This window comes from Mycolicibacterium llatzerense (assembly GCF_025331195.1).
GTDB classification, from domain to species: domain Bacteria; phylum Actinomycetota; class Actinomycetes; order Mycobacteriales; family Mycobacteriaceae; genus Mycobacterium; species Mycobacterium llatzerense.
Genome location: NZ_LXOV01000012.1, coordinates 515,775 through 573,445, shown reverse-complemented (window position 1 = coordinate 573,445; position 57,671 = coordinate 515,775). Strand labels below are relative to the sequence as shown.

49 protein-coding genes and 1 pseudogene (2 of these 50 cut by a window edge) are annotated in these 57,671 nt (G+C 67.7%); 35 read left to right on the top strand and 15 right to left on the bottom strand.

Going from position 1 to position 57,671, the window contains the following annotated elements:
• On the bottom strand, positions 1-311 hold the 5' end (the start) of the coding sequence (tkt, locus tag A7G45_RS17605; RefSeq protein WP_260938951.1) for a transketolase. The gene continues 1,783 nt to the left of window position 1, outside the view; only the first 311 of its 2,094 coding nucleotides appear in the window; the start codon lies at positions 309-311; its stop codon lies beyond the left edge, outside the window.
• 228 nt (positions 312-539) lie between these two features.
• Between tkt and A7G45_RS17600 the strand changes: the two genes are divergently transcribed.
• Complete coding sequence (locus A7G45_RS17600; RefSeq protein ID WP_260938950.1) at positions 540-1,544, top strand: heme o synthase; 1,005 nt, start codon at positions 540-542, stop codon at positions 1,542-1,544.
• Between the two features lie 33 nt (positions 1,545-1,577).
• Complete coding sequence (locus A7G45_RS17595; protein ID WP_260939774.1) at positions 1,578-2,507, top strand: DUF1214 domain-containing protein; 930 nt, start codon at positions 1,578-1,580, stop codon at positions 2,505-2,507.
• On the opposite strand, the gene A7G45_RS17590 is transcribed toward A7G45_RS17595, so the two are convergent.
• Entirely contained in the window at positions 2,504-3,478 is a 975-nt protein-coding gene (locus tag A7G45_RS17590; RefSeq protein WP_260938948.1) for a quinone oxidoreductase family protein, read from the bottom strand. The two genes, A7G45_RS17595 and A7G45_RS17590, sit on opposite strands and share 4 nt — an antisense overlap.
• A gap of 18 nt (positions 3,479-3,496) precedes the next feature.
• Between A7G45_RS17590 and A7G45_RS17585 the strand changes: the two genes are divergently transcribed.
• Positions 3,497-4,435 (top strand): ATP-grasp domain-containing protein, encoded by a 939-nt coding sequence (locus A7G45_RS17585; protein WP_043396610.1) that lies wholly within the window; start codon positions 3,497-3,499, stop codon positions 4,433-4,435.
• Here the strand turns inward: A7G45_RS17585 and A7G45_RS17580 are convergent.
• Both A7G45_RS17580 and A7G45_RS17575 read right to left on the bottom strand, forming a co-directional pair.
• Complete coding sequence (locus A7G45_RS17580; protein ID WP_197063799.1) at positions 4,385-5,314, bottom strand: COX15/CtaA family protein; 930 nt, start codon at positions 5,312-5,314, stop codon at positions 4,385-4,387. The genes A7G45_RS17585 and A7G45_RS17580 overlap by 51 nt on opposite strands.
• A gap of 20 nt (positions 5,315-5,334) precedes the next feature.
• Positions 5,335-5,916 (bottom strand): TetR/AcrR family transcriptional regulator, encoded by a 582-nt coding sequence (locus tag A7G45_RS17575; protein ID WP_081936712.1) that lies wholly within the window; start codon positions 5,914-5,916, stop codon positions 5,335-5,337.
• 84 nt (positions 5,917-6,000) lie between these two features.
• On the opposite strand from A7G45_RS17575, the gene A7G45_RS17570 reads away from it, so the two are divergent.
• Positions 6,001-6,609, top strand: a complete 609-nt coding sequence (locus tag A7G45_RS17570; protein WP_043396433.1) for a hypothetical protein — start codon at positions 6,001-6,003, stop codon at positions 6,607-6,609.
• On the opposite strand, the gene A7G45_RS17565 is transcribed toward A7G45_RS17570, so the two are convergent.
• Genes A7G45_RS17565 through mptB form a run of 3 tightly spaced genes read right to left on the bottom strand, consistent with a single transcriptional unit; the run spans position 6,602 to position 9,986 of the window.
• Positions 6,602-7,384, bottom strand: coding sequence for an ABC transporter permease (locus A7G45_RS17565; protein WP_260938943.1), 783 nt, complete (start codon positions 7,382-7,384; stop codon positions 6,602-6,604). The genes A7G45_RS17570 and A7G45_RS17565 overlap by 8 nt on opposite strands.
• Positions 7,381-8,310 (bottom strand): ABC transporter ATP-binding protein, encoded by a 930-nt coding sequence (locus A7G45_RS17560; RefSeq protein WP_043987409.1) that lies wholly within the window; start codon positions 8,308-8,310, stop codon positions 7,381-7,383. The genes A7G45_RS17565 and A7G45_RS17560 overlap by 4 nt, the downstream gene beginning before the upstream one ends.
• The gene (gene mptB, locus A7G45_RS17555; RefSeq protein ID WP_260938942.1) at positions 8,307-9,986 is read right to left on the bottom strand and encodes a polyprenol phosphomannose-dependent alpha 1,6 mannosyltransferase MptB; all 1,680 of its coding nucleotides are present in this window, start codon (positions 9,984-9,986) and stop codon (positions 8,307-8,309) included. Before mptB ends, A7G45_RS17560 begins: the two co-directional genes overlap by 4 nt.
• Positions 9,987-10,098: 112 nt before the next feature.
• Between mptB and A7G45_RS17550 the strand changes: the two genes are divergently transcribed.
• The 13 genes from A7G45_RS17550 to A7G45_RS17490 all read left to right on the top strand — a co-directional run bounded on the left by A7G45_RS17550 (position 10,099) and on the right by A7G45_RS17490 (position 21,498).
• Positions 10,099-10,854, top strand: coding sequence for a helix-turn-helix transcriptional regulator (locus A7G45_RS17550; protein WP_083420395.1), 756 nt, complete (start codon positions 10,099-10,101; stop codon positions 10,852-10,854).
• Complete coding sequence (sufB, locus tag A7G45_RS17545; RefSeq protein ID WP_043396424.1) at positions 10,851-12,278, top strand: Fe-S cluster assembly protein SufB; 1,428 nt, start codon at positions 10,851-10,853, stop codon at positions 12,276-12,278. Before A7G45_RS17550 ends, sufB begins: the two co-directional genes overlap by 4 nt.
• Positions 12,275-13,453 carry a Fe-S cluster assembly protein SufD gene (gene sufD, locus A7G45_RS17540; protein ID WP_110789191.1) on the top strand — a complete coding sequence of 393 codons (1,179 nt, stop codon included), beginning with the start codon at positions 12,275-12,277 and terminating at the stop codon, positions 13,451-13,453. The genes sufB and sufD overlap by 4 nt, the downstream gene beginning before the upstream one ends.
• Entirely contained in the window at positions 13,450-14,217 is a 768-nt protein-coding gene (sufC, locus tag A7G45_RS17535) for a Fe-S cluster assembly ATPase SufC (protein WP_043396422.1), read from the top strand. The genes sufD and sufC overlap by 4 nt, the downstream gene beginning before the upstream one ends.
• A gap of 27 nt (positions 14,218-14,244) precedes the next feature.
• Entirely contained in the window at positions 14,245-15,489 is a 1,245-nt protein-coding gene (locus A7G45_RS17530; protein WP_260938939.1) for a cysteine desulfurase, read from the top strand.
• Complete coding sequence (gene sufU, locus A7G45_RS17525) at positions 15,486-15,974, top strand: Fe-S cluster assembly sulfur transfer protein SufU (RefSeq protein ID WP_260938937.1); 489 nt, start codon at positions 15,486-15,488, stop codon at positions 15,972-15,974. Before A7G45_RS17530 ends, sufU begins: the two co-directional genes overlap by 4 nt.
• Positions 15,971-16,345 carry a metal-sulfur cluster assembly factor gene (locus A7G45_RS17520; protein ID WP_043987415.1) on the top strand — a complete coding sequence of 125 codons (375 nt, stop codon included), beginning with the start codon at positions 15,971-15,973 and terminating at the stop codon, positions 16,343-16,345. The genes sufU and A7G45_RS17520 overlap by 4 nt, the downstream gene beginning before the upstream one ends.
• A 199-nt stretch (positions 16,346-16,544) precedes the next feature.
• Positions 16,545-17,063, top strand: a complete 519-nt coding sequence (locus A7G45_RS17515) for a DUF8548 family protein (RefSeq protein WP_260938934.1) — start codon at positions 16,545-16,547, stop codon at positions 17,061-17,063.
• Positions 17,064-17,134: 71 nt separating this feature from the next.
• Positions 17,135-18,235: an NADH:flavin oxidoreductase gene (locus tag A7G45_RS17510; RefSeq protein WP_260938933.1), complete on the top strand. Its 1,101-nt coding sequence runs from the start codon at positions 17,135-17,137 to the stop codon at positions 18,233-18,235.
• Between the two features lie 45 nt (positions 18,236-18,280).
• Complete coding sequence (gene trxA / locus A7G45_RS17505) at positions 18,281-18,646, top strand: thioredoxin (protein ID WP_043396413.1); 366 nt, start codon at positions 18,281-18,283, stop codon at positions 18,644-18,646.
• A gap of 44 nt (positions 18,647-18,690) precedes the next feature.
• Entirely contained in the window at positions 18,691-19,521 is an 831-nt protein-coding gene (locus A7G45_RS17500; RefSeq protein ID WP_043396410.1) for an enoyl-CoA hydratase, read from the top strand.
• Between the two features lie 62 nt (positions 19,522-19,583).
• Positions 19,584-21,209: an ABC-F family ATP-binding cassette domain-containing protein gene (locus A7G45_RS17495; RefSeq protein ID WP_043987420.1), complete on the top strand. Its 1,626-nt coding sequence runs from the start codon at positions 19,584-19,586 to the stop codon at positions 21,207-21,209.
• Between the two features lie 97 nt (positions 21,210-21,306).
• The gene (locus tag A7G45_RS17490; protein ID WP_043396403.1) at positions 21,307-21,498 is read left to right on the top strand and encodes a helix-turn-helix domain-containing protein; all 192 of its coding nucleotides are present in this window, start codon (positions 21,307-21,309) and stop codon (positions 21,496-21,498) included.
• Positions 21,499-21,609: 111 nt separating this feature from the next.
• Here A7G45_RS17490 and A7G45_RS17485 read toward each other — a convergent pair whose 3' ends face one another.
• From A7G45_RS17485 to A7G45_RS17475, 3 genes are read right to left on the bottom strand one after another with little or no spacing between them, the layout of a single operon-like run.
• Entirely contained in the window at positions 21,610-23,322 is a 1,713-nt protein-coding gene (locus A7G45_RS17485) for a flavin monoamine oxidase family protein (protein ID WP_260938923.1), read from the bottom strand.
• Positions 23,319-24,113 carry a carbon-nitrogen hydrolase family protein gene (locus tag A7G45_RS17480; protein WP_276555259.1) on the bottom strand — a complete coding sequence of 265 codons (795 nt, stop codon included), beginning with the start codon at positions 24,111-24,113 and terminating at the stop codon, positions 23,319-23,321. The genes A7G45_RS17485 and A7G45_RS17480 overlap by 4 nt, the downstream gene beginning before the upstream one ends.
• Positions 24,114-25,511: an amino acid permease gene (locus tag A7G45_RS17475; protein ID WP_260938920.1), complete on the bottom strand. Its 1,398-nt coding sequence runs from the start codon at positions 25,509-25,511 to the stop codon at positions 24,114-24,116.
• Between the two features lie 217 nt (positions 25,512-25,728).
• On the opposite strand from A7G45_RS17475, the gene A7G45_RS17470 reads away from it, so the two are divergent.
• Positions 25,729-27,132 (top strand): purine-cytosine permease family protein, encoded by a 1,404-nt coding sequence (locus A7G45_RS17470; protein ID WP_260938918.1) that lies wholly within the window; start codon positions 25,729-25,731, stop codon positions 27,130-27,132.
• A gap of 8 nt (positions 27,133-27,140) precedes the next feature.
• Here A7G45_RS17470 and A7G45_RS17465 read toward each other — a convergent pair whose 3' ends face one another.
• Positions 27,141-27,740: a helix-turn-helix domain-containing protein gene (locus A7G45_RS17465; protein WP_043987425.1), complete on the bottom strand. Its 600-nt coding sequence runs from the start codon at positions 27,738-27,740 to the stop codon at positions 27,141-27,143.
• A gap of 88 nt (positions 27,741-27,828) precedes the next feature.
• On the opposite strand from A7G45_RS17465, the gene speB reads away from it, so the two are divergent.
• The gene (speB, locus tag A7G45_RS17460) at positions 27,829-28,839 is read left to right on the top strand and encodes an agmatinase (protein ID WP_260938916.1); all 1,011 of its coding nucleotides are present in this window, start codon (positions 27,829-27,831) and stop codon (positions 28,837-28,839) included.
• 8 nt (positions 28,840-28,847) lie between these two features.
• Here speB and A7G45_RS17455 read toward each other — a convergent pair whose 3' ends face one another.
• Together A7G45_RS17455 and A7G45_RS17450 are read right to left on the bottom strand one after the other, a co-directional pair.
• On the bottom strand, positions 28,848-29,414 hold the full coding sequence (locus A7G45_RS17455) for a TetR/AcrR family transcriptional regulator (RefSeq protein WP_043396396.1): 567 nt from the start codon (positions 29,412-29,414) through the stop codon (positions 28,848-28,850).
• 63 nt (positions 29,415-29,477) lie between these two features.
• On the bottom strand, positions 29,478-32,309 hold the full coding sequence (locus tag A7G45_RS17450) for an aconitate hydratase (RefSeq protein ID WP_043987429.1): 2,832 nt from the start codon (positions 32,307-32,309) through the stop codon (positions 29,478-29,480).
• Between the two features lie 161 nt (positions 32,310-32,470).
• Between A7G45_RS17450 and A7G45_RS17445 the strand changes: the two genes are divergently transcribed.
• The 8 genes and pseudogenes from A7G45_RS17445 to A7G45_RS17410 all read left to right on the top strand — a co-directional run bounded on the left by A7G45_RS17445 (position 32,471) and on the right by A7G45_RS17410 (position 40,638).
• On the top strand, positions 32,471-33,100 hold the full coding sequence (locus tag A7G45_RS17445; protein WP_260938911.1) for an Rv1476 family membrane protein: 630 nt from the start codon (positions 32,471-32,473) through the stop codon (positions 33,098-33,100).
• 237 nt (positions 33,101-33,337) lie between these two features.
• Complete coding sequence (ripA, locus tag A7G45_RS17440) at positions 33,338-34,810, top strand: NlpC/P60 family peptidoglycan endopeptidase RipA (protein ID WP_377042078.1); 1,473 nt, start codon at positions 33,338-33,340, stop codon at positions 34,808-34,810.
• Positions 34,811-34,873: 63 nt separating this feature from the next.
• Positions 34,874-35,549 (top strand): annotated as a pseudogene (ripB, locus tag A7G45_RS17435) (NlpC/P60 family peptidoglycan endopeptidase RipB).
• A 150-nt stretch (positions 35,550-35,699) separates the two neighbouring features.
• Positions 35,700-36,848, top strand: coding sequence for a chaperone MoxR1 (gene moxR1 / locus A7G45_RS17430; RefSeq protein ID WP_043396386.1), 1,149 nt, complete (start codon positions 35,700-35,702; stop codon positions 36,846-36,848).
• Complete coding sequence (locus A7G45_RS17425) at positions 36,845-37,819, top strand: DUF58 domain-containing protein (protein ID WP_043987431.1); 975 nt, start codon at positions 36,845-36,847, stop codon at positions 37,817-37,819. The genes moxR1 and A7G45_RS17425 overlap by 4 nt, the downstream gene beginning before the upstream one ends.
• 86 nt (positions 37,820-37,905) lie before the next feature.
• Entirely contained in the window at positions 37,906-38,670 is a 765-nt protein-coding gene (gene fabG1 / locus A7G45_RS17420) for a 3-oxoacyl-ACP reductase FabG1 (protein WP_260938904.1), read from the top strand.
• A gap of 57 nt (positions 38,671-38,727) precedes the next feature.
• Positions 38,728-39,537: an NADH-dependent enoyl-ACP reductase InhA gene (inhA, locus tag A7G45_RS17415; RefSeq protein ID WP_043396384.1), complete on the top strand. Its 810-nt coding sequence runs from the start codon at positions 38,728-38,730 to the stop codon at positions 39,535-39,537.
• 87 nt (positions 39,538-39,624) lie between these two features.
• Complete coding sequence (locus A7G45_RS17410; RefSeq protein WP_260938901.1) at positions 39,625-40,638, top strand: ferrochelatase; 1,014 nt, start codon at positions 39,625-39,627, stop codon at positions 40,636-40,638.
• A gap of 7 nt (positions 40,639-40,645) precedes the next feature.
• On the opposite strand, the gene A7G45_RS17405 is transcribed toward A7G45_RS17410, so the two are convergent.
• Entirely contained in the window at positions 40,646-41,482 is an 837-nt protein-coding gene (locus A7G45_RS17405) for an Rv1486c family protein (protein WP_043396382.1), read from the bottom strand.
• A gap of 59 nt (positions 41,483-41,541) precedes the next feature.
• On the opposite strand from A7G45_RS17405, the gene A7G45_RS17400 reads away from it, so the two are divergent.
• From A7G45_RS17400 to A7G45_RS17390, 3 genes are read left to right on the top strand one after another with little or no spacing between them, the layout of a single operon-like run.
• Complete coding sequence (locus tag A7G45_RS17400) at positions 41,542-41,973, top strand: NfeD family protein (protein WP_260938897.1); 432 nt, start codon at positions 41,542-41,544, stop codon at positions 41,971-41,973.
• A gap of 45 nt (positions 41,974-42,018) precedes the next feature.
• Positions 42,019-43,215, top strand: a complete 1,197-nt coding sequence (locus A7G45_RS17395) for an SPFH domain-containing protein (protein WP_110797177.1) — start codon at positions 42,019-42,021, stop codon at positions 43,213-43,215.
• A 2-nt stretch (positions 43,216-43,217) separates the two neighbouring features.
• Positions 43,218-43,577 (top strand): DoxX family protein, encoded by a 360-nt coding sequence (locus A7G45_RS17390; protein ID WP_043987437.1) that lies wholly within the window; start codon positions 43,218-43,220, stop codon positions 43,575-43,577.
• Positions 43,578-43,645: 68 nt separating this feature from the next.
• Here A7G45_RS17390 and A7G45_RS17385 read toward each other — a convergent pair whose 3' ends face one another.
• On the bottom strand, positions 43,646-44,377 hold the full coding sequence (locus tag A7G45_RS17385) for a TVP38/TMEM64 family protein (RefSeq protein ID WP_260939764.1): 732 nt from the start codon (positions 44,375-44,377) through the stop codon (positions 43,646-43,648).
• Between the two features lie 224 nt (positions 44,378-44,601).
• Here A7G45_RS17385 and mutA point away from each other — a divergent pair, with 224 nt between their 5' ends.
• From mutA to pks2, 5 genes are all read left to right on the top strand, one after another.
• Positions 44,602-46,449 carry a methylmalonyl-CoA mutase small subunit gene (gene mutA / locus A7G45_RS17380; protein WP_260938892.1) on the top strand — a complete coding sequence of 616 codons (1,848 nt, stop codon included), beginning with the start codon at positions 44,602-44,604 and terminating at the stop codon, positions 46,447-46,449.
• Between the two features lie 2 nt (positions 46,450-46,451).
• Complete coding sequence (gene scpA / locus A7G45_RS17375; RefSeq protein ID WP_110789195.1) at positions 46,452-48,701, top strand: methylmalonyl-CoA mutase; 2,250 nt, start codon at positions 46,452-46,454, stop codon at positions 48,699-48,701.
• 75 nt (positions 48,702-48,776) lie between these two features.
• Positions 48,777-49,751, top strand: coding sequence for a methylmalonyl Co-A mutase-associated GTPase MeaB (gene meaB, locus A7G45_RS17370; RefSeq protein ID WP_043987444.1), 975 nt, complete (start codon positions 48,777-48,779; stop codon positions 49,749-49,751).
• A 360-nt stretch (positions 49,752-50,111) separates the two neighbouring features.
• A complete protein-coding gene (gene lipL, locus A7G45_RS17365) occupies positions 50,112-51,404 on the top strand; it encodes an esterase/beta-lactamase LipL (protein WP_260938887.1) in 1,293 nt (430 codons plus the stop codon).
• Positions 51,405-52,027: 623 nt separating this feature from the next.
• Positions 52,028-57,671, top strand: partial view of a sulfolipid-1 biosynthesis phthioceranic/hydroxyphthioceranic acid synthase gene (gene pks2 / locus A7G45_RS17360; protein WP_260938886.1) — the 5' portion only. The gene runs 632 nt beyond the window's last position; 5,644 of the gene's 6,276 nt are visible here — the first part of the coding sequence; it begins with the start codon at positions 52,028-52,030; its stop codon lies off the right edge, out of view.

Here is a 57,671-nt window from a genome sequence, read left to right as displayed (position 1 = left end):
GCCAGTTCGAGGCCGAAGCCGCCCATGTACAGCTGCAGGTACAGGGTCAGGCTCGAATGCCCACAGGACAGGACGAAGCGGTCGCGGCCGATCCAGTGGGTGTCGGACGGGTCGTGCCGCATCTGGCGCTGGAACAGGGTGTAGGCCAGCGGGGCCAGGCTCATGGCGGTTCCGGGATGGCCGTTTCCGACCTTCTGAACCGCATCCGCGGCCAGCACTCGTACGGTATCGACGGCGGCCGAGTCCAACTCGGTCCAGTCGCCCGGGTGGTGCGGGCGGGTGAGTTCGGAAATCTCTTCGACTGTGGTCACGGGCGCACTCCTACTGAGGGACGTCTCGGGCTCGGCACATCGCAAGCGAGCTGCATGACTACCCTAGTGCGCGCCGCTCGTGCGGTGCAGACCGCTTCACCTTTGGCCTGTCCGCGATTGGGTTTCTGTTCACCTGAAACCACCCTGCGGTGTCGAGCACTCAGGTAGCCGGTCTACCATCGTCTGTAGTAGAGGCTGCGCGGCCGTGACATCCGAGGAGATATCTGCGTGAGCATTCGCGAGCGCCGTTCTGTCCACGGGGCGCACGGTTTCGGTCCCGGAGCTGCGGCGTCTGACGAGTCAGCCACCAAGTCGCCGAACCGGGTTCGGGACACGTTGCTGGCCTACATCGCCCTCACCAAGCCGCGGGTCATCGAACTGCTGCTGGTGACCACGATCCCGGCGATGCTGCTGGCCCACCGCTTCGACTGGGTGGCCAGCCAAGGTCCGATCAAACCGCTGTTGATCCTGAACACCTTGTTCGGCGGCATGCTCGCAGCCGCCGGCGCCAACACCCTGAACTGTGTCGCCGACGCCGATATCGACAAGGTGATGAAGCGCACGGCCCGCCGGCCACTGGCCCGGGCGACGGTACCCACCCGGAACGCGCTGATCTTCGGTCTGGTGCTGACCGTCACGTCGTTCCTGTGGCTGTGGCGCACCTCGAATCTGCTCTCGGGCCTGCTGGCCCTGGCGACCATCGCCTTCTACGTGTTCGTCTACACGCTGCTGCTGAAGCGCCGCACCTCGCAAAACGTGGTGTGGGGCGGCGCGGCCGGCTGCATGCCGGTGATGATCGGCTGGTCAGCGGTCACCGGCACCATTCAGTGGCCGGCGCTGGTGATGTTCCTGATCATCTTCTTCTGGACGCCGCCGCACACCTGGGCGCTGGCCATGCGCTACAAGGAGGACTACGAGGCAGCCGGAGTGCCGATGCTGCCCGTCGTCGCCACCGAGCGCGAAGTCACCAGACAGATCCTCATCTACACCTGGGCGACCGTCATCACCACGCTCGCCCTGGCGTTCGCCACCGGCTGGCTGTACGCGGCCGTCGCGCTCGTCGCCGGCGTGTGGTTCCTGGTCATGGCGCACCAGTTGTACTCCGGCGTGAAGCGCGGCGAGCCCGTGAAGCCGCTGCGCCTGTTCCTGCAGTCGAACAACTACCTCGCGGTGGTGTTCTGCGCCCTGGCGGTCGATTCGGCTCTCGCGCTGCCGATGGTGTTCGGCCGCTGACGGACCCGCTAGTTTTGGGGCATGCCCCAATTGGTGAGCCCTGACAACTTCGTCCGCGCCGAATCGGATCTGTACTTCTCCGGCATCGTGAACGACGGAGGCGTCGGTAGCCTTCTTCACCACCGCGAGCTGAGCTCGATCGACCACCAGATCGTCATCCGGCAGAACCGCGACACGCTCTACTCGGCAGCGGTGTTCGACCTCGATGCCGGACCCGTCACCGTCACCTTGCCCGACAGTGCGGGCCGCTTCATGTCGCTGCAGGCCATCAGTGAGGACCACTACACGACCCAGGTCGCCTACGCCCCGGCCACGGTGACCCTGACGCGCGAAGCCGTCGGTACCCGCTACGTCGCGACGGCGATCCGCATGTTGGTCGATCCCAACGATGCTGCCGATCTGGCGGCCGTGCACGCACTGCAGGACGCCATCACCGTCGCGCAGGACGCGCCCGGCAGCTTCGAGGTGCCGCAGTGGGACCCGGTGAGCCAGAAGACGGTGCGCGACGCGCTCGTCACCCTCGCCACCACGCTGCCGGACACCAAGGGCATGTTCGGCACCGTCGCCGACACCGAACCGGTGCGCCACCTGATCGGGTCGGCCAATGCCTGGGGCGGCAATCCCGAACGTGACGCGTTCTATCTGACCGTCGTACCGGCGCGTAACGACGGCACCACGGTGCACCGGCTCACCGTCAAAGACGTTCCGGTCGACGGCTTCTGGTCGGTCACCGTCTACAACAAGGACGGCTACTTCACGGCGAACGACCAGAACGCCTACTCGCTGAACAACATCACCGCGGTTAAGGACGCCGACGGCAGCACCACCATCCAGTTCGGCGGCGCCGGCGGTCCCAACCTGCTGCCGATCACCCCGGGCTGGAACTACACCGTCCGGTTGTACCGGCCGCGTCCCGAGATCCTCGACGGCGGCTGGACGTTTCCCGCGGCCCAGCCGGTCTAGGGGACCAGCACCACCGAACCGACGGTCAGACGGGCCTGCAGGTCGGCATGTGCGCGCGCGGCGTCGGCCAGCGGGTAACGCTGGCTCACCGTCACGTTGAGGGTCCCATCGGAGATCGCCTGCAGCAGTTCGCCTGCCCGCCAGGAGAACTCGTCGGTGTTGCGGGTGTAATGCGCGAGCGTCGGCCGGGTCAGGAACAGGGATCCGCCACTGTTCAGGCGCTGTGGATCGATCGGCGGCACCGGGCCGCTGGATGCGCCGAACAGTGCCAAGGTGCCCCGCACTGCGAGGCTGGCCAGGCTCGCCTCGAACGTGGAGGCGCCCACTCCGTCGTACACCGCGGCGACGCCGTTGCCGTCGGTGAGTTCGCGGATTTTGGCGCCGAACTCGGCGGGATCGTCGGGGTAGTCCAGCACCTCGATGGCGCCGGCCTGCCGCGAGAGCGCAGCTTTGTCGCTGTTGGAGACCGTGGTGATGACGCGCACCGCCATGCTGGTGGCCCACTGGGTCAGGATCAGCCCGACGCCGCCGGCGCCGGCGTGCAGCAGCACCGTGTCGCCTTGCTGCACGGGGTAGGTCGACTTGATCAGGTAGTGGGCCGTCATGCCCTTGAGCAGGGCCGCCGCGGCGACTTCGGGCTCCACGCCGTCGGGCACGTAGGCCACGTAATCGGCTGGTGCGACGCAGTATTCGGAGTACGTGCCGTCCGCCGCGGCGGTGACCACCCGGTCGCCGACGGCCAGCGCTGCCACGTCGTCGCCGATGGCGGCGATGGTTCCGCAGACCTCCTGGCCCGGGATGTAGGGCACCGGACGCGGATACAACCCGGAGCGGAAGTAGGTGTCGATGAAGTTGACGCCGATGGCCTCAGCCTTGATCAGGACCTCACCCGGACCCGGGGTGGGCTCGGGACGTTCGACGAAGGACAGGACTTCCGGACCGCCGAGTTCGGCGACTTCGATGGCGTGCATGCCACCTATCATTCCAACGTGAAACTCGCGCGGCCCGATATCCGTCATCCCCGTGTCGTTTTGGCAGGTTGTCAGGCTCTCGTCGAAGGCGACGGAGACGACGACGGGTTGGTCAGGGCGTTGCGCGACCGCGGTTTGCATGCCCACTGGCTGGCCTGGGATGACCCGGCCACCCTGCAGGCCGATCTGGTGATCCTGCGGGCCACCTGGGACTACACCGAGCGGCACGACGAATTCCTGGCGTGGACGAAGCAGGTGCGCAATCTGCTGAACGCGCCCCAGGTGGTCGCGTGGAACAGCGACAAGCGGTACCTGGCCGATCTGGCGGCCGCCGGGGTGCCGACGGTGCCCAGCGGTTTCTTCGCGCCGGGGGAGTCGGTGTCGGTGCCCCGCGGCGAGGTGGTGGTCAAGCCCGCGGTGGGTGCCGGTTCGGTTGGGGCGCAACGGTTCACCGATGCTGCCGCGGCCGCTGAGCATGCTGCCGCACTACAGTCCGACGGCCGCACCGCGCTGATCCAGCCCTACGACGAGCGCATCGAGGCAGGGGAGACCGCACTGGTGTTCCTGGCCGGCAAGCAGTCGCACGCCTTCATCAAGGGGCCGATGTTGCCGCCGCCCGGCGGCAGTCTGGAGATGCACGATTCCGGCACCTACGCCGAGGAACAGCTGCAACCGGCTGACCCGGACTTCGAATTGTGGGACGTCGGTTACGCGACGCTGGCTGCCGCGGCCGCCCATCTCGGCATCGAGCCGACGGAATTCCTGTACGCCCGGGTGGACGTCATCGGCGACCGTCGGGACCCGCGGTTGCTCGAGCTGGAATTGGTCGAGCCAGGGCTGGGCTGGCGACAACTGGCCGAACCCGAACGGGCTTTGGCGCAACGGCAATTCGCCGTCGGCGTCGAGTCAGCCTTGGAGCGGCTCGACCTCGGTCCGCTCTCGCATCGACGCCCATAGCGCGGCGGTGGCCGCGGTGCAGGCGGCGGCGCCGGCCACGTGGATGGCGACCAGTACCGCGGGCACGCCGGTGTAGAACTGGACTGCGCCGACCAGGCCCTGCGCAAGCACGAGTCCGGCGAGGACGGCCAACCGCACCAGCACCGGCTTGGGGGCGCGCACTGCGAGCAGGGTAAAGCCCAGCCCGATCACGAAGCTGAGGTAGGCGACCAGCAGCGACGAGTGCAGGTGCGCGAGGTCGGTGATTTCCATCTGCAGGCGCTTGACCGGTTGCAGGGCGCTCTTGTCGCCGGCATGCGGTCCGGCGCCGGTCACCAGAGTGCCGGTCACCAGCACGGTGGACAGCGTGACGGCGGTCAGGGCGGTGAACCAGCGCAGTGGCCGGGGTACAACGAGTTGGGCGGTGCCCGAGTCGGGTTCGCCGATCTTGACATAGAGCAGCACTGCCAACCAGACCATCACCATGGACACCAGCAGGTGGACTGCCACCGTCCACCACAGCAGCCCGGTGCGGACCGTGATTCCACCGATGACCGCTTGCAGCACCGTCGACCCGGGCATCAGCCAGGCGTAGACCTGGACTTCGCGGCGGCGGCCGGCGCGGATGACGGCCAGCACGGCCAGGGCGGCCGTCAGCACCACACCGAACGTGAACATCCGGTTCGTGAATTCGACGGCCTGATGCACCACGGGCACTTCGGCGTGCGGCACCGGAACGAAGCTGCCGGGGAAACACTGCGGCCAGGTCGGACAGCCAAGTCCGGACGCAGTGACACGGACGATGGCCCCGGTGACGGAGATACCGCCCTGGGTCAGGATGACCAGGAACGCGATGAGCCGCTGGACCCGAAGCGAGGGGATAGGCAGCTTGGCGAGCACGGCCTGATCGTAGAACAGCGCTAACTACGTGGCGTAGTAGGGGCGACGAACGGCACCAGAACCTGGTCGACGAGTTCGACCACCAAGTCGTCGGTGATGGGATCGCCGGTGATCAGCAGGCGGTGCCACAGCACGCTCTGGCCGAGTTCGCGGGCGATCTCCACGGGGACGTCGGCCCGCACGTCTCCGCGGGCCACCCCGCGGGCCAGCAGGTCGGCCATCTCCTCCTTGCGCCAGCCGATCACGTCGCTCCGGAACGCGGCGGCGAGCTCGTCGTCGCCGGTCATCGCGGCGACCACCGCGCGCATGGTGGCGGCCTGCGGTCCGGTGAACACCGCGGCCCAGCCGCGCAGGACCGCCAGTATGTCGCCGCGGTAGCTACCCGTGTCGGCATGGGGAATTGCCGCTTTCGCGTTGCGCAGCAAGGTGTCTCGCAGCAGCGCGGCGCCGTCGGGCCAGCGCCGGTACAGCACGGGCTTGCTGGTGCGCGCGGCGGCGGCGACGGCTTCCATTGTCACCCCGGCCGGCCCCTGTTCGGTGAGCAGTGTCATGACGGCGGCGCGGATCGCCGCATCGAGCTCGTCGCCGCGTCGCCGCATCACAACCTCCATAAAGAAACGCTTGCGTATCTTATCGGACCGGCTTAGCGTTCATATCAAGAAACGGCATCGTATCTTGGAGGAGCCATGAGCCGACCGATCCTGTTCCCGCTGCGGTCCCTCGACACCGCGACCGTCCGCTACACCGAGGCGCCGCACCGCCGGCGCCGGGTGACGATTGAACACCGGCCGCTGCCCGGGGTGACGCCGACGATGCTGCTCGCGTGGTTCACGCACCTCGGTGGCACCATGCGCTACGGCGACCAGGTCATCGACCGATACCTGGCCTGGCACCCGGTCGACCACATCCGGTGGGAACTGGCTAGGCCCGCTGCCACCGGTGGCGCGGCGGAAGGCGCCCGGTTCCGTATCGTCGAAGCCTTCGGCGGACGGCCCGAATATCGCGTCGACGTGGTGGACCGGGTCGAGAAACTCGATGAGACCGGCGTCCGGCTGGTGCAGCGGGTGGCCGGTGTCATCGCGTTCTGCCTCGAACACACCTGGTCAGCCGGTGTCGAAGGGGCGCACTACGTCAGCGTGCTCGATGTCGGCGCACGGTCGCCGCTCATGGCGCCGGTCAACCGGATGCTGACCCGACGGTTTCCCGACGACATGGTGCGGGCGTGGGTGAAACACAACATCGAGGAAGTCGGGCAGCTGGAATTCCTGCTGCCTCAGCTGGTGCCCGTCAGCTGAACCGGAACCAGCGCATCGCGGCGAGCCCGGCGATCACGCCCCAGGCGGCCAGTACCGCGATGCCGAACCAGTCCACCGACAGCATCATCGCCTGAGTGAGAGCCTCGGTCAGCGCCCCGGACGGCGTCAGCCGGGCCACCCAGCGCAAGGCCTCGGGGACCACTCGGTGCTCGATGGTCAAGGCACCCAGGCCGGCCAGGATGAACCACAACAGGTTCGCGAGGGCCAGCACGATCTCGGCTTTCAGCGTCCCGCCCAGGAGTAGACCCAGTGCCGCGAACGAGGCGGTGCCGATCGCGATGACCACAGCGCCCAGCAGCAGGCTGAGCGGGCTCGGCCGCCAACCCAGCGCAATACCGATGCCGCCCAACACAACTGACTGCAGAAACACCGTGGTGACCACGGCCAGCGACTTGCCGGCGATGATGCCCCACACCGGCAGCGCGGTGGCGCCGAGGCGCTTCAGTGCGCCGTAGCGCCGATCGAATGCGACGGCGATGGCCTGTCCGGTGAACGCCGTGGAGATCACCGCCAGCGCCATGATCGGCGGCGTGAACGTCCCCGGGCGGTGATCGCCGAGCGAGCCGATCGGCAGCAGCGTGAGCCCGACCAGCAGCGTGATCGGGATGAACATCGTCAGCAGCAGCTGCTCGCCGTTGCGTAGCAGCAGCTTGAGCTCCAGGCCGTATTGCGCCGCCAACATCGCGGGGATCGGCGCGGGCGTCGGGTCCGGGGTGAAGGTCCCCGGAGCGAACCGGTTCGTCTCGGTTGTCACGGCCGCAGCTCCCGTCCGGTCAGATCGAGGAACACGTCCTCGAGGCTGCGCTGCTCGACGCGCATGTCAGTGGCGAGCACGTTGAGGCGGGCGGCCCAGGCGGTGACGGTGGCCAGCACCTGCGGGTCGATGTGCCCTTCGACGAGGTACTCGCCGCTGGCGGCTTCGCTGGCGCGGTAGTCCTCGGGCAGCGCGGAGACCAACAGCGACAGGTCCAGCTTGGGCGGTGCGGAGAAGCGCAACTGGTTCTCGGCGCCACCGCGCATCAGGTCGGCGGGCGTGCCTGCCGCCACCGCGGCGCCGTGGTCGATGATGACGATGCGGTCGGCCAGTTCCTCGGCCTCGGTCAGCTGGTGCGTCGTGAGCACGACGGTCACGCCGTCGCGGCGCAGGCCTTCGATCAACTCCCACACCACGATTCGGGCGTGGGCGTCCATGCCGGCGGTGGGCTCGTCGAGGAACACCAGCTCGGGGCGTCCGACGATGGCGCAGGCCAGCGCCAGGCGCTGTTGCTGTCCGCCGGACAGCCGGCGGTAGGTGGTGCGGGCGGCTTCGGTCAGGCCGAGGGTGTCCATCAGCCACTGCGGATCGAGTGGATTGGCCGAGTACGCCGCGACCAGATTCAGCATCTCGCCGGCCTTGGCGGCGGGGTAGCCGCCGCCGCCCTGCAGCATCACGCCGATGCGTGCGCGCAGCTTGGCGTTGTCGGCGGTCGGGTCGAGGCCCAGGATCGAGATGGCGCCGGAGTCGGGTTTGATGAAGCCTTCGCACATCTCGACGGTGGTGGTCTTACCGGCCCCGTTGGGTCCGAGCAGGGCCAGCACCTCGGCGCGCTGCACCTCGAGATCCAGGTTGTTCACGGCCTGGATCTCGCCGTAGCGCTTACTGACGCCGCGCAGCAATACGGGCGTCTCAGTGGAACTCACGGGGATTCAGCGTAAGCGTCGGGCCTGGCAGCGGCGCTACCAGGGGCGGCACCGTCGTCTGAATCCGGCAATCCGCGCCACGGCAGGCGATTGCGAGTCAGCGCGATCAGCAGCACCACGATGACGGTGCTGGCCAGCGTGGCGTCGAGGATCTGGAACAGCGCGAACCGGTCTCCGTTTGCCGTCGGGCCGAAGACGCCGACGACGAACGTCACCACGATGGTCGTGCCGCGGAAGCCCGGCCGGGTGGCCCAGCAGGCCAGCGGGATGATCGCCCACAGCAGGTACCAGGGCTGCACGACGGGGAACAGCAGAACCGTCGCACCCATGGCGACCCCGAGGCCGCCGAGCGGATGCAGCCGGCCGCGCAGCACCGACAGCAGCAGCCAGCTCACCAGCACGCCGATGACGAAGACGCCGATCCCACGGGTCAGCCCGAGCACCGCGGTGGTGTGGTCGCCCAGCCCCAGCAGGATGCCGACCTGCCCGGTGCCGAGCGCGACCAGCGTCGGCGGCGACATCCAGGACCGCACCACGTTCGCGGTGCCGAGGGTGAACAGCCAGCCGAAGCCGAGGCCGCTGGCCCAGCCGATGAGCGCCATGACCGCCAGCGCGACCACGCCCAACGGGACACAAGCTTGGAAGAAGGCCTTGACCGTCCCGCCGAGCCGGCGCGCGAGGGCCATGGCCACAAACCCCAGCGCCAGCAGGGACGGCAGCTTGATCTGGGACGACATGGCGATGAGCACCGTGCCGGTGAACAGCATCGCCAGTGGCCACCAGGCGGCCCAGTCCTCGCGGTGCCGTGGCCAGCTCAAGGGCCGGGGGATGAGTGGCCGGCCGGAATCGATGCCCCGCATGGCGAATTCGGTGCCGGCGAGCATCAGCCCGAGCATCGGCGCCTCGTTGTGGATACCGGCGATGAGGTGCATGAAGAGCAGCGGGTTACACGGTCCCAGCCACAGGGCGCTCACCTCGCCGACGCCGCAGCGGCGGGCCAGGCGTGGCGTTGCCCACACGGTGGCCGCGACGCCCAGCAGTACGACCAGCCGGTGCGAGAGCACCCCGGCGACGATGTTGTCGCCAGTCAGCTCGGAGATGCCGCGTCCGATCCATAAGAACAGCGGTCCGTATGGGGCCGGGGTTTCTCGCCAGAGGCTCGGCACCGTCAGGGTGAAGACGTGGCCGAGCCCGAGGCCCGTGGCCGGGCCGACGCGGTACGGGTCCAGGCCGATGCTGGCGATCTGACTCTGCGCCAGGTAGGAGTACACGTCCTTGCTGTACATCGGTGGCGCGATCAGCAGGGGTAAGGCCCACAGCATCAGCGTCTGGTCCAGCTGGCTGCGGGACATGCGGCGTTTGCCCAGCGTGTAGCGCCCCAGCATGAGCCAGGCCAGCGCCATCATGACGGCACCGGTGGTGGTCATGGTCAGCGAGACGGTCTGGATGCGCGACGGCAGGTTCAGCAGGCGCACCCCGAACGTCGGGTCCTGCACGACGGGCCGGGCGCCGGCGCCGAGAGCGCCGATGGCCATCAGTACCGTTCCGGTGGCGCCGAACCGCCGGGTCCGGCGCAGCGAGGCGACCTCGGACGCGTTGAGCGGGGAGGCGACGGGCGGCTCGTCGGCGTGCCAATGCGCGACGGCCGTGCTCAGATGCTGAAGGCGGTCGGGCATCAGAGCAGATTAGCCGTAGGCCAGTTCTGGATCGCCCAAGTCCGCGGCGGCGGTGATAAGGGTTACCTTCCTAGATTCGGATTCCGAATTCCGTCACAATGGTGTTGTGAAATTGCCGTCCGAAGCGCTCGGAGCTGTCGGCACCGCGACCGCGGTGACGTCGGCGACGGCCGTCTCAGACGGACACACCCGGTCGGCGATCGTGCAATTGCTGCTGGAAGGCGCGGTTACCGCGACCCAGATCGGTGAGCACCTCGGCATCTCCGCCGCCGGAGTCCGGCGGCATCTCGACGCGTTGATCGACGCCGGCGACGCGGAATCCAGCGCTGCCGCCGCGTGGCAGCACAACGGCCGCGGCCGGCCCGCCAAGCGGTACCGGCTGACCGCCGCGGGACGCGCCAAGCTCGGCCACACCTACGACGACCTCGCCGCGGCCGCCATGCGCCAGCTGCGCGAGATCGGTGGTGACGACGCCATCCGGACCTTCGCCCGTCGTCGTATCGACTCGATCCTGTCCGGCGTCACCACCACACCGGACGTCGCCGATACCGCGGACCAGCTGGCCGCGGCATTGACCCAGGCCGGCTACGCCACTACGACCACTCCGGTGACCGGACCCATCGGCGGGGTGCAGATCTGTCAGCACCACTGCCCGGTCTCGCATGTCGCCGAGGAGTTCCCCGAACTGTGCGACGCCGAACGTGAAGCGTTCGCCGAGGTGCTCGGTACGCACGTGCAGCGCCTGGCCACCATCGTCAACGGGGATTGTGCATGTACGACGCACGTCCCGGTCACGCCGGAGCACGCAGTCTCAACGGCTTCTACACCCATCCACACCGCGACCCAAGAAGAAGGAGTGTCGCAATGACGACCACCCCGGAACAGTTGACCCAGGAGGAGACCATTGCCTCCCTGGGCACTTACGGCTACGGCTGGGCTGACAGTGATGCCGCAGGCGCCGCCGCGACCCGTGGGCTGAATGAGGCTGTCGTCCGCGACATCTCGTCGAAGAAGAACGAGCCGGAGTGGATGCTCGACTTCCGGCTGAAGTCGCTGCACATCTTCGACAAGAAGCCCATGCCGCGCTGGGGCAGTGACCTCGACGGCATCGACTTCGACAACATCAAGTACTTCGTGCGGTCCACCGAGAAGCAGGCAGCGACCTGGGACGACCTGCCCGCCGATATCAAGAACACCTACGACCGCCTGGGCATCCCGGAGGCCGAGAAGCAGCGCCTGGTGTCCGGTGTCGCAGCGCAGTATGAATCCGAGGTCGTGTACCACCAGATCCGCGAAGACCTCGAGGCGCTGGGCGTCATCTTCCTGGACACCGATTCCGCACTGCGGGAGCACCCGGAGATCTTCAAGAAGTACTTCGGCACCGTGATCCCGGCCGGTGACAACAAGTTCTCGGCGCTGAACTCCGCCGTGTGGTCGGGTGGCTCGTTCATCTACGTGCCGCCGGGCGTGCACGTCGACATCCCGCTGCAGGCCTACTTCCGGATCAACACCGAGAACATGGGCCAGTTCGAGCGGACGCTGATCATCGCCGACGAAGGCTCCTACGTGCACTACGTGGAGGGTTGTACCGCGCCGATCTACAAGTCGGACTCGCTGCACTCGGCCGTCGTCGAGATCGTGGTGAAACCCGGTGCGCGCGTTCGGTACACGACCATCCAGAACTGGTCGAACAACGTCTACAACCTGGTCACCAAGCGGGCCCGCGCCGAGGCCGGCGCCACCATGGAGTGGATCGACGGCAACATCGGTTCCAAGGTCACCATGAAGTACCCGGCGGTCTGGATGACCGGCGAGCACGCCAAGGGTGAGGTGCTCTCGGTGGCGTTCGCAGGCGAAGGCCAGCACCAGGACACCGGCGCCAAGATGGTGCACCTGGCGCCGAACACGTCGAGCAACATCGTGTCGAAGTCGGTGGCCCGTGGTGGCGGCCGGTCGTCGTACCGCGGACTGATCCAGATCAACAAGGGCGCGCACGGCTCCAAGTCGAGCGTGAAATGCGATGCGCTGCTTGTCGACAACATCAGCCGCTCGGACACGTACCCGTACGTCGACATCCGCGAGGACGACGTCACGATGGGTCACGAGGCCACGGTCTCGAAGGTCAGCGAGGATCAGATGTTCTATCTGATGAGCCGCGGTCTGACCGAGGACGAGGCCATGGCGATGGTGGTGCGCGGCTTCGTCGAGCCCATCGCCAAGGAACTGCCAATGGAATACGCGCTCGAGCTGAACCGGCTGATCGAGCTGCAAATGGAAGGCGCTGTCGGATAGTGAGTTTGACTGAACCCGTTGAGGGCATTGTCACCAATAAGGGTGAGCTGTTCACGTCCTACGACGTCAACGCTTTTGAGGTGCCGCACGGCCGTGACGAGCTGTGGCGGTTCACCCCGCTGAAGCGCCTGCACGGCCTGCACGACGGCTCCGCGGTCGCCACCGGCGCTGCGCGCGTTGAGGTTTCAGAACGCGCCGGCGTCACCGTCGAGACCGTCGGTCGCGACGACGAGCGCCTGGGCCAGGGCGGTGTGCCCGCGGACCGGGTTGCCGCCCAGGCCTATTCGTCGTTCGCCGAGGCGACGGTGGTGTCGGTCGGCCGCGACGTCCAGGTCGCCGAGCCTGTCGAGATCACCATCGCCGGCCCCGGCGAGGGCAAGACCGCGTACGGCCACCTGCAGCTGCGGGTCGCCGAACTCGGCGAGGCCGTCGTGGTCATCGACCAGACCGGCAGCGGAACCTACGCCGACAACATCGAATTCGTCGTCGGTGACGCGGCCCGCCTGACCGTCGTGTCGATCGCCGACTGGGCCGACGACGCGGTGAACATCAGCACCCACCACGCGACCCTGGGCAAGGACGCCGTGCTGCGGCACATCGCGGTCACCCTCGGCGGCGACGTCGTGCGCCTGACCTCGCGGACCCGCTACCTCGCTCCCGGCGGCGACGCCGAGATGCTCGGCCTGTACTTCGCGGACGACGGCCAGCACTTCGAGTCGCGCCTGCTGGTCGACCACGCGCAGCCGAACTGCCGGTCCAACGTGCTGTACAAGGGTGCGCTGCAAGGGGATCCGGATTCGAAGAAGCCCGATGCCCACACCGTGTGGATCGGCGACGTGCTGATCCGCGCCGCGGCCACCGGCACCGACACCTTCGAGGTGAACCGCAACCTGGTGCTCACCGACGGCGCCCGCGCCGACTCGGTGCCCAACCTGGAGATCGAGACCGGCGAGATCGTCGGCGCCGGACACGCCAGTGCCACCGGACGTTTCGACGATGAGCAGCTGTTCTACCTGCAGGCCCGCGGTATCCCCGAGGACCAGGCCCGCCGCCTGGTGGTCCGGGGCTTCTTCGGCGAGATCATCCAGAAGATCGCCGTGCCCGAAGTCCGCGACCGCCTGACCGCCGCCATCGAACACGAACTTGAACTGACTGAAGGACGCAACAACTCATGACCACACTGGAAATCAAGGACCTGCACGTCTCGGTCACCGCACCCGACGGTGCCGACGTCCCGATCCTCAAGGGCGTGAACCTTACCGTGAAGTCGGGCGAGACCCACGCGGTCATGGGCCCCAACGGTTCTGGCAAGTCGACGCTGTCGTACGCCATCGCCGGCCACCCCAAGTACACCGTCACCTCCGGGTCCATCACCCTCGATGGCGAGGACGTGCTGGAGATGAGCGTCGACGAGCGCGCCCGCGCCGGCCTGTTCCTGGCCATGCAGTACCCGGTCGAGGTGCCCGGCGTCTCGATGTCGAACTTCCTGCGCACCGCGGCGACCGCGGTCCGTGGCGAGGCCCCCAAGCTGCGCCACTGGGTCAAAGAGGTCAAGACCGCCATGTCCGAGCTGGACATCGACCCGGCGTTCGGTGAGCGCAGCGTCAACGAAGGTTTCTCCGGCGGTGAGAAGAAGCGCCACGAGATCCTGCAGCTGGGCCTGCTGAAGCCGAAGATCGCCATCCTCGACGAGACCGACTCGGGCCTGGACGTCGACGCGCTGCGCGTGGTGTCCGAGGGTGTCAACCGGTACGCCGAGGCCGAGCACGGCGGCGTCCTGCTGATCACGCACTACACCCGCATCCTGCGCTACATCCGTCCGCAGTTCGTGCACGTCTTCTTCGACGGCCGGATCGTCACGTCCGGTGGTCCGGAGCTGGCCGACGAGCTCGAAGAGCACGGCTACGAGCGCTACACCGCTGCGGCTGCCCAGGCCTGACATAGCGCGCACGCGAGGAGCAAGACGGTGACGGTGTCGGTTCATTTGGATGTGACGCGGATCAGGGCCGACTTCCCGATCCTCAGTCGGGTCATGCGCGGCGGAAACACGTTGGCGTACCTGGATTCCGGGGCCACGTCGCAGAAGCCGTTGCAGGTCCTCGATGCCGAGCGGCAGTTCCTGACCACCTCCAACGGCGCGGTGCACCGCGGTGCGCACCAGCTGATGGAGGAGTCCACCGACGCCTACGAACAAGGGCGCGCGGACATCGCGTCGTTCGTCGGTGCCGATGACGACGAGCTGGTGTTCACCAAGAACGCCACCGAGGCGCTGAACCTGGTGTCGTATGCGGTGGGGGACAGCCGGTTCGACCGCGTGGTCGGGCCGGGGGACGTCATCGTCACCACGGAGCTGGAGCATCACGCCAACCTGATTCCGTGGCAGGAGCTGGCCCGCCGGACCGGCGCCGAGCTGCGCTGGTACGGCGTGACTGACGACGGCCGCATCGACCTGGATTCGCTGCAGCTCGATGATCGTGTGAAAGTTGTTGCTTTCACCCATCATTCGAACGTCACCGGCGCCATCGCGCCGGTCGCCGAACTGGTGTCGCGGGCCAAGGCCGTCGGCGCGTTGACCGTGCTGGACGCCTGCCAGTCGGTGCCGCACCAGCCGATCGACTTCCATGCTCTCGACGTCGACTTCGCGGCGTTCTCGGGTCACAAGATGTTGGGACCCACCGGAATCGGTGTGCTGTACGGCCGTCGTGCGCTGCTGAACGCGCTGCCCCCGTTTCTCACCGGCGGATCGATGATCGAGACCGTCACCATGGAGTCGGTGACCTACGCCCCGGCACCGCAGCGGTTCGAGGCCGGCACCCCGATGACCTCGCAGGTTGTCGGATTGGCCGCTGCCGCACGGTATCTCGACGCGATCGGGATGGCGGCCGTCGAGGCACACGAAGCCGAGTTGGTGGCTGCCACGCTCGACGGACTGACCCAGATTCCGCAGGTGCGGATCATCGGACCGACCACCACCGAGCACCGCGGTTCGCCCGTGAGTTTTGTGCTCGACGGAGTGCACGCCCACGACGTCGGCCAGATCCTCGACGACGACGGCATCGCGGTCCGGGTCGGTCATCACTGCGCGGCCCCGCTGCACCGGCGATTCGGTATCGCCGCGACGGCCCGGGCGTCGTTCGCGGTCTACAACACCCTCGACGAGGTCGACCGGCTGGTCGCCGGCGTCAAACGCGCTGTGGAGTTCTTTGCATGAGAATGGAACAGATGTACCAGGAAGTGATCCTGGACCACTACAAGCACCCGCATCACCGCGGGCTGCGGGAACCGTTCGGCGCGCAGGTGCACCACGTCAACCCGACGTGCGGTGACGAGGTGACGCTGCGGGTGACGCTGTCCGACGACGGCGAGACCGTCGCCGACATCTCGTATGACGGGCAGGGCTGCTCGATCAGTCAGGCGTCGACGTCGGTGCTCACTGATCAGGTGATCGGCCAGAGCGTCGACGAGGCGCTCAAGACCGTCGGTGCGTTCACCGAGATGATTTCCTCCCGCGGCAACGTCGAGGGGGACGAAGATGTGCTGGGTGACGGCATCGCGTTCGCCGGTGTCGCCAAGTACCCGGCACGGGTGAAATGCGCGCTGCTGGGCTGGACTGCGTTCAAAGCCGCGCTCGCCGAGGCGAGTGCATCAGAGACTGTGCTGGCAGCTGTCGGCACCAATGCGGAGGACAGGCGATGACTGAAGGCACACCCGAAGGAACCACCACGGCCAACGTGGTCGACGACCCCCAGCTGCTCGACGCCGTCGAAGAGGCCATGCGCGACGTCGTCGACCCCGAGCTCGGCATCAACGTCGTGGACCTGGGTCTCGTTTACGGCATGACGCTCGAAGAGGGCGATGAAGGCACTGTCGTGAAGCTGGACATGACGCTGACGTCGGCGGCCTGTCCGTTGACCGATGTGATCGAGGACCAGTCGCGGTCCGCCCTGGTGGGCGCGGGCCTGGTCAGCGACCTCAAGCTGAACTGGGTCTGGAACCCGCCGTGGGGTCCGGACAAGATCACCGACGACGGCCGCGAGCAGCTCCGGGCACTGGGCTTCACCGTCTAGCTAGTTTTCGTCGAGCGTGTGGGAAGACGAGGAGATTTGCCCGAATTATCTCGTTTGGCCACACGCTCGACGCAGTCCAGGCCCTGAGGCCTGTGGATAACTCGCGATTCTGACGTCTTTTGGCGGCGTTCTTGTCGGTCGCCTTCTCTAGCTTCCACCGCAAGAGGACCAATCAGGTCCGATGCGGAACGGAGGCACCATGAATTCAGAAATCGAGCAGCCGGGCGAAGTCGCGCGCGTTCCCGGCGACGAGTACCCAAACTCGCTGGCGCTGTGCATGATTGACGCGATGTACGTCACCGGGGCCCGGCACCTGACGGTCGAGAACATCGTCGCGCGGTACCGCGCTTTTCGGGCCGGGCAGGGCGGGAACGCTGATCGCGATGGCGTGCCGGAGCTGCTGGCGAACATTGCCGCCGTGGGCGGGCCCTACCAGTGGGCCGCCGACATCGGGAATCGCCGACCGACATCGACGGCCAAGAACGCGCCGCTGCGTGCGGTGGCGCTGGCCGAGATCGCACAGCAGTTCTCGGCGCTCGGCATTGCGACGGCGGCGGACCTGCGAGCCGTCGCCGAGGACGACGAACTGTCCGCCGAGGTGCAGCGAGTCTGGTGCGCCATCCCGGGCCAGCGTTCGGGCTTCAGTTGGCGCTACCTGCTGATGCTGGTGCAACCGCCGAGCCTCCGAGTGGCACCACCGGACGCGGAGACCGCATGAAAAGGCGATAACCGACCCGCCAGTCGGGCGCCGGCGGAATCGGTTGAGCCGCCACGGTGTTGCATAGGCTCATGACCGTCGATGCATCTGGACTCTTCGCTCCACTGGCCCTGCGGAACCTGACCGTACCCAACCGGTTCGCGATGGCTCCCATGACCAGGCAGGCGTCGCCCGGAGGCGTCCCGGGGCCCGATGTGGCGGAGTACTACGCCCGCCGGGCTGCCGGCGGCGTCGGCCTGATCATCACCGAAGGTGTGCGACTGGGTGACCCGACGGCGACCGGATCGCAAGACATCCCGACGCTGGTCGGCGCCGAGGCGCTCGACGGCTGGCGCAACGTCACCAGCGCGGTGCACCGCCACGGCGCGACCATCGCCGCGCAGCTCTGGCACCAGGGCGCCGAGCGTGGGGACCGCGACGGAGTGGCCCCGGTCAGCCCGTCGGGCGTGAACGGTCTCGGCGAGCAGATCGGCCGGGCCCTGGCCGCTGATGAGCTTCCTGCCGTCGCGCAGTGGTACGCCGAGGCAGCCCGCAACGCCAAGGACGTCGGCTTCGATGCGGTCGAACTGCACGGCGCCCACGGCTACCTGCTGGACCAATTCCTGTGGACCAGAACGAATCTGCGCACCGACGAATACGGTGGCACGCTCGAGAACCGGACTCGCTTCCCGGCTGAGGTGGTTGCGGCGGTGCGCGCCGCGGTCGGCCCGGACTACCCGATCATCTACCGCTTCTCACAGTGGAAGGGCACGGACTACAACGCGACGTTGGTCGACGATCCGATGCAGCTGCAGGAACTGCTGGCCCCGCTGGTCGATGCCGGCGTCGACGCGCTGCATCCCTCGACCCGCCGGCACTACGTGCCGGCGTTCCCCGACGCCGACCCGGCCCTGACGCTGGCCGGCTGGACCAAGAAGGTCACCGGGACGCCGGTCATCGCCGTCGGCTCGGTGGGCCTGCAGACCGCGTTCCGGTCCGAGAAGCCCGGCCAGGTCATCGAGCCAGGCCCGGTGGACCAGTTGGTCGAGCAGTTCGACGCCGCTGAGTTCGACATGATCGCGATCGGCCGGGCGCTGCTCGCCGATCCCGGATGGGTGAACCGCCTGCGCACCGGCACCCTGGACGGGTTCAATGGCTACGATGCGGCCAGTGCGCTGGCCCGGTTGGCCTGACCACATACTGGGAACAAGCAGGTACATCGCAATGTTGGGAGAAGCGTGAGCACCAAAGACATCACCGCCGCCGAATTCAACGGCATCATCAGCGACAACGACATCGTGCTGGTGGACTTCTGGGCGTCATGGTGCGGACCGTGCCGGGCGTTCGCCCCGACGTTCACCGCATCGTCTGAGAAGCACCCCGACGTCTTCCACGCCAAGGTCGACACGGAGGCCGAGCAAGGTCTGGCCAGTGCGGCCGAGATCCAGGCCATCCCGACCCTCATGGCGTTCAAGAAGGGCCAGCTGGTCTTCCGTCACTCGGGCATGCTCGCTGCGAACCAGCTCGACGAGGTCATCAGCCAGATCAAGGAGTTCGACATCGACGCCGCGATGGCAGACGACAGCGCGACCACCGACATCTGAGCAATCTGCACTGCCGGCGGGTGTGACATTGCGCACCCGCTAGCGTGCAGGACGTGAGCGAACAGACCCCACTGGTACTCGTCGACCGGCCGCGCCCCGGCGTCGCACTGGTCACCCTGAACCGCCCCGAGCGGATGAACTCCATGGCCTTCGACGTCATGGTCCCGCTCAAGGCGGCGCTCGACGAGATCAACCACGACAACGACGTGCGCGCGGTCGTCCTCACCGGAGCCGGACGCGGGTTCTCTTCGGGTGCCGACCACAAGTCGGCCGGGTCGGTGCCGCACGTGGCCGGGCTGACCCGCCCGACGTTCGCGCTGCGCTCCATGGAGGTGCTCGACGACGTCATCCTTGCCCTGCGCAAGCTGCACCAACCCGTGATCGCAGCGGTAAACGGTGCAGCCATCGGCGGTGGGCTGTGCCTGGCACTGGCGTGCGACATCCGGGTCGCCGCCGAGGGTGCCTACTTCCGCGCCGCGGGCATCAACAACGGCCTCACGGCCAGCGAACTGGGCCTGTCCTATCTGCTGCCGCGGGCCATCGGCACGTCGCGGGCATTCGAGGCGATGCTCACCGGCCGGGACATCGACTCCCAAGAAGCCGAGCGCATCGGTCTGGTGTCGCGGACCGTCGCCGACGATCAGCTCCTGCAAACCTGCTTCGACATGGCCGAGCGCATCGGCTCGTTCTCCCGCCCGGGAATCGAGTTGACCAAGCGGACTCTCTGGAGTGGACTGGACGCCGGTAGTCTGGAGAGCCATATGCAGGCCGAAGGCCTGGGTCAGCTCTTCATCCGACTGCTCACCGCCAACTTCGAAGAGGCGGTTGCCGCGCGCGCCGAGAAACGACCCGCGGTCTTCACTGACGAGCGCTAGCGCGAGGAATCGGCTAGCACCGTCGACAAGTAGGCAGTACCCCGAGCCAAGGAGGCAGCAGCGTGATCACCGCAACGGACCTGGAGGTCCGCGCCGGAGCGCGCACGTTGCTGGCCTTCGAGGGTTCCGCGCTGCGCATCCAGCCGGGCGACCGGATCGGTCTGGTCGGCCGCAACGGCGCCGGCAAGACCACCACGCTGCGCATCCTGGCCGGTGAAAGTCAGCCCTACGCGGGCTCGGTCGAGCGGATCGGTGAAGTCGGATACCTGCCACAGGATCCGAAGGAAGGCGATCTGGACGTCTTGGCCCGTGACCGGGTGCTCTCGGCCCGCGGACTGGACACCTTGCTCGCGGACCTGGAGAAAGTGCAGGCCATCATGGCCGAGGTCGTCGACGACGCTGCCCGTGACAAGGCGGTGCGCCGGTACGGCGTTCTGGAGGAACGGTTTTCGGCCTTGGGCGGGTACGCCGCCGAGAGTGACGCCGGCCGGATCTGCGCCAGCCTGGGCCTGCCGGACCGGGTGCTGACCCAGCCGCTGCGGACCCTGTCCGGCGGTCAGCGTCGCCGCATCGAACTGGCCCGCATCCTGTTCGGCGCATCCGAGGGCACCGGCTCCAACACCACGCTGCTGCTGGACGAGCCGACCAACCACCTCGACGCCGACTCCATCGGCTGGCTGCGCACGTTCCTGCAGAGCCACACCGGCGGCCTCGTGGTGATCAGCCACGACGTCGAGCTGCTCGCCGACGTGGTGAACCGGGTGTGGTTCCTGGACGCCGTACGCGGTGAGGCCGATGTCTACAACATGGGCTGGCAGAAGTACCTGGACGCCCGCGCCACCGACGAGCAGCGCCGCCGCCGCGAGCGCGCCAATGCCGAGAAGAAGGCCAGCGCGCTGCGGACCCAGGCTGCCAAGATGGGCGCCAAGGCCACCAAAGCCGTTGCGGCACAGAACATGTTGCGCCGCGCCGAGCGCATGATCGCCGAGCTCGATGCCGAGCGCGTGGCCGACAAGGTCGCCAAGATCAAGTTCCCGACGCCGGCGCCGTGCGGCAAGACGCCGCTCATCGTGAAGGGTCTGACCAAGACCTATGGCTCGCTGGAGATCTTCACCGGCGTGGACCTCGCGATCGACCGGGGTTCGCGCGTCGTCGTGCTCGGCCTCAACGGTGCCGGTAAGACGACGCTGTTGCGTCTGCTGGCGGGCGTGGAGACCGCCGACGCCGGCGGTATCGAACCTGGCTACGGCCTGAAGATCGGTTACTTCGCGCAGGAGCACGACACTCTCGACAACGCGGCGACGGTGTGGGACAACATCCGGCACGCCGCCCCGGACACGGGCGAGCAGGATCTGCGTGGCCTGCTGGGCGCGTTCATGTTCACCGGCCCGCAGCTGGATCAGCCCGCCGGCACACTGTCCGGTGGCGAGAAAACCCGGCTGGCCTTGGCGGGCCTGGTCGCCTCGACCGCCAACGTGTTGCTCCTCGACGAGCCGACCAACAACCTGGACCCGGCATCGCGCGAGCAGGTGCTCGATGCGCTGCGCAGTTACGCCGGTTCGGTGGTGCTCGTGACGCACGACCCGGGCGCGGCCGAGGCGCTCAATCCGCAGCGAGTGCTGCTGCTGCCCGACGCCACCGAGGACTTCTGGTCGGATACCTACCGCGATCTCATCGAATTGGCCTGACCCGATTCACCGAATCGCCCGCGCCGAGCGACTGCTGTTTCTTACGCTGATTCCCGTCAGCCCGGTATACCGCCGGGGGAGAGTCAGGGGACCGGCGATGAGGCAATCCAAGGCATCTCGCGACCAGATGATGACCCAGCTGCGCAACGCCTACGAGAGCGGCGCCAGTATCAGGTCATTGGTGGCCATATCTGGCAAATCCTATGGGTCGGTGCACAGCATGCTGGTGCAGTCGGGCGCGGTCATGCGCAGCCGCGGCGGCCCCAACCACACCCGCAAGATTGCCTGAATAGCCCGCGGCCCAGCCGCTTTCGCCGCGAACGGACATTCGCGGAGCCGTCCTGTGCGTGCGGGGGTACGCACAAGACGGTCTCCGCGGTTCGTAACCCGTTAACGCGCCCTAGATTTCGTCCGTCAGCCGCACAGGGGCGATCATCTCGAAGACGTCGCCCGGACCGGGGTTCGTCGGCGAGGTCGATCCACCGAACTGATCCATCACGGCCCACACCGCGTTGAGCGCCGTGGTGATCGCGCCCTCCGCCCACCCCGCCGTCCACGAGATGTCGTCACCGGCCAGGTAAATGCCGCGATGCCGTTCGTCGAGGCCATGCTGCATGAAGTGGGTGTACAGCGTCTCCTGGTAGCGGTAGTGGCCCGGCAGGTTCGCTTTGAACGCACCCATGAAGTTGCGCTCGATCTCCCACGACACTGTCTTCGGCGTCTCGATGATGTGGCTGCGGATGTCGACATTCGGGTAGATCGCCTGCAGCGACTTGAGCATGAGGTCCATGCGCTCGGTTGCGTTCAGCGGCACGATCTTCCGGGAGTCGTCCTCCCAGGTGTACGACAGGCAGATGACGCCGGGCTTCTCGTTGCCGTTCGCGTCGAGCCCCTGATCGAGCAGATAGGTGCCACGGCTCATCCGGTCGGTCAGCGTCATCGACATGACGTCGCGGCCCTGGGCGTCCTTGTCCTTCCAGAACGGGCGGTCCACCAACACGAACACTTTCGATGAACCCATGTAGTGGGTCTGCTCGATGGCCGACCACACGTTCGACGGGAACAGGTCGTCGTCGCAGCGAATGTTGTTGAGCAGCATCCACGATTGGGCGGTGACGATGACGGCGTCATAGGTCCGGGTTTCCCCGTCGGCGTCGGTGATCGTGTAGCGGTTGGGGTGCGTGCGCCGGATGTCGGTGACGGCGCTTCGCGTCTTGCCGCCGTGCAGCGATTCGAGCGAGGTGCCGGCCGGCCAGTGGGCGAGGCGCTCGGGGGAGCGCTGCCACAGGCGCAGCGGGAGCTGCTGCGAACCGCCCACCACGCCGCGGTGGTTGTCGTCGGCCTCGGTGAGCACCACCCGCAGGATTTCGAGCATCGAACTCGGGTAGTCGGTGTCCCAGCCGCCCGTGCCGAAGCCGACCTTGCCGAAGATCTCGCGCAGCTCGAACGACTTGAAGTGGTGCGACTTGGTCAGGAAGCCCCAGAACGTCTCGTCGTCGAGTTCGCGAACGAGCTTGCCCCACGCCGACTTCAGCGCCTGGGTGTCGCGCTCGCGGATGGCGTTCTGGATCGCGTGCAGGTCGGCGCCGTCCTCGAGCGTCTGGCGCCAGGCGTCGGCGACGTCGGTGAAGGCCTGCGGCAGGTCGGCGAGTTTCTCGGCGTAGTACGTCTGGCCCTTGAGGTCGACGACGGTGCTGGGGGCCGCAACCGACAGCGGGTTCGGGAATTCGACGGTCTCGATGCCGACCTTGTCGAAGTACTCGTAGAGCGTGGTGGAGGTGGGCGGGAACCGCATGGCGCCCATCTCGGCCACGGCGTCGGGGGCGTGCTCGAACGGGATGGACCGCATGCGGCCGCCGATCTGATCCGCTTCGTAGACAACGGGTTTGAGGCCCAGCTTCATGAGTTCATAGGCGGCGGTGATGCCGGCGCAGCCGCCGCCGACGATCGCGACCTCGGTGCCGTGGCGGTCGGCAGGGATGGAGCCGAGGCCTGCAGCGGAGGACACGTAGTCGTCGTAGGGGAAGGGGAAGTCCGGTCCGAACATCGTTATGGGCTTGGCTGCCGGCTTGTCCGACAACGATGTTTCGTTGATGGGCTGGGGGACAGTCATCGGATCTGGTTCTCCTGGTAGAGGTCTCGGCGGCGATCGCTGAGATGGGTGTTGACTGCGCGGGACACGGCTACCGCGGTCGGATCAATGTGGGTGATGAGCAATTGCTCGGCTTTACCACCGCGACTCAGTTCGGTCGTGTCGGGCGCGATGGTGCAGCTCAGGCCGCAGTATTCGAGGTCGTTCTCGACTCCGGCGCGATTGACGTACGAGAGGAACAGCTGACTTTCGTAGGCGCGGGCGGGCACGATGTGCGTCGCGACGAAACTCCATGGCTCCATGAGTCCCGTTGGGACGACGAGCCATTCGGTACCCGCGTCGGCGTGTGCCCGGGCGTTCTCCGGGAATTCGATGTCGTAGCAGACCAACAGGCCGCAGGTGACGCCGTCGAGGTCGAACTGCGTGACCCACTGCGAACCCGGGGTGAAGTAGTCCCGGTCGAAACCGTAGAGATGGGTCTTCCGGTAATTGGCCAGGGATTCGCCGTCGCGGTCGACGACCTGCACGCTGTTGTACGGCTGACCGGGCGCCGACTCCGGATACCCGTAGACGACGGCGATTCCGGTGTCGCGCGCAATCTCCTGAACGGCCCGGAAGATCGGGCCGTCGGCGGGTTCTGCGCGCCGGGCGATGTCGGTTCCGATGTTGTATCCGGTGGCCGACATCTCCGGGGTGACGACGATCCGGCAGCCGGCGTCGGCGGCCTGCCTGGCCGCCGACGCGATGGCGGCCAGGTTCTCGGCGACGGTCCCCGATTCCTGCGGACCTTGGAACATGCCGACGGTGATCATCTATGCAGCGTCCACTCGCAGCTTGGATTTCCTGATGCTGTAACCGAAGTAGATCACGAGGCCGAGGGCACCCCAGATGCCGAACGCGATCCAGGTCGCGACAGGCAGCGCCCACATCAGGTAGCAGCAGAAGAGGAAGCCCAGGATCGGTGCGACGGGGAACAGTCGCAGCCGGAACGTGCGATCGAGATCGGGGCGTGTGCGGCGCAGGATGATGACGGCGATGTTGACCAGGGCGAAGGCGAACAGGCAGCCGATCGAGGTGGCGTTGGCCAGCTCGCCGAGCGAGATGAACCCGGCCAGCAGTGACACCACGACGCCGCAGATGACGATGTTCCACGTCGGCACGAACGTTCTCGGGTTGACCTTGGCGAACAACGCCGGAACCAGCCCGTCGACGGCCATGGTGTAGAGGATGCGGGTCTGTCCGTACTGGACGGCGAGAACGACGCTGGCGATGGCGATGACGGCACCGACCGACAGGATGATGGCCGGCACGTTGCTGGTGGTGATGCCGCTGAGCGCGACGGCGAGGGTGGCGCCTTCGTCGGCGCTGAACTTGGTCCAGCTCATGGCGCCGAGCGCCGCCAGTGCCACCGCCAGGTACAGCACGGTGACGATCAACAGCGAGGCCATGATCGCGCGCGGCAGGTCCCGCTTGGGGTTCTTGGCCTCGTTGCCGGCGGTGGACGCCGCATCGAAGCCGATGTAGGAGAAGAACACCTGGGACGCCGCGGCGGAGACGCCGAGGAAGCCGAGTGGCATGAACGGGGTCAGGTTGCCGGCCTTGAACGCGGTGAAGGCGACGGCACAGAAGAAGACCAGCACGACGCACTTGAGGATGACCATCGCGGTGTTGACGACCGCGGACTCGGATGCGCCCCGCAGCAGCAGGATCGACGCGAGCACCACGATCGCGACGGCGGGCAGGTTGATGACGCCACCTTCGCCGGGTGCGGCGGTGATGGCTGCGGGGAGTTCGATGGCGAACAACTGGTGCAGCAGGGTGTTGATGTAGCCGCCCCAGCCGACGGCGACCGCCGCGACGGACACGCCGTACTCGAGCATCAGACACCAGCCGCACACCCAGGCCCAGAACTCGCCCATGGTGGCGTAGGCGTAGGAGTAGGAGCTGCCGGAGACGGGGATGGTGCCCGCGAGCTCGGCGTAGGACAGCGCCGAGAACAGCGCGGTGACGGCGGCGAGGATGAACGAGAGCAGGACGGCGGGGCCGGCTTTCGGTACCGCCGCGCCGAGAATGACGAAGATTCCGGTGCCGAGGGTGGCGCCGATGGACAGGGCGGTCAGATGGATGAATCCCATCGACCTCTTGAGGTGGGGGCCGTCGGTGGCTTCGTTCGCAGCGACGATGTCGTCAACCGACTTTTGTGCGCTCATCGCGCGCAGAATGCCCGGCCGGGGGGCCTCGGTGATGGCCAAGGGGAGCTCCGTGGAGAGGAGGGCGCGCCACGAGATTTGTGACTCGCGTAACAGAGTGCGGTACGTCACTCCCATCTGTCAACAGTCGGAGTGACCTAGGAAACAATTGTTGCCTTTGGCGTCCCTGCTGCCTACCCTATGGGGCAGTGATCTGAGCCACATCAAAGGGGATGGCATGGCAGGTGCAATCGAGACGCGGTCCATCGACTGGATTCCGACCCGGGAACGCAAGGGCAAGGTGCATCACCAGGCGCCGTTCTGGTTCACCGGGAACTTCGTGTTGACCACGATGGTCACGGGCTTCCTCGGGCCGGCCAACGGCTTGTCCGCGGGGTGGTCGGTACTGGCCGCGGTCGCGGGCGCTTGCTTCGGGACGCTCTTCATGTGCTTCCACGCCAACCAGGGCCCGACCATGGGCTTGCCACAGATGATTCAGTCGCGCGCCCAGTTCGGTTCGCGCGGCGCCCTCGTTCCCTTCATCGCCGTCATCTTCGTCTACATCGGCTTCAACGTCTTCAACACGATCCTCGCGACATCGGGCTTCAAGACGGTCTTCCCTGGCCCGAACTGGGTCTGGTACCTCGGACTGATGGTGGCCGCGATCGTCATCGCCGTCGTGGGCTTCGACCTGATGATGGTCGTGCAGCGCTGGCTGACGTACCTGCTGATCATCGTGTTCGGTGTGCTGACCGTGTACGCGTTGTCGACATTGCACCTGAACGCCGCCATCCCCGACGGCGGCAAGTTCTCGCTGACGGTGTTCCTGATGCAGTTCGCCGCGGCAGCCGGCTATCAGATTTCGTACGCGGTCTACGTGTCCGACTACTCGCGGTACCTGCCCGAGAACACCTCGGCCAAGCACGTCATCTGGTGGACCTATCTTGGGGCCGCCGGCTCGTCGGTGTGGCTGATGTCGTTCGGCGCCATCCTGGCGTCAGCGCTGCCGACCCCGGACGCCATCGCCTCGATCCGGACCGTCGGCAACCAATTGCTACCCGGCTTCGGCACTTTCACCGTCGTGGTGTCGTCGGTGGCGCTGGTGACCATCATGTCGGTCAACGCCTACGGCGCCAGCCTGACCAGCATGAGTGCCTTCGACGCCTTCCGGCCGATCACGCCCACCATTCGGCTGCGGGTGATCGGCATCGCGGTCACGTCGTTCATCGCGTTCGTCGTCGCGCTGTCGCTGCCCGAGGGCTACCTCGAGTCGTTCAACACCTTCGTGCTGCTGATGCTGTACTTCCTGATCCCGTGGACCGCGGTCAACCTCGTCGACTTCTATTTCGTTCGGCGCGGGCACTATTCGATCGTCGACATCTTCCGGCCGGACGGGATCTATGGCCGCTGGTCCTGGCAGGGACTGACGGCGTACATCCTCGGCATGGTGTCGATGGTGCCGTTCGTGGCATTGCACTTCTACGAAGGGCCGATCGCCAAACTGCTTGGGGGAGTGGATATCTCGTTCATCGTCGGGCTGGCGGTGTCCGGCCTGGCGTACTACGTCCTGACCCGCGGTGTCGATCTCGGTGGCGAGCATGCCGCGGCCGACCGCAGCCGCGAAGAGTTGAGTGCCGCCTAGCGGCGGGGCTACTCAGCTGCCTCGGCCAGGCGCCGATGCGCCAGGGCCGGGGTCAGCACCCACAGCACCTTCGCGCCGGACTGCGCATCGGCGTGGAAGGCATGGGGACGATCCGCATCGAAGGTCAGTGCGTCGCCCTGGTTGAGCGTGATGCGGCTGCCGTTGCCCTCGATGAAATCGATGTGGAGCCGGCCCTCGATGACCATGGCGAACTCGACCTCGGCGGGCAGGGAGTAGGTGTCGGTCCCGCTGCCGCCGCCAGGCTCGATATCGCTCATCAGGACCTGGAAGCGGCGCTCGTTGCTCGGCGTCAGTTGGAACTCGTTCATCTTTGTTCCGCCGAACTCGATGGGCGGGTACTCCCCGGCGCGGACCACCTCGCCGACGGGCGTTTCGTCGAACAGGGAACCGACCTGCAATTCGAGTGCTTCGCAGATGCGGATGAGCGCGGCGACGGACGCGTTGGACTGGCCGCGTTCGACCTTCGACAGATAGCCCTTGGTGACGCCACTGGCGGCGGCGAGTTCATCGAGGGTCATCCGCTTGGCGCTGCGGGCAGCCTTCAAGCGTGCGGCGATCGATAGTTGCGTTGCCGGTGAACCGCCCACAATTTCCTCCTAGGAAACAAAGGTTGACAATGATTCTACTGCCGGAAACAATGAGACCCAAGCCACACGCCACGACTTTGGAGAACCGATGAGCTTCGACCGGTACATCACGACCACCGCGCCCGACGGCCGCGAGATCATCGGCCAGGTCGATGCCAGCCGTTTCCCGCGCTACGCCGAACCGGCCACCTTCGCGCGGGTGCCGCGCCTGGACCAGGTGTCGTCACCCGACGTCACGATCCTCGGCGTCCCGTTCGACTCCGGGGTTTCCTACCGCCCGGGCGCGCGCTTCGGCCCCGGCCACATCCGGGCGGCGTCCAAGCTACTGCGGCCCTACAACCAGGCGCTCGACGTGTCGCCGTTCGCCAACCAACAGGTCGCCGACGCCGGAGACATCGGGGTCAACCCGTTCAACATCAACGAGGCGATCGAGACCATCGACACCGAGGTGACCGCGCTGCGCAAGGACGGCAGCGCCGTGCTGACGCTGGGCGGGGACCACACGATCGCGCTGCCGATCCTGCGCTCACTGCACCGCGACCACGGCCCCATCGCCGTGCTGCATTTCGACGCCCACCTCGACACCTGGGACACCTACTTCGGTGCCGCCTACACGCACGGCACCCCGTTCCGCCGGGCCAGCGAAGAGGGCCTCATCGATATGGAGCGCTCGCTGCACATGGGTATCCGCGGTCCGCTGTACAGCAAGAAGGACCTCGAGGACGACGCGATCCTGGGCTTCCAGGTCATCCGCTCCGACGACTACCAGGTCGACGGTCTGGCCAGCGTGCGTGAGCGCATGGTGAAGCGGCTGACCGGCCAGGGCGAGCGAAGCGACGGGAAAAATGGTGCCCCGGTTTACGTCTCCGTCGACATCGACGTGCTCGACCCGGCGCACGCGCCCGGTACCGGGACGCCGGAAGCCGGGGGATTGACCTCGCGCGAGCTGCTGCACTCGCTGCGCTCGCTCACCGGTCTGAACGTCGTCGGCGCCGATATCGTCGAGGTCTCACCGGCCTACGACCATGCCGAGCTGACGGGGATCGCGGCCGCACACGTCGGCTATGAACTGCTGTCGGTGATGAGCGCCAACCGCTAACAGAGCCGCTAGGGCTTGCGGCGCACCGACGCCTCGACGATGTCGAGGACGGCGGTCAGATCCTCGCCGGTCTGACCCGAGGCGAGCCGCGCGATGAGGCCGTCGAGCACCAGGTCGAGATAGATGTGCAGCACTTCGGTGGGCACGTCGTCACGGAGCGTGCCGGCGGCCTTCTTGCGCTCCAGACGAGCGATGGTGGCCTGGTTGAGTTCCTCGTAGCGCTGCTGCCATTCGGCGCGGAACTCGGCGTCGGTGCGCAGCCGGCGGGCGATCTCCAGCCGGGTGCCCAGCCACTGGTAGTTGTCCGGCTTGGCGAGCATGTTGCGCATGACCTGGACGAGGCCGTCCTTCTCGACGGTCTGCGCCATGCGCTCACCGTCTTCCTCGGCGAGCGCGAAGAACAGCGCGTCCTTGTCGCGGAAATGATGGAAGATCGCGCCGCGCGACATCGCGGTGGCTTCTTCGAGCAGCCGCACGGTCGCACCCTCGTACCCGAACTCGGAGAAACAGCGTCGAGCCCCGTCGAGGATTTGCGCTCGGCGGGCGGCGAGGTGATCGTCGCTAACTTTGGGCACGAGGGCTCCTACTGGTGAACGGTTGGGCGGCCCGAAAGGCCGCCCAACCGTGTCAGCCAGCTATCAGGACTCGCTACCCGACCGCAGCATGTTCCGCAGCACGTACTGCAGGATGCCGCCGTTGCGGTAGTAGTCGGCCTCACCGGGCGTGTCGATGCGGACCACGGCGTCGAACTCGACCTTTTCGCCGCTTTCCTTGGTGGCCGTGACGTGCACGGTCTTCGGGGTCTTGCCGTTGTTCAGCTCGGTGATGCCCGCGATGTCGAACGTCTCGGTGCCGTCGAGGCCCAAGGACTTCCACGACTCGCCCGCCGGGAACTGCAGCGGGACGACGCCCATGCCGATCAGGTTCGAGCGGTGGATGCGCTCGAACGATTCGACGATGACCGCCTTGACGCCCAGCAGGCTGGTGCCCTTGGCGGCCCAGTCGCGCGAGCTACCCGAGCCGTACTCCTTGCCGCCCAGCACGACCAGCGGAGTGCCGGCCGCCTGGTAGTTCTGCGACGCGTCGTAGATGAACGACTGCGGGCCGCCCTCCTGGGTGAAGTCGCGCGTGTAGCCGCCCTGCGTGCCCTCGAGGCCGATGCCGTCGAGCACGCGGTTCTGGAGGCGGATGTTCGCGAACGTGCCGCGGATCATCACCTCGTGGTTACCGCGACGGCTGCCCAGCGAGTTGTAGTCCTTGCGGGCCACGCCGTGCGAATCCAGGTACTGCGCAGCCGGGGTGCCCGGCTTGATCGGACCGGCCGGGCTGATGTGGTCGGTGGTCACCGAATCGCCCAGCAGGGCGAGCACTCGGGCGCCCGAGATGTCGGTGACGGGTGCCGGCTCCATCTGCATGCCGTCGAAGTACGGCGCCTTGCGCACGTACGTCGAGTTCTCGTCCCACTCGAACGTGTCGCCCTCGGGGGTCGACAGGTTCTGCCAGCGCTCGTCGCCGGCGAAGATCGTCGAGTACGACTTGCGGAACATGTCCTGGCTGATCGCCGACTTGATGGTGTCGTCGATCTCCTGCGCCGACGGCCAGATGTCCTTGAGGAAGACGTCGTTGCCCTCGGTGTCCTTGCCCAGGGAATCCGTCTCGAAGTCGAAGTCCATGGTGCCGGCGAGTCCGTACGCGATGACCAGCGGCGGCGAGGCCAGGTAGTTCATCTTGACGTCGGGGGAGATGCGTCCCTCGAAGTTGCGGTTACCGGACAGCACCGCGGTGACGGTGAGGTCGTTGTCGTTGATGGCCTTGCTGATCTCGTCGGGCAGCGGGCCGGTGTTGCCGATGCACGTCGTGCAGCCGTAGCCGCCCAGGTAGTAGCCGAGCTTCTCGAGGTACGGCCACAGGCCGGCCTTCTCGTAGTAGTCGGTGACGACCTGAGAGCCGGGGGCCATGTTGGTCTTCACCCAGGGCTTGGTGGTGAGGCCCTTCTCGACGGCGTTGCGCGCGAGCAGTGCCGCGCCGAGCATCACCGACGGGTTCGAGGTGTTGGTGCAGGACGTGATGCCCGCGACCGCGACCGCGCCGTGGTCGAGCACGAACGTGCCCCGCTCGCCGGTCACGGTGATCGGCTTGCTCGGGCGGCCTTCGGCGCCGTTGGCGGCGGACTGGACGTCGACGGCACCGTCGTCGGCGAACGACAGGGCGGCCGAGTCGCTGGCCGGGAACGACTCTTCGACGGCCTCATCGAGGTGCGTGTGCGGAGTGGGCGCAGCAGGGGTGCCGTCGTTGGTGTAGTTGTGGATGTCCTTGCGGAACGCGATCTTGCTCTCCGACAACAGGATTCGGTCCTGCGGGCGCTTCGGGCCGGCGATCGACGGGACCACGGTGGACAGGTCCAGCTCGATGTACTCGGAGAAGGCCGGCTCACGATCGGCGTCGTGCCACATGCCCTGGGCCTTGGCGTAGGCCTCGACCAGCGCGAGCTGCTCGTCGGTGCGGCCGGTGAGGCGCAGGTAGTTGATGGTCTCCCCGTCGATCGGGAAGATCGCGGCGGTGGAACCGAATTCGGGGCTCATGTTGCCCAGCGTCGCGCGGTTCGCGAGCGGCACCTCGGCGACGCCCTTGCCGTAGAACTCGACGAACTTGCCGACGACGCCGTGCTTGCGCAGCATGTCGGTGACGGTCAGCACCACGTCGGTGGCGGTCACGCCGGGCTGGATCTCGCCGGTCAGCTTGAAGCCGACGACGCGCGGGATCAGCATCGAGACGGGCTGGCCCAGCATGGCGGCCTCGGCCTCGATGCCGCCGACGCCCCAGCCCAGCACGCCCAGGCCATTCTCCATGGTGGTGTGGCTGTCGGTACCCACACAGGTGTCGGGGTAGGCCTGGCCGTTACGGACCATCACGACGGGCGCCAGGTACTCGATGTTGACCTGGTGCACGATGCCCATGCCCGGGGGGACGACCTTGAAATCGTCGAACGCACCCTGGCCCCAGCGCAGGAACTGGTAGCGCTCGCCGTTGCGCTCGTACTCCAAGTCGACGTTGCGCTCGAGGGCGTCGGCGCGGCCGAAGACATCGAGGATCACCGAGTGGTCGATGACCATGTCGGCGGGGGAGAGCGGGTTGACCTTGTTGGGGTCGCCGCCCAGGGTGGTGACGGCCTCGCGCATGGTGGCCAGGTCCACGATGCAGGGCACGCCGGTGAAGTCCTGCATGATCACGCGGGCGGGGGTGAACTGGATTTCGGTGTTCGGCTCAGCCGAGGGATCCCAGTTGGCCAGGGCCAGGATGTGATCCTTGGTGATGTTTGCGCCGTCTTCGGTGCGCAGCAGGTTCTCCGCAAGCACCTTGAGGCTGTAGGGAAGCTTCTCGGTCCCCGGCACCGCGTCGAGGCGGAAAATCTCGTAGCTGTTTTCCCCGACAACGAGCGTGTCACGGGCTCCAAATGAATTGCTGCTCACATCAACTCCCGGCTAGATCTCGCCGCGACGGGCTGTGTCAGCGGCGCGTTGCTACCCTAACAGTACGCTTGTCCTATGAGCGCCCAGGGGGTGGCTACAGTCTGGTCGGGTTGTGGGTGTGCCGTCAGGGAGTTCGCGGAAATTCCAGTACCGTTTGCCCCGTGACAACTTTCGCGGCATTCATTCCGCCGGACGTCTGTGCCACGGTCGGGCAGGACCCGGCCAAGACCCCCGTCGACGTCTGCATGGCGACGGTGATCACGCAGGTGCGTGACGGTGGGGTCAGCGCGCCGGGCATCGCGCCCGCCAAGACGCCGGCCACGCCGCAGGAAGCAAAGCAGGCCGCCGAGGCCGCCAAGGAGGCCGCCGCGCTGCGGCAGGTGGTCGCCGACGCCCATGCCAAGGGCATCGACCTCAAGATCGTCGTGCTGCCGACGAGTCCCGGCATCGACACTCCGCTGCGGGACATCGCCGCCGACGTCGGCCATGTGTACCCCGAGTCGACGGTGCTCACGCTCAGCCCTGGCTTCGCCGGCTCGGTCAGTCCGACCTATGACCGGTCGCACTTGGAAGCGGGCCAGGATCTGGCGAAGACGCCGAGTGTCGTGCAGTCGTCGAAGAATTTTGTGAGCCAGCTGGAAACGCCGATTTTTCCGTGGACTTCGTTCACTCTGGTCGTCATCCTCGGTGTGGTAGCGGCCGCCGTCGGTACCCGGTTCTTGCAGGTCCGGGCCCGGAAATCGGCCGCCGCGGCCGCTCCGGCGCCTGCCGCCGCAACCCCCTCGGAGTAGCTGGGCGCGGTGCGCCGCGAATTCGAATATCACTATTCGGTCACACCTTTTTCAATTACACCGATGTGGTTTGTTACTAACGTTTCATTTGTGCAACCTGTGACGTACGGTGCAGTTGGTACCGCGTGTTGCAGTTGTGATGAATTTTGATTTCTGTGACTAACGGAACCGACGGATTGCGCCCGCATATGCCTTTCGCGGGCACCAGCGCGCTGGAGCCATAGGAGACCAGAGTCAATGGGACCCAGAGTCAGGGGACACGGCATTCGCCCCTTTGTCATCGGGCTGGGCTGCCGCGTGGGCACCGGATCGCTCGTGTTCGGTGTGATGACCGCGTCCGTATTCGGTTCCGGCACCGCCTCGGCCCAACCCGGCGGCAGCGAGATCGCCGCCCTGGTCACCGATTTGGCCAACGCCAACCAGAAACTGCAGGACCTCGGCGCGTCCATCCAGACCCGGCAGGAATCGGTCAACAAGGCCATCGCCGACGTGCAGACCGCCCGCGACAACGCCGCGACGGCCCAGCAGGACATCGACGCCAGTCAGAGTGGCCTCAAGGATGCCAACGCCGCGATCGCCGCCGCCCAGTCGCACTTCGACAAGTACGCCGAAGCGGCATACATCAACGGCCCGTCCGCCTCGTACCTGACCGCCACCGATCCCGGCGAGATGATCAACACCGCCGCCACCGGTCAAGCCTTGACCATCAGCTCGCAGGAGGCCATCGCCGACCTGCAGCGCACCCGGACCGAACTGGCCAACCGTGAATCCGCCGCCCGGCTGGCCAAGCAGAAGGCCGACCAGGCCGTCAAAGATGCGCAGACCAGCCAGGACGACGCGGTCAAAGCCCTGACCGATGCCCGGACCACGTTCGCCGACCAGCAGACCCAACTCGATCAGTTGGTCAGCCAGCGGAATGCGGCCCAGGCCAAGCTCGACGCGGTGCGCACGCAGTGGGCGGCCACGACCACCGGGACGACCACCGGGACGACAACCGGGCCCGCCGCCACGTCCGGTGTGCCCGCGGCCGACCCCGGTCGGTACGCCGCCAACTGGGACGGCGCCCCTGCAGCCGCCGGCCCCCGCAAGTGGGACGACGGCGGCTGGGACCCGACCCTGCCGAAGCTGCCCAGCGCCAACATTCCCGGTGACCCGATCGCCGTCATCAACAACGTGCTCGGTATGACCGCCACTTCGGCCCAGGTCACTCAGCAGATGGGCCACAGTTTCCTGCAGAAGCTCGGCCTGGTGCCCGCGGAGGTCACGAAGAGCGGCTACACCAATGGCGCCATCCCGCGCGTCTACGGCAAGCAGGCTTCGGAGTACGTGATCAAGCGCGCCATGACGCAGATCGGCGTGCCGTACTCCTGGGGCGGTGGCACCGCGGCCGGCCCGGGCAAGGGCATCGACTCGGGCGCCGGCACCGTCGGCTTCGACTGCTCGGGCCTGATCCTGTACGCCTTCGCGGGTGTCGGCATCAAGCTGCCGCACTACTCCGGCAACCAGTACGAGATGGGCCGCAAGATCCCGACCTCGCAGGCCCGCCGCGGCGACGTCATCTTCTACGGCCCGGGCGGCAGCCAGCACGTCACCCTGTACCTCGGCAACGGGCAGATGCTCGAAGCGCCGTACACCGGCTCAGACGTGCACGTCTCGCCTGTCCGCACCAGCGGCATGACGCCGTACGTGATCCGTTACATCGAATACTGATTGGGTATTGCATTGCAGGGCAAGGAATTTCACCGGAGAGACGTCCTCGCGGGCGTCGGCGCACTGGCGCTGGCGTTCGCGTTCGGCCCTGCGCCGAGTGCGATCGCCGAACCCGACGGCGGCTGGGACCCGACGTTGCCCATGAAAGCCAGCTCCGGCGCCCCCGGTGACCCGGTGGCCATCGCCAACGCCTCGTTCCAGGCCAGTCAGCTCGCCCTGCAGACCACCCAGAACCTCGGCCAGAGTTTCCTGTCCGCGCTGGGCCTTGGTGGCAAGCCGAGCGGCGGTGGCGGCGGGACCGCCACGATGATGCCCGGCGGCCGCGTCGGCGGTAAGCAGGCCATCGAATACGTCATCCGGCGCGGCGGCTCCCAGATGGGCGTCCCGTACTCGTGGGGCGGCGGTACCTTCCTTGACCGGTCCCGGACCCGGCGTCGACTACGACGCCGGCAAGATCGGCTACGACTGTTCGGGGTTCACGCGCTACGCCTATGCCGGTGTCGGCGTCCAGATCCCCAAGTACTCGGGCGACCAGTACGACACCGGCCGCGCCATCCCGCCGTCGCAAGCCAAGCGCGGCGATCTCATCTTCTACGGCCCGGGCGGCAGCCAGCACGTGACGATCTACCTCGGCGGCGGCAAGATGCTGGAGGCCTCCGGTAGCGCGGGAACGGTGACGGTCAGCCCGGTCCGGACGGCCGGCATGTCGCCACACCTGTCCCGCATCATCGAGACCTGATAATCACCTGAGTCCGCCGTGGCAACATCGACGGATACGGGGCCGCCTGGAATAGTTGATTCCGGGTTCGCCGCTATATTGGCGGCTACCTGCTAGACCAGCGACTTTGCGCCGGGCAATCGGCCGAATCAAAACGTGGGAGGAAGCTAGATGACGTCACCGAGTGGGCCGCTGGAGGGCGCCGGAGGCTACCCAGGCCCGGCCCCCACACAGGGCTACCCGCCCGGGGCGCACGCCGCACCCACCGCGCAGCAGCCTGGCAGCGGGGCGTTGCAGTCCGAGGTGCACACCCTTGAGCGCGCCATCTTCGAGGTCAAGCGCATCATCGTCGGCCAGGACCAGTTGGTCGAGCGCATGCTGGTCGGCCTGCTGGCCAAGGGCCACGTGCTGCTCGAAGGTGTGCCGGGTGTCGCCAAGACCCTGGCCGTTGAGACCTTCGCCAAGGTGGTCGGCGGTTCGTTCGCCCGTATCCAGTTCACCCCCGACCTGGTGCCCACCGACATCGTCGGTACCCGCATCTACCGGGTCGGCAAGGAAGAGTTCGACATCGAGCTCGGCCCAGTGATGGTCAACTTCCTGCTCGCCGACGAGATCAACCGTGCACCTGCCAAGGTGCAGTCGGCGCTGCTGGAGGTCATGGCCGAGCGCAAGATCTCCATCGGCGGCAAGACCTTCCCGCTGCCCAGCCCGTTCCTCGTCATGGCGACGCAGAACCCCATCGAGCAGGAGGGCGTCTACCAGCTGCCCGAGGCGCAGCGCGACCGCTTCCTGTTCAAGCTCAACGTCGGCTACCCATCGCCCGAGGAAGAGCGCGAGATCATCTACCGGATGGGCGTCAAGCCGCCGGAGCCCAAGCAGATCCTGACCACCGAGGAACTGCTGCATCTGCAGGACGTGGCCGCCAACAACTTCGTGCACCACGCCCTCGTCGACTACGTCGTGCGCATCGTCACCGCCACGCGTGAGCCCGAGAAGTTCGGCATGCCCGACGCCAAGGCGTGGATCGCGTACGGCGCCTCGCCGCGTGCCTCGCTGGGCATCATCAGCGCCTCCCGTGCGCTGGCGCTGGTGCGCGGCCGCGACTACGTCATCCCGCAGGACGTCGTCGAGGTCATCCCGGACGTGCTGCGGCACCGCCTCGTGCTCACCTACGACGCGCTCGCCGACGAGATCTCCGCCGAGACCGTCGTCAACCGCATCCTGCAGACCGTCGCGCTGCCGCAGGTGAATGCCATTCCGCAACAAGGACATTCGGTTCCGCCCGTGATGGCCGGCGTAGCTGGGGCCGCAGGTCGGTGACCGAGCCCAGGTCTGATCGTCCGGCTTCGCCGCAGCCAGGCCGCTCCGTCGACCTGCCCTCGTTGCAGCGCGGGCAGATTCGGGATCCCGAACTGTCGGCCGCGCTGCGCAAGCTCGAGCTCACTGTCCGGCGCAAGCTGGACGGCGTCCTGCACGGTGACCACCAGGGCCTGATCCCCGGCCCCGGCTCCGAGCCGGGGGAGTCCCGGCTCTACCAGCCCGGCGACGACGTGCGCCGGATGGACTGGTCCGTCACGGCCCGCACCACGCATCCGCACGTGCGGCAGATGATCGCCGACCGGGAGCTGGAGACCTGGCTGGTCGTCGACATGTCGGCGAGCCTGGACTTCGGCACCGCGGGCTGCGAGAAGCGCGATCTGGCGGTCGCCGCGGCGGCCTCCATCGCGTTCCTCAACAGCGGTGGCGGTAACCGGCTCGGTGCGGTCATCTCGAACGGTGACACCATCCGCCGGGTGCCCGCATTGTCGGGCCGGCTGCACGAGCAGGAGCTGCTGCGCGCCATCGCCACCACGCCCAAGGCTCCGGCCGGGGTCCGCGGTGACCTGGCCGTGGCCATCGACGCGCTGCGACGGCCCGAGCGCCGCCGCGGCATGGCGGTGATCATCAGCGACTTCCTGGGACCCATCAACTGGATGCGCCCGCTGCGGGCCATCGCCGGGCGGCACGAGGTCCTCGGCATCGAGGTCATCGACCCGCGCGACGTGGAGCTGCCCGCGATCGGGGACGTGGTGCTGCAGGACGCCGAGTCCGGCATCACCAAGGAATTCACCATCGACGAGCAACTTCGGGACGACTTCGCCCGCGCCGCCCAGGCACACCGCGACGAAGTGGCCCGCACCCTGCGCCGATGCGACGCCCCGCTGCTGACCCTGCGCACCGACCGGGACTGGATCGCGGACGTCGTGAGGTTCGTGGCGAGCCGCCGCCGTGGCGCCATGGCGGCGCGGTAGCTGTCAACGGTCGCACAGATCGATGTGCGGCTCGCCGCAGCGCGCCGATTTCGGCGAACAAAGGCCGAGACGATAAGTTGACCAGCATGAGTGACACTGTTGCCACCGAGGGTGCCGCCACGTCCGCACCCGGCCGTCCGGCCTTCGTTTCCCGTTCCGTGCTGGTCACCGGTGGTAACCGGGGCATCGGCCTGGCCATCGCGCAGCGCCTGGCCGCCGACGGCCACAAGGTTGCCGTGACCCACCGCGGTTCCGGTGCCCCCGAGGGGCTGTTCGGCGTCGTGTGTGACGTCACCGATACCGAGGCCGTCGACCGCGCTTTCAAAGAGGTCGAGGAGCACCAGGGCCCCGTCGAGGTGCTGGTGTCCAACGCCGGTATCTCCAAGGACGCGTTCCTGATGCGCATGACCGAGGAGCGGTTCACCGAGGTCATCAACGCCAACCTGACCGGCGCGTTCCGGGTCACCCAGCGCGCGTCACGCAGCATGCAGCGCAAGCGCTTCGGCCGCATCATCTACATCGGCTCGGTCTCGGGCATGTGGGGCATCGGCAACCAGGCCAACTACGCGGCCGCCAAGGCCGGCCTGATCGGCATGGCCCGCTCGATCTCCCGTGAGCTCTCCAAGGCCGGCGTCACGGCCAACGTCGTCGCCCCCGGGTACATCGACACCGAGATGACGCGTGCCCTGGACGAGCGCATCCAGGAAGGTGCGCTGGAGTTCATCCCGGCCAAGCGCGTCGGCACCGCCGAGGACGTTGCCGGTGCCGTCAGCTTCCTGGCGTCCGAGGATGCCGGCTACATCGCCGGTGCGGTGATCCCGGTCGACGGCGGCATGGGCATGGGTCACTGACCCACCGGGCTCAACTCAAAACCCTTTGGCTTAGCAGAACTTAAAGGAGTCAGAACAATGGCAGGTTTGCTCGAAGGCAAGCGCATCCTGGTCACCGGGATCATCACCGATTCGTCCATCGCGTTCCACATCGCGAAGGTCGCCCAGGAGCAGGGTGCCGAGCTGGTGCTCACCGGCTTCGACCGGATGAAGCTCATCCAGCGCATCGCCGACCGGCTGCCGAACCCGGCGCCGCTGCTGGAACTCGACGTGCAGAACACCGAGCACCTGGCCTCGCTCGGCGAGCGCGTCACCGAGGTGATCGGCGAGGGCAACAAGCTCGACGGCGTCGTGCACTCCATCGGCTTCATGCCGCAGAGCGGCATGGGCATCAACCCGTTCTTCGACGCGCCCTACGAGGACATCGCCAAGGGCATCCACATCTCGGCGTACTCCTACGCCTCGCTGGCCAATGCGCTGCTGCCGATCATGAACGAAGGCGGCGGCATCGTCGGCATGGACTTCGACCCGACCCGCGCCATGCCCGCCTACAACTGGATGACGGTCGCCAAGAGCGCCCTCGAGTCGGTCAACCGGTTCGTCGCGCGTGAGGCCGGCAAGTTCGGCGTGCGGTCCAATCTCGTTGCGGCAGGCCCCATTCGGACCCTGGCCATGAGCGCCATCGTCGGTGGCGCGCTGGGCGACGAGGCCGGTGCGCAGATGCAGCTGCTCGAAGAGGGCTGGGACCAGCGGGCACCGATCGGCTGGAACATGAAGGACCCGACGCCGGTCGCCAAGACCGTCTGTGCGCTGCTGTCCGAATGGCTGCCCGCCACCACCGGGTCGATCATCTACGCCGACGGTGGCGCCAGCACCCAGCTGATGTGAGCTGAATTGTTTTCCGCCGAAACGGCGTTCCGGCAGGTGTGCTCTCCTGCTGGAACGCCGTTTCGCGTCTGAGGAGGGGCCAAACACGTGGACTTTGACGCACTGCTGCTGCTGTCGTTCGGTGGGCCCGACGGTCCCGACGACGTCCGTCCGTTCCTGGAGAACGTGACGCGGGGACGTGGGGTGCCGCCGGAGCGCCTGGACGCCGTCGCCGAGCACTACATGCATTTCGGGGGAGCGTCGCCGATCAACGGCATCAACCGGGCGTTGATCTCGCAGCTCGAGGCGGCAATGCCGGAGCTGCCGGTGTACTTCGGCAACCGCAACTGGGATCCGTACATCGAAGACACGGTGGCCGCCATGCGGGACAACGGGATTCGTCGCGCGGCGGTATTCACGACGTCCGCGTGGGGCGGGTACTCGAGCTGCCGGCAGTACGTCGAGGACATCGCGCGCGGCCGCGCCGCGGCCGGGTCGCAGGCGCCGGAATTGGTGAAGCTGCGCCAGTACTTCGACCACCCGCTGTTCGTCGAGATGTTCTCCGAAGCCATCGGGGCAGCGGCCGCGCAGGTGCCCGCTGACCTACGTGACGACGCGCGGCTGGTGTTCACCGCGCATTCCATTCCTGTCGGCGCCGACGAGCGGTACGGCCCGCGGCTGTACAGCCGGCAGGTCGGCTACGCCACTCGGCTGGTCGCCGCGGCCGCCGGGTACGACGACTACGACCAGGTGTGGCAGTCCCGGTCCGGTCCGCCGCAAATCCCTTGGCTGGAACCGGATATCGGCGATCACTTGGCGGCGCTGGCGGCCGCCGGCACCAAGGCCGTCATCGTCTGCCCCATCGGGTTCGTCGCCGACCACATCGAGGTGGTGTGGGACCTCGACAACGAGCTTGCCGAGCTCGCCGCCGAAGCTGGAATCACGTTGGTGCGCACTGCAACTCCGGGCGCGGACCCGCGGTTCGCCCGGTTGGCCGCCTCGCTGGTCGAGGAACTGCGCACGGGCGCGGCGGCGGCGCGGGTCGACGGTCCGGACCCGGTGCCCGGCTACGGCTGCAGCGTCGACGGCGCACCCTGCTCACCGCACTGCTTCGCCGACTGACGGGTCCCTAGCGCTCCCAGGCCGAATGCAGGATGGCCGTCACAGCGGCCAGTCGGGCGGACCGCACGACGTCGGCCAGCGGCCGCATGGCCTCGCTGGCGATCTGCATCTCCGAGGCGCTCTGCAGGCCGATGGGCGCCAGCCCGGCGCTGACGGTGATGATCGCGTCGATGTGGGCCGCGGTCTCGAGCACCCGCACGGCGCGGGTCGGGGCATGGTCCGGCAGCCGGTGCAGCTGGCCGGCTTCGAGCAGCTGCTCGACCATCTCGCGCGGATCGTCGATGTCCGAGCCGGGTTCGGCCCGCAACCGGCTGAGGGCGTCGGCCGCCGACCGGACCGCGTCGCGCAGCCGGAACTCCTCGTCACCGAGGTCGAAATGACCGATGACCGGCGCGCTCGGCAGCGAGTACACCGTCCAGGACAGCGCCTTGACCTCGGCGTCGTCGGTGTCGTCCTCGTACTCGAAGTCGGGGACCAGGCCGACGGCCTCGCCGTAGTTCGAGGTGATGACGATGGCTTCGCCCACGTCGACGGCGTCCTGCTGGAACTGGGTGCCGGGGGGCAGGCCGCGGACATCGCCGGGTACGGGCAGTACCAGGTTCAGCGCCGGCTCCGAGCGGGCGGCGCCGGCCGCGTGTCGCAGCGTCTGCAGCAACGTGACGCCGCCGTAGTTGGTCAGGTCCGGCCACGGCAGGCCGGTCCGGCTGGCCGCCACGGCGTCGTAGGCGGCAATGGAATGCCTTGGCGCCCACGGCGATAGCGCATCCAGGACATCGTCGGGCGCGGCCAGGCCGGCATGCCAGGCATTGGCCCACACCGTCAGCGAAATACTCGGACACCACATGATGCACGCAGTGTAAAACGCTCCGGCCCGGAACGCCTGTAAGGCGCTACTCTGGTCGCATGCCGGTGCCGTTGCTGTGGCTCATCGTGGCGATCGGGCTTGCCGGCGCCGAAGCGCTCACTGGTGACATGTTCCTGCTCATGCTGTCCGGCGGTGCCCTGGCGACCGCTGGTCTGAGCTGGGCCACCGACTGGCCGATCTGGGCTGACGGCGCCTGTTTCCTCATCGTGTCGGTGCTGCTGCTGGTCCTGGTCCGCCCGTCGCTGCGCAAGCGGCTGGGTGCTGCCGGCCTGCCCGAGCCCGTAAAAGCCCTGGAAGGCAAGACCGCCCTGGTGCTGGAACGCGTGGCGCGCCATGAAGGACAGATAAAACTCGACGGCGAAATCTGGACGGCGCGTCCGATGGCCGACGACGATGTCTTCGAGCCCGGCGATCACGTCACCGTGATGCGGATCGACGGCGCGACCGCGGTGGTCTACCGGACCATCTGAACGCAAGGGGAGCTGAAATTGACTGGTGCACTTGTTCTTCTGCTGATGCTGGTGGCGCTGGCCATCGTCGTGGTGGTCAAATCGGTGGCGCTCATCCCGCAGGCCGAGGCCGCGGTCATCGAGCGGCTGGGCCGTTACAGCAAGACCGTCTCGGGGCAGCTGACGCTGTTGCTGCCGTTCATCGACAAGATCCGGGCCCGGGTGGACCTGCGTGAGCGGGTCGTGTCGTTCCCGCCGCAGCCGGTGATCACGGAGGACAACCTGACGGTCAACATCGACACCGTCGTCTACTTCCAGGTGACCAGTCCGCAGGCCGCGGTGTACCAGATCAGCAACTACATCGTCGGCGTCGAGCAGCTGACCACCACGACGCTGCGCAACGTCGTCGGCGGTATGACGCTGGAGCAGACGCTGACCTCTCGCGACTCGATCAACGCCCAGCTGCGCGGCGTGCTCGACGAGGCCACCGGCCGCTGGGGCCTGCGGGTCGCCCGGGTGGAGCTGCGCAGCATCGATCCGCCGCCGTCGATCCAGGAGTCGATGGAGAAGCAGATGCGGGCCGATCGGGAGAAGCGCGCCATGATCCTGATGGCGGAAGGCAGCCGGGAGGCGTCGATCAAGCAGGCGGAGGGTGCCAAGCAATCGCAGATCCTGTCGGCCGAAGGTGCCAAGCAGGCCGCGATCCTGGCCGCCGAGGCGGACCGGCAGTCCCGGATCCTGCGGGCCCAGGGTGAACGGGCCGCCCAGTACCTGAACGCCCAGGGCCAGGCGAAGGCCATCGAGAAGACGTTCGCGGCCATCAAGGCGGGCCGGCCCACGCCGGAGCTGCTGGCCTACCAATACCTGCAGACGCTGCCGCAGATGGCCAAGGGCGAGGCCAACAAGGTGTGGGTGGTGCCCAGCGACTTCGGTTCTGCGCTACAGGGTTTCACCAAGATGCTCGGAGCTCCGGGGGAGGACGGGGTGTTCCGCTACACGCCGTCGCCGGTGGAGGAGAACCTGCCCAAGGCCGACGATGACGCCGACGAGGTCGCCGACTGGTTCAACACCCAGACCGACCCGGAGATCGCCAGGGCAGTGGCCAAGGCCGAAGCCGAGGCCCGTGCCTCGGTGCAGCAGCCGGGCTACAGCGCCCCGCCGCCGCTGCCCGCGCCCCCGGTGCCCCCGGCACCCCCGACCCAGCCGCTCGAGGCGCGTCCAACTCCTGAAATCGACCCGCCCGCCGGACAACACGCAAGGTGACCATGAGTGTGTTGACGTCCCCGAAGACCTACACGGCGCTGGCGCTGCTGCAGGCAGGTGACGCGGCGGCCTGTGCCGTCCCCATCGCGCCGATCGAGAAGGCGCTGGCCGGAGTGAACTTCCCGCTGGAGTACCGGTGGATTCTGGTCGGGTCCAAGGCTGCATCGGCTGTGGGTCTGCTTGCCGTGGGGCGCAATCCCGCGCTTGCCCGGCTGACCACCGCGATGCTGGCGCTGTACTTCACGCTGGCGGTCACCGCGCACATCAGAGCGCATGACAAGCCCCAGAACGCGGCACCCGCCGTGCTGTTCCTGGCGCTGTTCACCGCGATGACGGCGAAAGGCCCCGACCGCGAGTCATAAGGCTGCTCGGTGGCCAGTTGCTACCCGGATTCTTGCGTTTCGCGTGTAGCAGGTGGCCGCTCGGCGCCTCAGGGTTGAGCAGTCACCGCGTCGGGCGCGACTGCTGCGGCGTGTGCCCGGCGATGCAGCCGAATCTCGTAGACCAGCCCCGAGATCCCGATGGTCGCGGTGCAGGCCGATACGACCAGCAGTGACGGCCGAATCTGCCCGGTGAGAGCGTCGCCGAGGATGACGACCGCCGCGGTGCCGGGCAGCAACCCGAAGAACGTCGCGATCGCGTACGGCACGACCCGGACCGACGAGGCGCCGGCCGCATAGTTGAGCACCGAGAACGGTACGGCCGGGATCATGCGCATCGACAGGATCGCCGCCCAGCCGCGTTCCTTGAGCCGGGCATCGAGGCTGTCGATGTGCTGGTGCGAGAGCTTGCTCAACTGCCAGCCCAGCACCCGAACCAGCCAGAGCGCGATCAATGCGCTCAGCGTGCTGGCGATGACGGCCAGCGTGACGCCGAGTGCGGAACCGAACAGCAGGCCCGCCGCGAGGGTGAATGCGGTGCGGGGGAACGGCAGCACCGTGACGACGGTGTGGGCCACCAGGAAGGCCAGCGGGAACCACGGGCCGGCCGCGGCAGCCCAGTCGCGCATCTCCACCGCGCTGGGCAAGGGCACCCAGATGGCAATTGCGACGAGAATCACAATCGCTGTTCCGATGCCCACGGCTCGACGCAACGGCATCTGCGCCGCAGTCGTCTGCACCGCAGACAGGACCGTGCGCAGCGCGCTGACAACGGGGTTCACGCCTTCCAAGGGTACGGGGCCATCGCCGATCACTGACGTCAGGCGCGTGTCCACGGGATGGGCCGCGGCACCGGCCTCCACCGGCGCCGACGACGCGGACAGCCGGTGCGCGGTGGAGCTACTGGGTAGTAGCGACCTGCGTGATTTAGCCTGAAAGTCAAGTGTGATAGGCATTTCTGCATGCAGTGCCATATATCCGATGGCCGAAAGATTGGGAGTCGCCGGTGACTGTCGACGTGTCCACCGTTCGGGACCGCTACGCGCGGTGGCAGACGAACGTCGCCGGCGTGCTCGCCAAGAGCACGCGGAAGGCTGTCGAGGATCTGCCGGCCGAACCCGAGCGCTTGCTCGATTCGCCGACGTACGACGGATTCCCGGTCCGTCCGCTCTACACCAGCCTGGACGGTCTGGCCGAGCCCGCGCTGCCCGGGCACTGGCCGTTCACCCGCGGCGGTGACGCCCACCGCGACGTGCTCGCCGGCTGGAAGGTGGCCGAGCCCTTCCCGATCGCCGGCGATGTTGATGTCGCTGACGTCCGCATGGTCAACGGCGCCATCCTGCTCGCCCTCACCGACGGCACCAGTGCCCTCGAGGTGCGGGTCGGCACCGGCGGCGTCCCCGTCGACCAGCTGGACCGCGTGTTCGAGGGCGTCTTCCTGGACCTCGTCCCGGTGATCCTCGATGCCGGCACCGACGTAGCAGGCGCCGCGGATCAGCTGCTCACCCTGGTGCAGCCGTTCGACGCCGACCAGCGCGCCCGGCTGTCGATCGACCTGGGCGCCGACCCGCTGACGGCACCGCTGTCGGGCCGCGCCGCCGCGACCGAGGCGGACGTCGTCGCCACCGCGGCGAAGCTGACCGAGTACGCCGGGGGAGTGCGTGCCGTCACGGTCGACGCCGCCGCCCTGCACAACCTCGGCGCGAGCGCCTCGCTGGAGCTGGCGGGTGCCATCGCCGCCGGTGTCGCCTACCTGCGCCTGCTGACCGAGAGCGGACTGTCCGTCGCTGATGCGTTGCGGCAGATCAGCTTCCGTTTCGCCGCTGACGACGACCAGTTCGCCACCATCGCCAAACTCCGTGCGGCCCGCCGACTTTGGGCCCGCGTGGCCGAGGTGGCCGGCGCCCCCGACGCGGGTGCCGCGACCATCCACGCCGTCACGTCGAAGGCCATGATGTCGCAGCGCGACCCGTGGGTGAACATGCTGCGCACCACTCTCGCCGCGTTTGCCGCAGGCGTGGGCGGCGCGGACACCGTGCTGGTCGAGACGTTCGATGCCGCCATCGACGGCGGATTGCCCGGTACCGCAGTCACTTTCAGTCGTCGCATGGCCCGCAACACCCAGCTGTTGCTGCTGGAGGAGTCGCACCTGGGCCGGGTAATCGACCCGTCGGGCGGCTCGTGGTTCGTCGAGGACCTCACCGATCAGCTGGCGCAGCAGGCCTGGACGAAGTTCCAGGAGCTGGAGGCGCTCGGCGGCTTTGTCGCGGCCCGTGATCACCTGAGCGCCCAGATCGCCGAGGTCGCCGCCCTTCGCGCCGACGACATCGCGCACCGGCGCACCGCCCTCACCGGCGTCAACGAGTTCCCGAACCTCGAGGAAAACCCACTGGCGCAGACTGATTCGTTCCCGGGCGTGGTCCGGTACGCGGCGGCTTTCGAGGCGCTGCGCAACCGCTCCGATGCCTACCTGGCCAAGACCGGCAAGCGGCCGCAGGCAGTGCTGCTGCCCGTCGGGCCGCTGGCCGAGCACAACATCCGCACCACGTTCGCCTCGAACCTGCTGGCTTCCGGTGGCATCGAGGTCGTCAACCCGGGCACGGTCGATGCCGCGGGGGTCTTCGCGGTGGCAGACGGCCATGCCGCGGCTGTGGTCTGCGGCACCGACGCCCGGTACGCCGAGGAGGCCAGTGGCGTCGTCAAGGCCGCCCGGGCAGCCGGCATCACGCACATCTATCTCGCCGGTCCGGAGCAAGCGGTGGCCGGTGCCGCCGACCAGCCCGACGAGTACCTGACCATGAAAATCGATGCCGTCGAAGCGCTTTCGACCCTGCTCACCCGATTGGGGGCATGACCATGACCGCTTCTAACGTCACCACCATCGGCAGTTTCGCCGACGTTCCGCTGCAGGGTGAGGCCGCGACCGTCCCCACCGCCGACGCCGTCGGCACCCACGTCGCCGACGCGGCCCAGGCCCACGGTTACACCGCCGAGCAGCTCACCTGGTCGACCCCGGAGGGCATCGACGTCAAGCCGGTGTACATCGCCCAAGACAGGGACGCCGCGATGGCAGCCGGCTACCCGCTGGACAGCTTCCCGGGCACCCCGCCGTTCATCCGCGGGCCGTACCCGACCATGTACGTGAACCAGCCGTGGACCATCCGTCAGTACGCCGGATTCTCCACCGCCGCCGAGTCCAATGCGTTCTACCGCCGCAACCTGGCCGCCGGCCAGAAGGGGCTGTCGGTCGCGTTCGACCTCGCCACCCACCGTGGCTACGACTCGGACCACCCGCGCGTCCAGGGCGACGTCGGAATGGCCGGTGTGGCAATCGATTCCATCCTCGACATGCGCCAGCTGTTCGACGGCATCGATCTGGGCAGCGTGTCGGTCTCGATGACGATGAACGGCGCGGTGCTGCCGATCCTCGCGCTCTACGTCGTCGCCGCCGAGGAACAGGGCGTACCGCCGGAGAAGCTGGCCGGGACCATCCAGAACGACATCCTCAAAGAGTTCATGGTCCGCAACACCTACATCTATCCGCCGAAATCGTCGATGCGGATCATCTCGGACATCTTTGGCTACACCAGCACCAAGATGCCGAAGTTCAACTCGATCTCGATCTCGGGTTACCACATCCAAGAGGCCGGTGCCACAGCGGATTTGGAGCTGGCATACACGCTGGCCGACGGCGTCGAGTACATCAAGGCCGGGCTCGATGCGGGCCTGGACATCGACAAGTTCGCGCCGCGACTGTCCTTCTTCTGGGGCATCGGCATGAACTTCTTCATGGAGGTGGCCAAGCTGCGTGCCGGCCGTCTGCTGTGGAGTGAGCTGGTCGCCGAGTTCAGCCCCAAGAGCGACAAGTCGCTGTCGCTGCGCACCCACTCGCAGACCTCCGGCTGGTCGCTGACGGCGCAGGACCCGTTCAACAACGTGGCCCGTACCTGCATCGAGGCCATGGCCGCCACGCAGGGCCACACGCAGTCGCTGCACACCAACGCCCTGGACGAGGCGCTGGCGCTGCCCACCGACTTCTCGGCCCGCATCGCACGTAACACCCAGCTGCTGCTGCAGCAGGAGTCCGGCACCACGCGGCCCATCGACCCGTGGGGTGGTTCGTACTACGTCGAGTGGCTGACCCACCAGCTCGCCGAGAAGGCCCGCGCCCACATCACGGAGGTCGCCGAGCACGGCGGCATGGCACAGGCCATCGGTGAAGGCATCCCGAAGCTGCGCATCGAAGAAGCCGCCGCCCGGACCCAGGCCCGGATCGACTCCGGCGCCCAGACGGTGATCGGCGTCAACAAGTACCAGGTGGACGAGGACCAGGAGATCGAGGTCCTCAAGGTCGAGAACAGCCGGGTGCGTGCCGAGCAGCTCGCCAAGCTCGAGCAGCTGCGGGCCGACCGTGACGAGGCCGCCACGCAGGCCGCGCTGGCCGAATTGACCCGTGCCGCAGGCGAATCCGGTCATGCCGGGGAAGATGGCCTGGGCAACAACCTGATGGCGCTGGCGATCAACGCGGCCCGTGCCAAGGCCACCGTCGGCGAGATTTCCGACGCGCTGGAGAAGGTGTACGGCCGGCACCAGGCCGAGATCCGGACCATCGCCGGTGTCTACCGCGACGAGGTGGGGAAGGCCGGAAACGTGAGCACCGCAACCGAATTGGTCGAGAAGTTCGCCGAGGCCGACGGCCGTCGGCCCCGCATCCTGGTGGCCAAGATGGGCCAGGACGGCCACGACCGCGGCCAGAAGGTGATCGCCACCGCGTTCGCCGACATCGGCTTCGACGTGGACGTCGGCTCGCTGTTCTCCACGCCCGACGAGGTGGCGCGGCAGGCGGCGGACAACGACGTGCACGTGGTCGGGGTGTCCTCGCTGGCGGCCGGTCACCTCACGCTGGTGCCCGCGCTGCGCGACGCACTGGCCGAGGTCGGGCGTCCGGACATCATGATCGTGGTCGGCGGCGTCATCCCGCCTGGCGACTTCGACGAGCTGTACGAGGCGGGCGCCGCGGCGATCTTCCCGCCCGGCACGGTGATCGCCGACGCCGCGATCGGCCTCTTGGGCAAGCTCGCCGGCCGGCTGGGTTACCAGCTCTGATGCGCCGAAACGGCATTCCAGCAGGCTGCTACTCGCACTTTTCCTGCTGGAATACCGTTTCGTCGTGACACGACGATGACCACACCAATACCTGAACTCGCAGCCAGGATCCGGGCCGGCGATCGAGCGGCGCTGGCGCGCGCCATCACCCTGGTCGAGTCCACCCGGGCCGACCACCGTGATGCCGCGCAGCAGCTGCTGCTCGAGCTCACACCGGAGGCAGGCCGGGCCCTGCACGTCGGCATCACCGGGGTGCCCGGGGTGGGGAAGTCGACGACGATCGAAGCGCTCGGCATGCACTTGATCGAGCAGGGGCACCGCGTCGCGGTGCTGGCGGTCGACCCGTCGTCGACCCGCACCGGCGGTTCGATCCTCGGTGACAAGACCCGGATGGCGCAGCTGGCGGTGCAGCCGGAGGCGTACATCCGGCCATCGCCGACGTCGGGCACGCTCGGCGGGGTGGCCAAGGCCACCCGCGAGACCATCGTGCTGCTGGAGGCGGCCGGCTACGACGTCGTGCTGGTCGAGACCGTAGGCGTCGGGCAGTCCGAGGTGACGGTGGCCAACATGGTCGACACCTTCGTCTTCCTGACCCTGGCCCGCACCGGTGATCAGCTGCAGGGCATCAAGAAGGGCGTCCTGGAGCTCGCCGATGTCATCGTGGTCAACAAGGCCGATGGTGAGCACGCCATCGAGGCCCAGGCCGCCGCGCGTGAACTCGCCGGGGCGATCCGGCTGATCTACCCGCGCGACACCCTGTGGCGGCCGCCGGTGCTGACCATGAGCGCGTTGCACCGCGACGGCCTGGCCGCGATGTGGGACACCGTGCTCAAACATCGTGAAATCCTCAGTGCGGCAGGCGAATTCGACGCTCGTCGGCGGGCGCAGCAGGTCGACTGGACCTGGACGATGGTGCGGGACACCGTGCTGGACCGGGTGATGTCGAATGCTGCCGTCAAGGCCCATCGCGACGAGGTGGAACGCCAGGTGCGCGAAGGTGAGCTGACGCCCGCGTTGGCGGCGCAGCGCATCATCGACCTCGCGAACTGATCGCGCCGCGTTCCGGTTCGAGATTGCCGCTGGGCCTGTCGGCGCAATATCGGGAACGGGCCCGGGGTGTTTTCGGGTAGCGCGCTGGCGAAACCAATTTCGGGTTGGTTCAGCTGCCTCGCAGGTGTGCCGGAGAAAATGCGGCCCGTCCCGGCTGGCTATCAAAACTCGGTGTGATTAATACCGTGTGAGCACGGGAATCTGCGGGTTGGTAGGTGCTCTCGCAACGAGTTACGCGCGCGTAATTGCGATCTTGAAGTGGCTTTACCGGCGTCGCTGAACCTGTGTATCCAGACTATTTAGCTAACAGATTGATAACGTCGGAGATGATCCGCGGCAGGCGCAGGTCATTATTTGGTAATGACCAACGCAATTCGCCGGGAGCGCAACGTAGCGCCTCTCCGGTCCGCCGGCGGGCCTCTTCCGCATGGCGTTCAAGGTGCCGCTGATCCGAATTTCGCAAGCGTGGTGCGGGCCTTTTCCGCCATGTTCCCCAGCCGCTATCTGGGCGGTGGCGCCCTGTCGGTGTACCTCGACGGCGTTCCCGTCGTCGATGTGTGGACGGGCTGGGCAGACCGGTGGGGTACGCAACCGTGGGAGGCGGATACCGGTGCCATGGTGTTCTCGGCGACGAAGGGGTTGGCTTCGACCGTCATCCACCGACTGGCCGACCGGGGCCTGATCGCCTACGACGCACCGGTCGCCGACTACTGGCCGGCCTTCGCGGCCAACGGCAAGGCCGGCGTGACGGTGCGGGAGCTGATGCGGCACCGCGCGGGACTGTCGCAGTTGAACGGCGCCACGCGGGACGAGCTGATGGATCACCGCCACATGGAGCGGCGGTTGGCGGCAGCTCCGATGAGCTGGATGAAGGGGCGTCCGGCGTACCACGCCATCACCTACGGCTGGCTGTTGTCCGGCCTGGCGCGGGCGGTGACCGGGCAGGGCATGCGGGAGCTGTTCCGCACCGAGCTGGCCGAGCCGCTCGGCGTCGACGGTCTGCACCTTGGGCGCCCGTCGGGCCATGCGCCGACGCGGCCCGCGCAGATCATCGGCCCGCAGTTCCGTATCCGCAATCCGCTGTTCGACGCGGTGGCGCCGCATGTGGCGAAGTTGCCGTTCTCGGGTGGCTTCGGCTCGATGTACTTCACCGGCATGCGGTCGATGGCACAAGGGGACATACCGCTGCTGGATTCCGAGATGCCGGGCGCCAACGGGGTGGCCACGGCGCGATCGCTGGGCCGCCTGTACGGCGCGATCGCCAACGGTGGCCAGATCGACGGCCAGCGCTTCCTGTCCGCGGGCACTGTGGCGCAACTGCGGGGCACCGGCAGTGTGTTTCCGGACCTTGGCCTCGGTCTGCCGATGGACTTCAACCTGGGGTATCACGGCGTGCCGTTCCCGGGCATCCTGCCTGGCTTCGGACACGTGGGCCTGGGAGGGTCGCTGGGCTGGGCAGACCCCGATCGGGGCCTGGCCTACGGCTTCGTGCACAACCGGCTGTTGACGCCGCTGATGGTTGCCGATCAGGCCGGTTTCGTGGCGCTCGGGGCAATGGTGCGACACGGGGTGGCGCAGGCGCGTAGCAACGGTTTCTGTCGAGTGACGGAATTCGGGGCGCCCTATGCCGATCCGGCCCCGGTTGCGGGCTGACGGAGTTTGCGCGCGCGAGATATGCGGCCGCATCGGAAGCGATGCGGACCGCCCTCAGCATGGCACTTTCGAATACACCTAGATGACTGGCGTGTTGATTTTTTGCCCGCATCGAGCGGAGTTCGTCACACTAGATATTTCATACCATTCGTATCGAGCATTGCCCAAAAAGCGATTTTGTGCCCGCAGCCTGTAGTTCTGCGATTTTCTCGGTGTTGCTCAAATTCAAATTGCGATATCCACGCAAACATTTGCCCTGTAACGGCGTCCGCGTGTGCGCGGTGCTGGGGTGAACGATGTTCGCTACGGACCGCTATGCTTCCGCCCCGTGGCTGGTTCGAAAAGGCTCCGAACCAAACCCCTGCGCAACGGCGCGCCGGGCGGGTGGGGCCTTCCGCGGCGAGTGTGCTGCGGATATCCAGTGCCGATGGTCGCCTAGTAGCGATTCGACCGAAACGGGTAGCCCCGAATCGGCGGATCAGTTAATTTGACCCGGTAGGATTTCGAGCCAGTTTGTTTAAAGCGGCAAAGACGATTTCGCAGAGATTTTGAGCGCGGTCTGCAAAGCCACCCGGCACAGCGTGTCGGAGTCCGGCCGGACTGCACGGAGAGGCGGTAGCTAAGTGGGTGGGTCACCGACGACACCCGTCGCGATCATCGGCATGGCATGCCGGCTTCCTGGCGGCATCAGTTCGCCAGAGGAGCTGTGGGAAGCCCTGCTGCGCGGTGACGACCTGGTTACCAAAGTCCCGCTGGAGCGGTGGGACGCCGAGGAGTACTACGACCCGGAACCCGGCGTGCCCGGCCGCTCGGTCTCCAAGTGGGGCGCCTTCATCGATGACGTCGCCGGCTTCGATGCCGACTTCTTCAACATCAGCGACCGCGAAGCCACGGCGATCGACCCGCAGCACCGTCTGATCCTCGAAACCTCCTGGGAGGCAGTGGAACACGCGGGTATCGATCCGGCCACCCTGGCCGGTTCGCTCACCGGTGTGTTCGTGGGTATGACCGCCGGCGACTATCAGTTGCTCGCCGCCGACGCCCACGCCATCGAGGGCCCGTACGGCTTCACCGGCAACAACTTCAGCCTGGCCTCGGGCCGGGTCTCCTACCACCTGGGTGCCCACGGCCCGTCCTACACGGTCGACTCGGCCTGCTCGTCCAGCCTGCTCGCTGTGCACCACGCATGCCGCAGCCTGCACGACGGCGAGAGCAATGCGGCGCTGGCCGGTGGCGTCAACATCATGCTCGAACCGCGCAAGATGTCGTCGGGTTCGGCGCAGGGCATGCTGTCGTCGACCGGCCATTGCCACGCGTTCGACGTGGCCGCCGACGGCTTCGTCTCGGCCGAGGCGTCTGTCATGTTCCTGATGAAGCGCCTGGATGACGCGCAGCGCGACGGTGATCGCGTCCTCGCGGTCATCCGCGGCACCGCGAGCAACCAGGACGGCCGCACGGTGAACATCGCGACCCCGGGCGCGGACGCCCAGGTTGCCGTCTACCGCCGCGCGCTGGACCTCGCGGACATCGACCCCGCCACCGTCGGTTACGTCGAGGCGCACGGCACCGGAACGCCGGTCGGTGACCCGATCGAATACTCAAGTCTGGCAACGGTTTACGGCAAGCAGGGGCCGGTCGTGCTGGGCTCGGTCAAAACCAACGTCGGGCACGCGCAGTCGGCTTCGGGTGCGGTCGGTCTGATGAAGACCGTCCTGGCCCTGCAGCACGGCGTAGTGCCGAAGAACCTGTACTTCAGCGAGATGCCCGCCGAGATGGCGGCGGTCACCAGCGGCCTGTTCGTGCCGACGGACCTCGTGCCGTGGCCGGCCACCGCCGACCATCCGCGCCGTGCCGCCGTGTCCGCGTACGGCCTGTCCGGCACCAATGTGCACGCCGTCGTCGAGCAGGCCCCGGCAGAGTCGTCGCCGCGCGTCGTCGAATCCGAAGGCCAGGGCATTGAGGGCAAACTGCTGTTCCCGGTGTCGTCCACCTCGGCTGAGGAACTGCGCCGCACGGCCGGCAAACTGGCCGACTGGGCGGCAGCCCAGGGCGCGTCCCTTGATCTCGCCGACACCGCCTACACGCTGACCCGCCGTCGCGCCCACCGTCCGGTCCGCGCCGCGGTCCTCGCCGAGGACGCCACGGGTCTGATCCAGGCGCTCCGCGACGTCGCCGACAGCGACACCCCGTACCAGCGCGCGGCCGGCAACGGTGACCACGGCGCGGTGTGGGTGTTCTCGGGCCAGGGTTCGCAGTGGGCGGCGATGGGCGCCGGCCTGCTGGCCGCCGAGCCCGCGTTCGCCGCCGCCATCGCCGAGATCGAACCGCTGATCGAAGCGGAGTCCGGTTTCTCGATCACCGAGGCCATCACCGCCGGTGAGACGGTGACCGGCATCGACCGCATCCAGCCCGCCGTGTTCGCCATCCAGGTGGCGCTGGCCGCCACCCTGCGGTCGTACGGGGTGCAGCCCGGCGCGGTCATCGGCCACTCGATGGGCGAGTCGGCCGCCGCCGTCGTCTCCGGCGCACTGTCGCTGGCCGACGGCGTGAAGGTCATCTGCCGCCGCTCGAACCTGATGCTCAAGGTGTCCGGCTCGGGCGCCATGGCGTCGGTGGAGCTGCCTGCCCAGCAGGTGCTCTCCGAGCTCGGTGCCCGCGGCGTCAGCGACGTCGTCCTGGCGGTCGTCGCCTCGCCGCAGTCGACCGTCGTCGGTGGTGACAAGGACGCCATTCGCGCGCTGGTCAAGGAGTGGGACGAGCGTGGCGTCATGGCCCGCGAGGTGGCCGTCGACGTGGCGTCGCACACCCCGCAGGTCGACCCGATCCTGGACGAGCTGGCCGATGCCCTCGAGGACCTCGAGCCCGACGAGCCGGCGGTCCCGTACTACTCGGCCACGCAGTACGACCCGCGGGACCCCGCGGACTACGACGCCGACTACTGGGTGGACAACCTGCGCCACACCGTGCGCTTCGGCGCTGCGGTGCAGGCCGCGCTGGACGACGGCTTCCGGGTGTTCATCGAGCTGGCCCCGCACCCGCTGTTGGTGCACGCGGTCAACCAGAACGCCGCGCACCAGGACATCGGCATCGCCGCCCTGGCTGCGATGCGTCGCGAGCAGGACGTGCCGAACGGCCTGCGGGACGTCGTGGCCGACCTGCATGTTGCCGGGGCAGCCATCGACTTCTCGGCGATGTACCCGGACGGCGCGCTGGTCGACGTGCCACTGCCGACCTGGACCCGCAACCACCTGATTCTGACGCGTGATCCGCACGAGCAGGCCCCCGGCGGGGCCTCGCTGGCGGTGCACCCGCTGCTGGGCGCGCACGTCCGGCTCCCGGAGGAGCCCGAGCGTCATGTCTGGCAGTCCGACCTGGGCACCGGCATGCAGCCGTGGCTGGGTGACCACCAGGTGCACAACGTGGCGGCACTGCCCGGCGCCGCGTACTGCGAGATGGCGCTCGGCGCGGCCCGTGAGGTGCTGGGTGAGGCCTCCGAGGTGCGCAACGTGACCTTCGAGGCGATGCTGCTGCTCGAGGAGGAGACCGCCGTGTCGGCGGTGGCCACGGCGGTCCCGTCGGGCGACATCGACTTCCTCGTCGAGACCTACCAGGACGGCGAGCAGGTTCGCCGTGCCGGCGCGACGCTGCACGCCATCGAAGACGATGCGGCCCGCCCGGCGTACAACCTGGCCAAGCTGGTCGCCGCGCACACCGCCGATGTCGACGGTGGCGACCTGCGCGCCTGGTTCGCCGATCGCGGCATCCAGTACGGCCCGGCGTTCTCCGGTCTGACGGCGGCCCACACGACGCAAGGCACCACGGTGCTTGCCGCGGTCGCGCTGCCCGGTGCCATCCGGTCGCAGCAGAGCGCCTACACCGTGCACCCGGCGCTGCTCGACGCCTGCTTCCAGGCAGTGGCCGCGCATCCCGATCTGCACGGCGACACCACCGGCGCGTTGATGCTGCCGCTGGGCGTCGGCAAGTTGCGGGCCTACGAGTCGACCCGCAACGCGCACTACTGCTACGTCAAGCTCACCAGCCTGTCGCCGACCGCCGTCGAAGCCGACATCGACGTGCTCGACGAGCACGGTGCGGTGCTGCTCGCCGTGACCGGCCTGCGGCTGGGCACGGGCGTCTCCGAGGAAGGTCAGCGCGAGCGGTTGCTCAACGAGCGCCTGCTGAACATCGAATGGCGCAGCCAGGATGCGCCGGTCGCCAACGTGGTGGATCCGGGCCGCTGGCTGCTGATCTCCGCCGCGGCGGACGCCGACAGCCTGACCGAGAAGCTCTCGGAGGTCCTGCAGTCGGACGAGGCCGATGTCTCCACCATGGCGTGGCCGGCCGACGCCGACCACGCGGGGAACTCCGAAGCGCTGCAGGCCACCTTGACGGCCAAGCCGTTCAAGGGCGTCGTCATCGTCACGGGTGCGCCCGAGGAGTCGGCGGCTGCTGCATCGGCGGCCACCGCGCAGCGCGGTGTGACGCAGGTCGAGCAGCTGGTGCACATCGTGCGCGGGCTGCCGGAGGTGCCGGGTCAGCCGGCCCGGCTGTATGTGCTCACCCGGGGTGCCCGCACCGTGCTGTCCGCCGATGTGGCCAACCTGGAGCAGGGCGGCATTCGCGGCTTCATGCGGGCCATCGGCATGGAGTACCCGGCGATGCGGCCGACCCAGATCGATCTGGACGTGCAGGCCGACGTGGCGCATGTCGCCGCCGAACTGCTGTCCGGCTCGGAAGAGGACGAGACGGCATGGCGGTCGGGCGAGTGGTTCACCGCGCGCCTGAACCTGAGCCAGCTGCAGCCCGAGGAACGTCGCACGACCGTCGTGCGGCCGGAGACCGACGGTGTGCAGCTGCAGATCCGGACCCCCGGCGACCTGTCGTCGGCGGAGCTGGCCGCGTACGAGCGCGTCGCTCCGGGACCGGGCCAGATCGAGGTGTCGGTCGCAGCGTCCAACCTGAACTTCGCCGACGTGCTCGTCGCCTACGGCCGGTACCCGAGCTTCGAGGGCCGGCTGCCGCAGCCGGGCGCGGACTTCGCCGGTGTCGTCACCGCTGTCGGTCCGGGCGTCACCGATCACCAGATCGGCGACCGGGTGGCGGGTATCTCGCTGACCGGTGCCTGGAAGACGTTCGTCACCTGCGACGCCAACCTGGCCGTGAAGATTCCGGACGACCTGCCCGAGGGCAGCGCGGCGGCGGTGCCCAGTGCGCACGCCACCGCGTGGTACGGCCTGCACAACCTGGCCCGCATCCAGGCCGGCGACAAGGTGCTGATCCACTCCGCCACCGGTGGTGTGGGACAGGCCGCCATCGCCATCGCGCGGGCCGCGGGTGCCGAGATTTACGCCACCGCGGGTAGCGACGATCGTCGAAATCTGTTGCGCAGCTGGGGAATTCAGCACGTCTACGATTCCCGTAGCACTGCCTTCGCCGAGGAGATTCGCCGCGACACCGACGGCTACGGCGTCGACGTCGTGCTGAACTCGCTGCCGGGTGCGGCACAGAAGGCCGGTGTCGACCTGCTGACCTTCGGCGGCCGGTTCGTCGAGATCGGCAAGCGCGACATTTACGGCGACACCCGGATGGGCCTGTTCCCGTTCCGCCGGAACCTGTCGTTCTACGCGCTCGATCTGGCCCTGCTGACGTTGACCAACCCCGACGTCACGCGCGGCATGCTGGAGACGATCTTCGGACAGATCGCCGACGGCGTGCTGCCGGTGCCCGACACCACGCACTACCCGCTGAGCGACGCCGCCACCGCCATCCGCGTCATGGGCGCGGCCGGCCACACCGGCAAGCTCGTGCTCGACATCCCGCACACCGGGGAGTTCGAGGCGGTGCTGTCGCCGGAGCACGCTCCCGTGTACCGGGCCGACGGTTCCTACATCGTCACCGGTGGTCTCAGCGGCCTCGGCCTGTTCCTGGCCGAGAAGCTGGCGGCCGGCGGCTGCGGACGCATCGTGCTCAACGCGCGTTCGGAGCCGAGCGCCCAGACCCGGCAGGCCATCGAGGCCGTCCGGAGCAAGGGCGCCGAGGTCGAGGTGGTGTTGGGTGACATTGCCGCCGCCGACACCGCCGCCCGTCTGGTTGCTGCCGCCGAGTCGACCGGCAAGCCGCTGCGCGGCGTGCTGCACGGCGCAGCGGTGGTCGAGGACGCGACGTTGCCGAACATCACCGACGAGCTGATCGAGCGTGACTGGGCGCCGAAGGTGTACGGCGCGTGGTACCTGCACGAGGCGACGGCCGGTGCCGAACTGGACTGGT

Excerpts from the sequence above, each read along its gene's own strand:
- A7G45_RS17590 (WP_260938948.1), bottom strand. The coding sequence starts at position 3,478 with ATGCACGCCATCGAAGTCGCCGAACTCGGCGGTCCGGAAGTCCTGTCC.
- A7G45_RS17570 (WP_043396433.1), top strand. The coding sequence starts at position 6,001 with ATGAGCCGACCGATCCTGTTCCCGCTGCGGTCCCTCGACACCGCGACC.
- mptB (WP_260938942.1), bottom strand. The coding sequence starts at position 9,986 with ATGCCCGACCGCCTTCAGCATCTGAGCACGGCCGTCGCGCATTGGCAC.
- sufB (WP_043396424.1), top strand. The coding sequence starts at position 10,851 with ATGACGACCACCCCGGAACAGTTGACCCAGGAGGAGACCATTGCCTCC.
- sufC (WP_043396422.1), top strand. The coding sequence starts at position 13,450 with ATGACCACACTGGAAATCAAGGACCTGCACGTCTCGGTCACCGCACCC.
- sufU (WP_260938937.1), top strand. The coding sequence starts at position 15,486 with ATGAGAATGGAACAGATGTACCAGGAAGTGATCCTGGACCACTACAAG.
- A7G45_RS17520 (WP_043987415.1), top strand. The coding sequence starts at position 15,971 with ATGACTGAAGGCACACCCGAAGGAACCACCACGGCCAACGTGGTCGAC.
- A7G45_RS17515 (WP_260938934.1), top strand. The coding sequence starts at position 16,545 with ATGAATTCAGAAATCGAGCAGCCGGGCGAAGTCGCGCGCGTTCCCGGC.
- A7G45_RS17510 (WP_260938933.1), top strand. The coding sequence starts at position 17,135 with ATGACCGTCGATGCATCTGGACTCTTCGCTCCACTGGCCCTGCGGAAC.
- A7G45_RS17490 (WP_043396403.1), top strand. The coding sequence starts at position 21,307 with ATGAGGCAATCCAAGGCATCTCGCGACCAGATGATGACCCAGCTGCGC.
- A7G45_RS17485 (WP_260938923.1), bottom strand. The coding sequence starts at position 23,322 with ATGACTGTCCCCCAGCCCATCAACGAAACATCGTTGTCGGACAAGCCG.
- A7G45_RS17480 (WP_276555259.1), bottom strand. The coding sequence starts at position 24,113 with ATGATCACCGTCGGCATGTTCCAAGGTCCGCAGGAATCGGGGACCGTC.
- A7G45_RS17475 (WP_260938920.1), bottom strand. The coding sequence starts at position 25,511 with ATGAGCGCACAAAAGTCGGTTGACGACATCGTCGCTGCGAACGAAGCC.
- A7G45_RS17470 (WP_260938918.1), top strand. The coding sequence starts at position 25,729 with ATGGCAGGTGCAATCGAGACGCGGTCCATCGACTGGATTCCGACCCGG.
- speB (WP_260938916.1), top strand. The coding sequence starts at position 27,829 with ATGAGCTTCGACCGGTACATCACGACCACCGCGCCCGACGGCCGCGAG.
- ripA (WP_377042078.1), top strand. The coding sequence starts at position 33,338 with ATGGGACCCAGAGTCAGGGGACACGGCATTCGCCCCTTTGTCATCGGG.
- moxR1 (WP_043396386.1), top strand. The coding sequence starts at position 35,700 with ATGACGTCACCGAGTGGGCCGCTGGAGGGCGCCGGAGGCTACCCAGGC.
- fabG1 (WP_260938904.1), top strand. The coding sequence starts at position 37,906 with ATGAGTGACACTGTTGCCACCGAGGGTGCCGCCACGTCCGCACCCGGC.
- inhA (WP_043396384.1), top strand. The coding sequence starts at position 38,728 with ATGGCAGGTTTGCTCGAAGGCAAGCGCATCCTGGTCACCGGGATCATC.
- A7G45_RS17405 (WP_043396382.1), bottom strand. The coding sequence starts at position 41,482 with ATGTGGTGTCCGAGTATTTCGCTGACGGTGTGGGCCAATGCCTGGCAT.
- A7G45_RS17400 (WP_260938897.1), top strand. The coding sequence starts at position 41,542 with ATGCCGGTGCCGTTGCTGTGGCTCATCGTGGCGATCGGGCTTGCCGGC.
- A7G45_RS17395 (WP_110797177.1), top strand. The coding sequence starts at position 42,019 with ATGCTGGTGGCGCTGGCCATCGTCGTGGTGGTCAAATCGGTGGCGCTC.
- A7G45_RS17390 (WP_043987437.1), top strand. The coding sequence starts at position 43,218 with ATGAGTGTGTTGACGTCCCCGAAGACCTACACGGCGCTGGCGCTGCTG.
- scpA (WP_110789195.1), top strand. The coding sequence starts at position 46,452 with ATGACCGCTTCTAACGTCACCACCATCGGCAGTTTCGCCGACGTTCCG.
- meaB (WP_043987444.1), top strand. The coding sequence starts at position 48,777 with ATGACCACACCAATACCTGAACTCGCAGCCAGGATCCGGGCCGGCGAT.
- lipL (WP_260938887.1), top strand. The coding sequence starts at position 50,112 with ATGACCAACGCAATTCGCCGGGAGCGCAACGTAGCGCCTCTCCGGTCC.